This window comes from Paenibacillus sp. FSL P2-0121, from assembly GCF_037975345.1.
GTDB lineage: Bacteria > Bacillota > Bacilli > Paenibacillales > Paenibacillaceae > Paenibacillus_AQ > Paenibacillus_AQ odorifer.
On sequence record NZ_CP150245.1, the window covers coordinates 4,783,535 to 4,841,205 of the forward strand.

General features: G+C 44.4%; 55 protein-coding genes, 2 riboswitches and 1 other annotated feature (2 of these 58 running past the window's edge). Of the genes, 14 read left to right on the top strand and 41 right to left on the bottom strand.

What is annotated here, in order from left to right:
• The 11 genes from MKY54_RS21275 to MKY54_RS21325 all read right to left on the bottom strand — a co-directional run.
• On the bottom strand, positions 1–513 hold the 5' end (the start) of the coding sequence (locus MKY54_RS21275) for an NAD(P)H-dependent glycerol-3-phosphate dehydrogenase (protein WP_076127494.1). The gene continues 528 nt to the left of window position 1, outside the view; 513 of the gene's 1,041 nt are visible here — the first part of the coding sequence; its start codon is at positions 511–513; the stop codon falls past the left edge of the window.
• Positions 506–1,123, bottom strand: coding sequence for a glycerol-3-phosphate 1-O-acyltransferase PlsY (gene plsY / locus MKY54_RS21280; RefSeq protein ID WP_036676213.1), 618 nt, complete (start codon positions 1,121–1,123; stop codon positions 506–508). Before plsY ends, MKY54_RS21275 begins: the two co-directional genes overlap by 8 nt.
• Before the next feature lie 12 nt (positions 1,124–1,135).
• A complete protein-coding gene (der, locus tag MKY54_RS21285) occupies positions 1,136–2,461 on the bottom strand; it encodes a ribosome biogenesis GTPase Der (protein WP_036676212.1) in 1,326 nt (441 codons plus the stop codon).
• A gap of 176 nt (positions 2,462–2,637) precedes the next feature.
• A complete protein-coding gene (gene rpsA, locus MKY54_RS21290) occupies positions 2,638–3,960 on the bottom strand; it encodes a 30S ribosomal protein S1 (RefSeq protein ID WP_170914203.1) in 1,323 nt (440 codons plus the stop codon).
• A gap of 174 nt (positions 3,961–4,134) precedes the next feature.
• Positions 4,135–4,722: a lysophospholipid acyltransferase family protein gene (locus MKY54_RS21295; RefSeq protein WP_036676211.1), complete on the bottom strand. Its 588-nt coding sequence runs from the start codon at positions 4,720–4,722 to the stop codon at positions 4,135–4,137.
• Positions 4,719–5,429, bottom strand: a complete 711-nt coding sequence (gene cmk / locus MKY54_RS21300; RefSeq protein WP_254848699.1) for a (d)CMP kinase — start codon at positions 5,427–5,429, stop codon at positions 4,719–4,721. Before cmk ends, MKY54_RS21295 begins: the two co-directional genes overlap by 4 nt.
• 207 nt (positions 5,430–5,636) lie before the next feature.
• Complete coding sequence (locus tag MKY54_RS21305) at positions 5,637–6,290, bottom strand: flagellar brake domain-containing protein (RefSeq protein WP_036676209.1); 654 nt, start codon at positions 6,288–6,290, stop codon at positions 5,637–5,639.
• Positions 6,291–6,422: 132 nt separating this feature from the next.
• Entirely contained in the window at positions 6,423–7,781 is a 1,359-nt protein-coding gene (gene ypeB, locus MKY54_RS21310) for a germination protein YpeB (protein ID WP_076192213.1), read from the bottom strand.
• A 322-nt stretch (positions 7,782–8,103) separates the two neighbouring features.
• Positions 8,104–8,799, bottom strand: coding sequence for a glutamic-type intramembrane protease PrsW (gene prsW / locus MKY54_RS21315; protein WP_076134692.1), 696 nt, complete (start codon positions 8,797–8,799; stop codon positions 8,104–8,106).
• 152 nt (positions 8,800–8,951) lie between these two features.
• A complete protein-coding gene (locus MKY54_RS21320; protein ID WP_036676203.1) occupies positions 8,952–9,566 on the bottom strand; it encodes a genetic competence negative regulator in 615 nt (204 codons plus the stop codon).
• A 234-nt stretch (positions 9,567–9,800) separates the two neighbouring features.
• A complete protein-coding gene (locus tag MKY54_RS21325; RefSeq protein WP_076141316.1) occupies positions 9,801–10,172 on the bottom strand; it encodes a hypothetical protein in 372 nt (123 codons plus the stop codon).
• A 94-nt stretch (positions 10,173–10,266) separates the two neighbouring features.
• On the opposite strand from MKY54_RS21325, the gene MKY54_RS21330 reads away from it, so the two are divergent.
• Positions 10,267–11,163 (top strand): polysaccharide deacetylase family protein, encoded by an 897-nt coding sequence (locus MKY54_RS21330; RefSeq protein WP_076179718.1) that lies wholly within the window; start codon positions 10,267–10,269, stop codon positions 11,161–11,163.
• Between the two features lie 149 nt (positions 11,164–11,312).
• Here MKY54_RS21330 and MKY54_RS21335 read toward each other — a convergent pair whose 3' ends face one another.
• Genes MKY54_RS21335 through MKY54_RS21345 form a run of 3 tightly spaced genes read right to left on the bottom strand, consistent with a single transcriptional unit; the run spans position 11,313 to position 13,143 of the window.
• The gene (locus MKY54_RS21335) at positions 11,313–12,155 is read right to left on the bottom strand and encodes a metallophosphoesterase (RefSeq protein WP_339187841.1); all 843 of its coding nucleotides are present in this window, start codon (positions 12,153–12,155) and stop codon (positions 11,313–11,315) included.
• Positions 12,149–12,553, bottom strand: a complete 405-nt coding sequence (locus tag MKY54_RS21340; RefSeq protein WP_038572439.1) for a hypothetical protein — start codon at positions 12,551–12,553, stop codon at positions 12,149–12,151. Before MKY54_RS21340 ends, MKY54_RS21335 begins: the two co-directional genes overlap by 7 nt.
• Positions 12,550–13,143 carry a CPBP family intramembrane glutamic endopeptidase gene (locus MKY54_RS21345; protein WP_036676197.1) on the bottom strand — a complete coding sequence of 198 codons (594 nt, stop codon included), beginning with the start codon at positions 13,141–13,143 and terminating at the stop codon, positions 12,550–12,552. The genes MKY54_RS21340 and MKY54_RS21345 overlap by 4 nt, the downstream gene beginning before the upstream one ends.
• A gap of 115 nt (positions 13,144–13,258) precedes the next feature.
• Between MKY54_RS21345 and MKY54_RS21350 the strand changes: the two genes are divergently transcribed.
• Positions 13,259–14,164: a hypothetical protein gene (locus tag MKY54_RS21350; RefSeq protein WP_076127483.1), complete on the top strand. Its 906-nt coding sequence runs from the start codon at positions 13,259–13,261 to the stop codon at positions 14,162–14,164.
• A gap of 110 nt (positions 14,165–14,274) precedes the next feature.
• Positions 14,275–14,505: a binding site (T-box leader), on the top strand.
• 243 nt (positions 14,506–14,748) lie between these two features.
• Positions 14,749–16,341: a phosphoglycerate dehydrogenase gene (gene serA / locus MKY54_RS21355; RefSeq protein ID WP_036676193.1), complete on the top strand. Its 1,593-nt coding sequence runs from the start codon at positions 14,749–14,751 to the stop codon at positions 16,339–16,341.
• 374 nt (positions 16,342–16,715) lie between these two features.
• Here serA and MKY54_RS21360 read toward each other — a convergent pair whose 3' ends face one another.
• Positions 16,716–17,549, bottom strand: coding sequence for an SDR family NAD(P)-dependent oxidoreductase (locus MKY54_RS21360; protein WP_076184024.1), 834 nt, complete (start codon positions 17,547–17,549; stop codon positions 16,716–16,718).
• A 159-nt stretch (positions 17,550–17,708) separates the two neighbouring features.
• On the opposite strand from MKY54_RS21360, the gene MKY54_RS21365 reads away from it, so the two are divergent.
• The 6 genes from MKY54_RS21365 to MKY54_RS21390 all read left to right on the top strand — a co-directional run bounded on the left by MKY54_RS21365 (position 17,709) and on the right by MKY54_RS21390 (position 24,086).
• Positions 17,709–18,665, top strand: a complete 957-nt coding sequence (locus MKY54_RS21365; RefSeq protein ID WP_076184026.1) for a YafY family protein — start codon at positions 17,709–17,711, stop codon at positions 18,663–18,665.
• 121 nt (positions 18,666–18,786) lie between these two features.
• Positions 18,787–20,037 carry a HAMP domain-containing methyl-accepting chemotaxis protein gene (locus MKY54_RS21370; protein WP_036676188.1) on the top strand — a complete coding sequence of 417 codons (1,251 nt, stop codon included), beginning with the start codon at positions 18,787–18,789 and terminating at the stop codon, positions 20,035–20,037.
• Between the two features lie 174 nt (positions 20,038–20,211).
• Positions 20,212–20,308, top strand: a riboswitch (cyclic di-GMP riboswitch).
• Between the two features lie 155 nt (positions 20,309–20,463).
• Positions 20,464–22,104 carry a thiamine pyrophosphate-binding protein gene (locus MKY54_RS21375; RefSeq protein ID WP_139329858.1) on the top strand — a complete coding sequence of 547 codons (1,641 nt, stop codon included), beginning with the start codon at positions 20,464–20,466 and terminating at the stop codon, positions 22,102–22,104.
• Between the two features lie 10 nt (positions 22,105–22,114).
• A complete protein-coding gene (locus tag MKY54_RS21380) occupies positions 22,115–22,483 on the top strand; it encodes a carboxymuconolactone decarboxylase family protein (protein ID WP_036676184.1) in 369 nt (122 codons plus the stop codon).
• Between the two features lie 205 nt (positions 22,484–22,688).
• On the top strand, positions 22,689–23,039 hold the full coding sequence (locus MKY54_RS21385) for a hypothetical protein (protein ID WP_076127478.1): 351 nt from the start codon (positions 22,689–22,691) through the stop codon (positions 23,037–23,039).
• A 54-nt stretch (positions 23,040–23,093) separates the two neighbouring features.
• Positions 23,094–24,086 (top strand): ketoacyl-ACP synthase III, encoded by a 993-nt coding sequence (locus MKY54_RS21390; protein ID WP_076308400.1) that lies wholly within the window; start codon positions 23,094–23,096, stop codon positions 24,084–24,086.
• Positions 24,087–24,162: 76 nt separating this feature from the next.
• Here MKY54_RS21390 and MKY54_RS21395 read toward each other — a convergent pair whose 3' ends face one another.
• The 21 genes from MKY54_RS21395 to mscL all read right to left on the bottom strand — a co-directional run bounded on the left by MKY54_RS21395 (position 24,163) and on the right by mscL (position 43,280).
• The gene (locus MKY54_RS21395; protein ID WP_339187845.1) at positions 24,163–24,372 is read right to left on the bottom strand and encodes a DNA-binding protein; all 210 of its coding nucleotides are present in this window, start codon (positions 24,370–24,372) and stop codon (positions 24,163–24,165) included.
• A gap of 20 nt (positions 24,373–24,392) precedes the next feature.
• On the bottom strand, positions 24,393–25,886 hold the full coding sequence (glpK, locus tag MKY54_RS21400; RefSeq protein ID WP_339187846.1) for a glycerol kinase GlpK: 1,494 nt from the start codon (positions 25,884–25,886) through the stop codon (positions 24,393–24,395).
• 118 nt (positions 25,887–26,004) lie between these two features.
• Complete coding sequence (locus tag MKY54_RS21405) at positions 26,005–27,441, bottom strand: ATP-binding protein (protein WP_076127471.1); 1,437 nt, start codon at positions 27,439–27,441, stop codon at positions 26,005–26,007.
• Positions 27,442–28,158 carry a response regulator transcription factor gene (locus MKY54_RS21410; RefSeq protein ID WP_036676174.1) on the bottom strand — a complete coding sequence of 239 codons (717 nt, stop codon included), beginning with the start codon at positions 28,156–28,158 and terminating at the stop codon, positions 27,442–27,444.
• Positions 28,159–28,234: 76 nt separating this feature from the next.
• Entirely contained in the window at positions 28,235–29,497 is a 1,263-nt protein-coding gene (ccsA, locus tag MKY54_RS21415; RefSeq protein ID WP_076304028.1) for a cytochrome c biogenesis protein CcsA, read from the bottom strand.
• Positions 29,494–31,179, bottom strand: coding sequence for a cytochrome c biogenesis protein ResB (locus MKY54_RS21420; RefSeq protein ID WP_339187849.1), 1,686 nt, complete (start codon positions 31,177–31,179; stop codon positions 29,494–29,496). Before MKY54_RS21420 ends, ccsA begins: the two co-directional genes overlap by 4 nt.
• Positions 31,179–31,700: a redoxin domain-containing protein gene (locus tag MKY54_RS21425; RefSeq protein WP_038572444.1), complete on the bottom strand. Its 522-nt coding sequence runs from the start codon at positions 31,698–31,700 to the stop codon at positions 31,179–31,181. Before MKY54_RS21425 ends, MKY54_RS21420 begins: the two co-directional genes overlap by 1 nt.
• Before the next feature lie 120 nt (positions 31,701–31,820).
• The gene (locus MKY54_RS21430) at positions 31,821–32,579 is read right to left on the bottom strand and encodes a pseudouridine synthase (RefSeq protein ID WP_036676166.1); all 759 of its coding nucleotides are present in this window, start codon (positions 32,577–32,579) and stop codon (positions 31,821–31,823) included.
• Between the two features lie 20 nt (positions 32,580–32,599).
• Complete coding sequence (locus MKY54_RS21435; protein ID WP_076127466.1) at positions 32,600–32,944, bottom strand: N-acetylmuramoyl-L-alanine amidase; 345 nt, start codon at positions 32,942–32,944, stop codon at positions 32,600–32,602.
• 60 nt (positions 32,945–33,004) lie between these two features.
• Positions 33,005–33,538: a spore maturation protein gene (locus MKY54_RS21440; protein ID WP_036676158.1), complete on the bottom strand. Its 534-nt coding sequence runs from the start codon at positions 33,536–33,538 to the stop codon at positions 33,005–33,007.
• 7 nt (positions 33,539–33,545) lie between these two features.
• A complete protein-coding gene (locus MKY54_RS21445) occupies positions 33,546–34,211 on the bottom strand; it encodes a nucleoside recognition domain-containing protein (protein WP_076127464.1) in 666 nt (221 codons plus the stop codon).
• 36 nt (positions 34,212–34,247) lie between these two features.
• Positions 34,248–35,447, bottom strand: a complete 1,200-nt coding sequence (locus tag MKY54_RS21450) for a D-alanyl-D-alanine carboxypeptidase family protein (RefSeq protein WP_175618935.1) — start codon at positions 35,445–35,447, stop codon at positions 34,248–34,250.
• A gap of 247 nt (positions 35,448–35,694) precedes the next feature.
• Positions 35,695–36,183 (bottom strand): GerW family sporulation protein, encoded by a 489-nt coding sequence (ytfJ, locus tag MKY54_RS21455; RefSeq protein WP_076127461.1) that lies wholly within the window; start codon positions 36,181–36,183, stop codon positions 35,695–35,697.
• Between the two features lie 89 nt (positions 36,184–36,272).
• A complete protein-coding gene (locus MKY54_RS21460) occupies positions 36,273–36,980 on the bottom strand; it encodes a DUF2953 domain-containing protein (RefSeq protein WP_339187853.1) in 708 nt (235 codons plus the stop codon).
• A gap of 180 nt (positions 36,981–37,160) precedes the next feature.
• Positions 37,161–37,763, bottom strand: coding sequence for an SMC-Scp complex subunit ScpB (gene scpB, locus MKY54_RS21465; protein WP_036676149.1), 603 nt, complete (start codon positions 37,761–37,763; stop codon positions 37,161–37,163).
• Positions 37,732–38,523 (bottom strand): segregation/condensation protein A, encoded by a 792-nt coding sequence (locus tag MKY54_RS21470; RefSeq protein ID WP_036676147.1) that lies wholly within the window; start codon positions 38,521–38,523, stop codon positions 37,732–37,734. The genes scpB and MKY54_RS21470 overlap by 32 nt, the downstream gene beginning before the upstream one ends.
• Before the next feature lie 136 nt (positions 38,524–38,659).
• Positions 38,660–39,127 (bottom strand): 6,7-dimethyl-8-ribityllumazine synthase, encoded by a 468-nt coding sequence (ribE, locus tag MKY54_RS21475; RefSeq protein ID WP_036676377.1) that lies wholly within the window; start codon positions 39,125–39,127, stop codon positions 38,660–38,662.
• Between the two features lie 36 nt (positions 39,128–39,163).
• Positions 39,164–40,417 (bottom strand): bifunctional 3,4-dihydroxy-2-butanone-4-phosphate synthase/GTP cyclohydrolase II, encoded by a 1,254-nt coding sequence (locus tag MKY54_RS21480; RefSeq protein ID WP_076127453.1) that lies wholly within the window; start codon positions 40,415–40,417, stop codon positions 39,164–39,166.
• 62 nt (positions 40,418–40,479) lie between these two features.
• Positions 40,480–41,148 carry a riboflavin synthase gene (ribE, locus tag MKY54_RS21485; RefSeq protein ID WP_248548481.1) on the bottom strand — a complete coding sequence of 223 codons (669 nt, stop codon included), beginning with the start codon at positions 41,146–41,148 and terminating at the stop codon, positions 40,480–40,482.
• A 55-nt stretch (positions 41,149–41,203) separates the two neighbouring features.
• Positions 41,204–42,304, bottom strand: coding sequence for a bifunctional diaminohydroxyphosphoribosylaminopyrimidine deaminase/5-amino-6-(5-phosphoribosylamino)uracil reductase RibD (gene ribD / locus MKY54_RS21490; RefSeq protein ID WP_248548480.1), 1,101 nt, complete (start codon positions 42,302–42,304; stop codon positions 41,204–41,206).
• A gap of 218 nt (positions 42,305–42,522) precedes the next feature.
• A riboswitch (FMN riboswitch) is annotated at positions 42,523–42,696 on the bottom strand.
• Positions 42,697–42,884: 188 nt separating this feature from the next.
• A complete protein-coding gene (mscL, locus tag MKY54_RS21495; RefSeq protein WP_076127447.1) occupies positions 42,885–43,280 on the bottom strand; it encodes a large-conductance mechanosensitive channel protein MscL in 396 nt (131 codons plus the stop codon).
• A gap of 417 nt (positions 43,281–43,697) precedes the next feature.
• Here mscL and MKY54_RS21500 point away from each other — a divergent pair, with 417 nt between their 5' ends.
• From MKY54_RS21500 to MKY54_RS21515, 4 genes are all read left to right on the top strand, one after another.
• Positions 43,698–44,408: a response regulator transcription factor gene (locus MKY54_RS21500; protein WP_076302771.1), complete on the top strand. Its 711-nt coding sequence runs from the start codon at positions 43,698–43,700 to the stop codon at positions 44,406–44,408.
• A complete protein-coding gene (locus MKY54_RS21505) occupies positions 44,405–45,508 on the top strand; it encodes a HAMP domain-containing sensor histidine kinase (protein ID WP_076184051.1) in 1,104 nt (367 codons plus the stop codon). Before MKY54_RS21500 ends, MKY54_RS21505 begins: the two co-directional genes overlap by 4 nt.
• A 128-nt stretch (positions 45,509–45,636) precedes the next feature.
• Positions 45,637–47,016, top strand: coding sequence for an MBOAT family O-acyltransferase (locus tag MKY54_RS21510; RefSeq protein ID WP_076127439.1), 1,380 nt, complete (start codon positions 45,637–45,639; stop codon positions 47,014–47,016).
• Positions 47,017–47,036: 20 nt separating this feature from the next.
• A complete protein-coding gene (locus MKY54_RS21515; RefSeq protein WP_076127436.1) occupies positions 47,037–48,539 on the top strand; it encodes a stalk domain-containing protein in 1,503 nt (500 codons plus the stop codon).
• A gap of 86 nt (positions 48,540–48,625) precedes the next feature.
• Here MKY54_RS21515 and MKY54_RS21520 read toward each other — a convergent pair whose 3' ends face one another.
• Positions 48,626–52,102 carry a collagen binding domain-containing protein gene (locus tag MKY54_RS21520; RefSeq protein ID WP_339187856.1) on the bottom strand — a complete coding sequence of 1,159 codons (3,477 nt, stop codon included), beginning with the start codon at positions 52,100–52,102 and terminating at the stop codon, positions 48,626–48,628.
• A 243-nt stretch (positions 52,103–52,345) separates the two neighbouring features.
• Between MKY54_RS21520 and MKY54_RS21525 the strand changes: the two genes are divergently transcribed.
• Entirely contained in the window at positions 52,346–53,101 is a 756-nt protein-coding gene (locus MKY54_RS21525; protein ID WP_076127434.1) for a TIGR02206 family membrane protein, read from the top strand.
• 54 nt (positions 53,102–53,155) lie between these two features.
• Here MKY54_RS21525 and MKY54_RS21530 read toward each other — a convergent pair whose 3' ends face one another.
• The 4 genes from MKY54_RS21530 to MKY54_RS21545 form a co-directional block, all read right to left on the bottom strand.
• A complete protein-coding gene (locus MKY54_RS21530; protein ID WP_036676135.1) occupies positions 53,156–53,587 on the bottom strand; it encodes a peptidylprolyl isomerase in 432 nt (143 codons plus the stop codon).
• A gap of 145 nt (positions 53,588–53,732) precedes the next feature.
• Positions 53,733–55,067, bottom strand: a complete 1,335-nt coding sequence (gene lysA / locus MKY54_RS21535) for a diaminopimelate decarboxylase (protein ID WP_339187859.1) — start codon at positions 55,065–55,067, stop codon at positions 53,733–53,735.
• Between the two features lie 126 nt (positions 55,068–55,193).
• Positions 55,194–57,251: a spore germination protein gene (locus MKY54_RS21540; RefSeq protein ID WP_339187861.1), complete on the bottom strand. Its 2,058-nt coding sequence runs from the start codon at positions 57,249–57,251 to the stop codon at positions 55,194–55,196.
• Positions 57,252–57,266: 15 nt separating this feature from the next.
• Positions 57,267–57,671, bottom strand: partial view of a stage V sporulation protein AB gene (locus MKY54_RS21545; RefSeq protein WP_036676132.1) — the 3' portion only. 21 nt of this gene lie beyond the right edge of the window; only the last 405 of its 426 coding nucleotides appear in the window; its start codon lies beyond the right edge, outside the window; it ends in the stop codon at positions 57,267–57,269.

The following is a 57,671-nucleotide window of genomic DNA, read 5'->3' on the forward strand; positions in this document are numbered from 1 at the left end:
GTTGATGAACAATTCCTGCGCTTCGGCGCTACGTTTGTCATCAGGTGAAGCAACTACAACGGTTGTAGGACACCGGCGTACAACTTCCTCTGCATGACTTGGACCGGAGAGGACGACGATCTGCCCTTCGTCACAGCCTAGTTCCTCTGCAATTACGATGGACATCCGCTTATTGCTTTCCGACTCAAAGCCCTTCGTAGCATGAACACATAACATGTCATCCTTCCAGAATGGCTTCAGACTGCGAGCAACCTGCCGCATTCCTGAAGACGGAGCTACAATTACAACCGCCTTAGAACCGGACACTGCCGTTTCCATATCCGTAGTTGCAATAATGTTAGCTGGCAATGCGATGCCAGGCAGATACTTATTATTCGTATGAGAGCCATTGATCTCGGCAGCTTGATCAGAGTTGCGTGTCCACAGATAAACTTCCGAGTGGTTTGCAGCCAGCACACTAGCCAGCGCAGTTCCCCAGCTCCCCGCTACAAGTACGGTAACTTTATCAGACAACACGATTCCCTCCTTTAACTTTTGAGCCTATCTTGTTCTCACGGCCTTCTACGATCTTTACAATATTCGTCCGGTGCCGCCAGAAGGCGAAGACCGCAATAATAATACTGGTCCAGAGCACAGGTTGTGTAAATCCTGTCAACAATAAAGCCACTGGTGTCAGTGCTACAAAAATTAATGAGCCAAGGGACACGTAACGTGTGATAAAGATAGACAGGATGGCGATGATACCGGCGAGCAGCGCTGGCCATAAACAAAGCGTAGCCATAACACCGATCGTAGTAGCAATGCCTTTCCCCCCACGAAAACGAAAATAGAGCGGCCAATTATGTCCGATGATGGCAGCGATTCCGCAAAGAGCCGGAACCCAGGTTCCCCAACCGCCGACCCAGGTTCCTAACCATACAGCGGCCACCCCTTTCAGCACATCCAGCAACAGCACTAGTATTGCAGGACCTTTACCCAATACACGCAGTGTATTGGTAGCCCCCGCATTTCCGCTTCCGTATTGACGGATATCAATTCCCTTTAGCAACTTTGCAAGCAGTACACTAAAGCTGACAGAACCAAGCAAATAGCTTACAACGATAACCAGAAGTTCAAGCGCCACACTTCTTCTCCCCTAACCTTCGTTTTCGGATTTGCGCCGTGTAAAGAGACGGATTGGTGTTCCTTCGAAATTAAATGCTGCGCGAATTTTATTCTCCAGATAACGTTCATAGGAGAAATGCATCAGCGACGGATCATTCACGAACACCACAATCGTAGGCGGCTTAACCGCAACCTGCGTTACATAGTTAATACGCAAGCGACGGCCTTTGTCAGTTGGTGGAGGGTTAATCGCGATTGCATCAGATACAACGTCGTTCACCAAATGTGTAGTAATGCGCAGTGCGTGCTGTTGAGATACATGCTGTACAACAGGCAGCAGTTTTTGCAAACGCTGTTTGGTTAAAGCCGACAAAAAGACAACCGGTGCGTAACTCATAAACAAGAAATGGTCACGAATCTTCGTCTCGAAGTTCTGCATAGTCTTATCGTCTTTCACAATGGCATCCCATTTATTGACAACAAAAATAGATGCTTTACCAGCTTCATGTGCATAACCAGCAATATGCTTGTCCTGATCGATGATGCCCTCTTCGCCGTTAATTACAACGAGGACCACATCAGCCCGTTCAATCGCACGCATAGCTCGCATAACACTGTATTTTTCAATGTTCTCGTATACCTTGCCTTTTTTACGCATACCTGCCGTATCGATAAGCACATAACGTTGCCCATCACGTTCAAAAGGAGTATCGATAGCATCTCTTGTAGTCCCTGCAATATCGCTGACGATAACACGTTCTTCGCCCAAAATCGCGTTAACCAGAGAGGATTTACCTACATTCGGACGGCCAATCAAAGCTACACGAATGACATCCTCATCGTATTCATCATCTATTTTCTCAGGTAGGCGTTCAACTACAGCATCTAGCAAATCGCCGAGTCCGGTTCCGTGACTACCAGAAATTCCGATTGGATCGCCAAAACCAAGGCTATAGAACTCATAAATATCATCCGCACGCTTCATATTATCCACTTTGTTGATGGCAAGAACGACCGGTTTACCTGAACGGAACAGAATCTGAGCTACCTCTTCATCTGAATTCGTCACACCACTCTTCGCCTCACACATAAATACAATAACATCCGCTTCTTCAATCGCCAGCTCCGCTTGAACACGGATTGATTTCAGAATTGTATCTTCTCCATCAATTTCAATACCTCCGGTATCAATCACACTGAACGACTTACCGTTCCAATCTGAAATACCATAAATCCGGTCACGTGTAATCCCCGGCTTATCTTCTACAATGGCTAATCTATCGCCAATCAGCCGATTAAATATCGTCGATTTTCCGACGTTAGGCCTCCCAACAATTGCCACAACGGGTCTTGCCATATTCATTCCTCCTGTCATCCTTACGTTACTCATCATAGCAAAAAACATTTAAATTGGCTAACAATCATGTTAACTCTCAATAATCCGACCAGTTCCGAAAAAAAGACAATCGGCGAACCCCCGTATCGAGGGCTCGCCGATTACTTTACCCGTATATTCAAAAGCTCGTTTAGGGATTAGTTATTACCCTTAAATTTGTCCAGCTTGTCACCAAAACGTTCAGCAAGCGTAAAGCTAAGGCCTTCGTTGCTAAGGGAAACGTTAGGGTTGTTCAGAACTTCTTTAGGAGCTCTGTCTCTGCTATTGCTGCGTTCAGGTCTAGCAGATGGAGCTGGAGCTTCTTCAGTTTCTTTGATGCTCAGGCTAACACGTTTCTCGGATGGATTGAAGTCCAGAACTTTCACTTGAACTTCTTGTCCTTCTTTCAATACTTCGTGTGGAGTAGCGATGTGTTTGTGGGAGATTTGTGAGATATGCACAAGACCTTCCACACCCGGAAGCAATTCTACGAATGCTCCGAAGTTCACAAGACGTTTTACAACGCCTGTTACAACATCACCGATGTTGATTTCGCCAGCAGCAGAGTCCCAAGGACCTGGAGCAGCAGCTTTGATGCTCAGGCTGATTTTTCCTTTTTCAGGATCAACCTTCAATACTTTAACACGTACTTTATCACCTTCAGATACTACATCAGAAGGTTTCTCTACGTGACTCCAAGCGATTTCAGATACGTGTACAAGACCGTCAACTCCGCCCACATCAACAAATGCGCCGAATTGAGTCAGACGTTGTACTGTACCTTCGATGATTTGGCCTTCAGATAGTTCAGCCATAATTTTCAGCTTGTTAGCTTCGAATTCTTCTTCAAGAACTTCTTTAGCAGACAAGATTACTTTGCTGTTCTCACGGTCAAGTTCTTTCACTTTAACGCGCAAGGTACGGCCTTTGTAATCGCTGAAATCTTCAACGAAGTGACGCTCTACCATGGAAGCTGGGATAAATCCGCGAGCTCCAACATCAGCTACGAGGCCACCTTTAACAACGTCAGCCACAGTAACTTCGAAAGCTTCTTGGGAAGCGAAGTATTTCTCAAGATCTTCCCATGATTTTTCACTATCAACAGCACGTTTGGAAAGAACAAGGCTTTCCTTGTTGTCGTTGATGCTGACAACTTTACATTCTACTTCCTGTCCAACTTCTACTGCTGCAGCAGCGTTGTCCAGTTGTACTGCGGACAATTCGCGAATTGGAATCACACCGTCGTATTTATATCCAATGCTTACATAAGCTTGGTTATCTTCGATTTTGACGATTGTTCCTTTCACGGTATCGCCTTTTTTCAGAGAAATGATTTCCAAGTCAGCTTGGTTAGTCACTTCTTCTTCGTTAACGGCAGCAACTTCTTCTACAGCTCCGTTATTTTCTGTCACAGCGGAATCCACCGCTTCTACGGATTCATTCTTTTCCGCAGCTTCCTGATTTTTAATTTCTTCAGACATGTGATTAGCCTCCTCGATTCAAAACCCCATTTATTTAAACCTGCGTATAGCAGAGTTCAAAACAAGCAATGCATAATATTTCACTTACACTTGATGATAGTATGTTCCAAAAAATAGCGGCTATGCCGTTATTTAATCAAAACATTGAGCAAAATTTGTTGTTCTGCTCATCCCTTAACTAGCACTTGGTTTACCTGTCTCTTTCATCTCACGGATGCGATCCATAATGACATCGGTAACAGCCTCGAGAGATTCGCTCCCCGCACCGGCAAATTGACTAAGGTCTACAGGAGCACCGTAGACAACGACCATGCGTCGAAAGGGTTTATACTGGCCGATAATAGCCGCTGGAATAACTGCTGCGCCGCTTCGAAGTGCAAAGCTAGCAGCACCCTTCTTGGCCACTCCGGCATCAGAGTTACGCGTACCCTCCGGGAAGATACCCATGACATTACCATTACGAAGTGTGTTAAGGGCCGTTTTTATGGATTCTTTGCTTACGCCGCCACGTTTCACCGGAAAAGCACCCAATTTATTAATGAGCCAGCCAAGCACCGGAACCTCAAACAGTTCAGCCTTAGCCATATACTTTACCTGACGGTCCAGCTTAATTCCAATAGTCATTGGATCAAGCAGACTAATGTGGTTAGCGCAGAGCAGTACCCCGCCCTCCTTTGGCACATTTTCTTTCCCCACAATCTTAAGTGGGAAAAGGATTGCGTAAATCAAGCGAAGCAATCCAACACAAATTGCATAAATCATAAATGATTTCTCTCCCCGTCAACATGAGATCTACAGTGGGATACAATGGCCTCCACAACTTGATCGATATTCATTAAGGTCGTATCCAGAAGAATAGCATCTTCTGCACGGCGCAGCGGTGAAATCTCCCGTCCTTCATCCAGACGGTCCCGCTTTGCAATATCGTGTTCAAGCTGCTGAAGCGTCACCGATTCCGCGTCTCTCAGTTCCTTATAACGACGGAGAGCTCGTTCTTCCACACTTGCCGTCATAAAAATCTTTACCTCGGCATCCGGCAGCACGGTTGTACCGATATCGCGGCCATCCATTACCACGCCTTTGCGAAGCGCCATCTGACGCTGCAATTGACTCAGTCTGGATCTTACATCCTCGATCTTCGCATACTGCGACACAAGGCCGCTAACCTGAAGGCTCCGAATATGTGGGGTCACGTCTTCCCCATTAATCAGCACCTTCTGAATGTCTCGTTCCGGAATAAGTTCAATCACCATGTCGCGAACCTTCTCGTTCACTCGATGCTGATCTTCCGGTTCAATGCCTTCTTGGATCATATACCAGGTGATTGCCCGGTACATTGCACCAGTATCGACATAGATATAAGACAACTTCTGGGCTACCAATCGGGCTACAGTGCTCTTGCCTGCCCCGGCAGGTCCGTCGATGGCGACGTTTATTCTGTCATAAGTATGTGTACCCTGCCTATCCAACGGGGCATTCCTCCTCAAACACTCTTTCATAAAAAAAGCATCTAGCGTTACGAAAACTATTCCTGCAATATCAAGGAGCACACATAAATTGTTATGCTTGATGATATTATCAAGAAAAAAGCAGGCATTGCCTGCGACTTATAAAATTATACCACAGTTTATACTTCAGTGCAAAATCAGACAGCTTAATAGAGCTGTAAAAAATGCTTATCTGTTGCGGAAATCAAACTGACGTTCGAAGCAATAACGGATAATTTTCTGGCGTTCCAAATCTGAAATAGCGACAAATTTCAACATCGCTAAAAGCCGTCCATTCTCCAGCTTTTTAATGCGCACTACTTCACCTTCAAAATTGACATGCTCCGTGCTTCCGTTTCGATAAGGCACCAGTACCCAGCAGGACAATTTATTACCAACCTCCAGCTTAACCTGGTTATCCACCAAAAAGGAGATTCCTCCACCACCAATATCATCTGTACGAACCAGGAACCGTTTGCCAAGGCTATCCTTCACAGCAAGCTCTAGATCTGCATTCACTCGGAAAAAGCTTCTTCTCTGGATCTTAAAAATCGAATCTGTCTCCGGCTTTTGAATCCGGACCATACGAATTACATCTTCTTTAAAGCCCAGTACATAAGTATTAAAGTAATTTTTGATGCCACCCTCAGTTAAAAAATAAACCGAAAGCTCGTCCCCCATAAAGAGCCTTTTTAGACGACCATTGCTCTCCTGCATAGGAATTTCAATCAGGAATGCGTCTTCTTCCGTCTCTGCAATTCTTGATCTATATTCAACTTCTGCTTCAGCAGCGTCACTGGAAGCAACCTGTATGTATAGATATTCGTTAATTTTAGGATACAAAGATGTCACCGCCACATCAGTTTAGTAATTATCACTACCCCTGATTATAGCATGGGAATATCAGCCAGTCAGATATATTTTATAGATATTGCAAAAAAAGGGACGCACCCAACTGCTGGATGCGCCCTCCCTTTATTTTGCCTCAGACCCCGAAGAAGGTCTGATTTCTTCCACAGACTCTTCAATTCCATCCTCGGCGTTAATGTAAATACGATACTTTGAGCCATTAACCCCTCCACCGAACTCGTAAGTCAAGACCTCGACGGAATCATCATTTTTAATCCAGGACAAGCGATTGTATTGCTCCTTGAAATCAGAATTCAGAAATTTTCTCGCCTCTGCAAGGGTAAGCTTTGGTTTTGGAAGCTTCCGGTTGTCCTTGTGCTCATTGACGTATTCGCTGGCCTCAAAACCGATGGTATCACCTGTATCCAGCCCCATACGAATGGTCATCTTTTCAGGATAAATCAATACATCATTCTGTTTGGTTACAAAGGTCAAATTCCCGATATTATCGTAACGATCAGCGCTGACTGCAGTCATATGGGGATATCCTTTTTTCTCAAGAAACTGCTCTGCTTTGGTAACGGCTTCTTTAATAGAAACTTTGGCAGGGCCAACCTCACGGTTATCATAATAAGAGATCAGCAACCCGCCATTTTTGGTGAAATCCATACTAATGGCGTGCTTCTTATTCGAAGCGCTAACAGTTGCTGTATAGGATGGCCATTCGGTGTTCTTCCCATTTTCTTTAACATCCACTTTAGCATTGGAGCCCGCATCCGCGAACTTCAACGCCTTACGTTTGATGTCTTCGGCAGTCACGGGGGTACCTCCGAGCATTTTGACGGAACGTTTATCGTAGATGCTTGCTACTGATGGACCCCAGTCTAGCTCAGGATATGCCCCTACACGTTTATCCACCGTTTTGAAGCCGTCAATAATCGTGTTGTCCTCCGCTTTATTTTCTGTCGCCAACGCCGTTTCAACATCCATCCAGCGCAGCCGATTGCCAATGACTTTATTTTGTACCTCTTGCAAATCCTTAGAGATTTCTCCTGAGTTCTTGTACAATGCTTTTAGATTGCTCAGCTCTCCATCTGTCAGAGGTTTTTTAGTGAAGTCACGAATCCCGGCTTTATAAGAAAAGTTGGAGATTTTGGACAGAAACTCCTCTGTTTTGCTAAATGGCAGCAAGGTCAGCGGCAGCTGGTTAATCTCATTTTGGGCCTCACTAGTCATCCGCCACACATTCACAAGTCCTTTGCGGTGCATCCCATTAGAAGCAGAGTTAACCGCAAGCGTATTTCCAAGCTCACCATGAAGACGGTCCACATGATAGGACAAATCATGAAAGGCGCGTTGATATTGGTTCTCCGCCTTAATTAGTATTGAATTCTTCTCCTGATTCTCCTGATAACCCCACACAAGCGCACCAATCAGCAGCAGCGCGGTCAGCGGGAACATTACAGCACTTAATCTTTTGTACATAGGGCTACAAGACTCCTTTCGATAGCTTATTGGCGTTAGTTTGACAATAAACTAGGAGTCTTATGCACTGAAGTTGCTACACAATGTGACTATAACGTCCGCTCATGCTCTCTCTTCAATCTCAAAGCCACTGCTATTACTGCAAAGGCATTGTTTAAAGCCGGTTTGAATGACACCATGCTCTTTAATCCCTCTTAATATGTAGGTCTCACCGCACTGTTTGCAAACGATACGTACTTTTATACGCAAAAAAAGACACCTCTCTCCTCTCTGGAATTCCTTACTAGGAACTGCCCTTCGAATATAAGTGTGTCCATCTCGATTATAGGTTAACCTCTTCTTCACGTTTCAGAAAGCGGAAAGGAGAACGGCTGTTGGCCCTAGCAACCTTTCCCATACCTCCATACCATAGGATAGCCATCAGAGGCACAATAAACCATATCCAATAGTTGGCTGTCGTACTCAAAATAAAGTCATATATCCCATGCCACATCCATGGCAACAGGAGAGAAAACACCAGAATTCTGCGGGTATGAACTCCTTTTGAGAACTTCGCCCTTCCCATATGGTAGCCCATGATCACACCAAACATAGCGTGTCCAGAAACCGGAAGAAGTGCTCTTAGAAACATTGATCCGATTGAAGCGTTGCTATACCAAGCGTACATTACATTTTCTATTGTTGCGAAGCCGAGCGAAATCGCCACAGCGTATAGTATCCCATCATATGGCTCGTCAAATTCGGTATGATTGTAAATCATATGGTACAGCACAAACCACTTTAGACATTCTTCCACGCCAGCGGATATGAGAAACGACTCCACGTAGGGACCACCATTTAGTCCCAGCATCAGCCCTCTCTGAATGATCATTACTGGAAACACAATCAGAAGGCCGAGCAAGAATACTTTAATGACTACATGAAGCGGTTCTTGATCATACTTGTCTTTCAGATAAAAAAAGGTCAACAGAGCAAGTCCCGGCGCTACTGCCGACGTAATGACCGATAACACGAGCACCGAATAACCTCCCTACACCCCTAAACCCTATTACTGCCGTTACACAGCAAGGTAGATGATAACTTTGATACAAGAATGACCGACATATCACCAACAACAAGACTAGGGCTGATCGGCCTAAACAATGGTCATCAGCCCCTAGTCTTGCCTAATTACTCCTGACGCTTAAAATGAGTGCACAATAACTGGACCGCATTCTCCGGCATCACTGTTTTCCCGTATTCATCGAGAACAGCTTCTGTGACCGGTGAGGAATCTCCAAACTCAGCAAGTACGCCAACAAGACCTGACAACGCCGTTTCTTCAAATTCCTTTGGATCGAAATACAGATACCATTTATTGTTATAAGAATACAGTTTCCCCTGGGAAGTAATATTACCGATGAGCACATGAGCCGCTTCAACCAGAACCTCGAAATCGCGGAATGCATATACAATGGAGTCGCTTTGTTCAAGAGTAACTTCCATTTCATAAATCTCTTCTGGCAATTCTTCTTCCCCGGACGCACCGTACTGATGGTGATCATATTTTCCTCGGGTCACTATAACGACCATGCCTTGCGCGGGCAATGCGAAAACTTCTACGGCAAGCGGACCCGTGGCATCAAAACCTAGTTCACTATATGCTTGATCCATCATCTCCGTAAACAGGTCATGAACCTTAGGAACTTCCTGCCACATGTCTTCCTTCTGGATGCCCCGCTCGCTCAGGTCGTCAAAAGTGAGGAAAATCCGTATCTTATCTTGACTTAATCGCTCTATTCTCATGACAGGATCCTCCTTTTGCAAGCTCATTTATTATAATGTATGATGAGTCCCGAGTAATGAGCCAAAAATGGTTACTATGTAAGTATGTTATCATTTTGCCGAGATAAATGCACGTAAATAAATATATAAAATCCTCTCTATTGAATAAACCATTTTCAAGGCCCTGAATAATAAAAAAGAATCATTCTGCGGAATATTTCATCCCCAAAATGATTCTGATGGAGTCCTTTACGGTTACAATCCCGGTATGGTTGTATGCGTTTCTTTAAGAATCTGCTCTACTTCGCTCTTTACTTCAGGATTGCTGCGAATGAATTCCTTTAACAATTTAAGATTGGATTCCTTCGACTTCACTGGTGATTCAGTCTTATGCTCAGAGGTTGCGCTGCTTGAACCGTTACTTTGAGCATTACTGCTTGAAACAGCAGTGTTACCAAAACCAGTCGTGGCCATACCGATTATTTTTTCTTTTGCTTTATCTGCAGCCCCACTCATGGAACCACCCGATTGCCCTAGCGAAGACATTAAAGAATTCCGCTTTTTGGACATAATCATACTGGCTGCGGCGCCCATCAGCACCCCGCATAAAAATGACGAAGTATTCATATTTCCAGCCTCCTTGTATGGTAAAATCATGTTTAGTGTTCGCGGAAAGATTCCGGCTCATACAACCTAATAACAAGAAAGCGAGTTGAAAAAAGTGGGTAAAATGACATCAGTGCTCCTATTGGCTACCTTGCTGCTTACAGCCTGTGGCAACAGCGGTGCAAATGGAAATACAGCCAAGGAAACAAACACCACAAACAATCCGCCCACGGCGGCAGCTACACAAAGCGCAGAAACTACGGCGCCAGCACCTGAAGCAACAGCCAGTCCTACCCCTGAAGCAACAGCAGATGGAGGTACTACAGGAAATAGTACAGCCAGTAAGGGTGAAGCATCCGCTGAAATTCCACTGCTGTACCATATGAACAAAAATTACGACATCGTCCCTAATGAGGAAGCTACAAATAAAAAAGTGGTTCTGCTCACTTTTGACGACGGTCCTAAAGATGCTGCAATGATTAACCCTTTGATGGATATTCTGGACAAACATCAAGCTAAAGCCATCTTTTTCGTAAATGGTTATCGTGTTAAGGAGCATCCTGAGCTTCTGGAGTTAATACATAACCGCGGTGGAATTATCGGCAACCACAGCTGGGATCATATTGTATTGAAAGACAAGTCCTATACAGAGGTTAAAAAGCAAATCGAAGATGTTCAAAATATTGTCAAAGAAACATTGGGAGAAGCTCCTCACTTTTTCCGTCCGCCACATGGTGCCGGCGGGGATGTTGGCAAGAAGGTCGCGGCTGAGAATGGAATGTTATACATGACCTGGTCTGTAGGCTCACTTGACTGGGAAATGAAAGAAAAGGAAACGGGTAAGACAGAAAAATTGATCAGTAATGTTACCGATCAGCTGCATTCCGGCAGTAATATCCTGATGCATGAGCTACCATGGACCGTTGAGGGACTGGATACCTTGCTCACTACACTTGAGGGTAAAGGCTACAGCTTTGTTGATCCGCGCAGCATTGAGCTAAAAATGCGTTGATCTTCTCATCTTTACATGTCCGATAGTTGCTTCGTCAGCGCAATTGTTTTCGAATCAAACAAAAATAGAAGGGGGTTCCAAAAGCCATTTGCATGGCTTTGGAACCCCCTTTTTACGCTACCAGTTTTTCTTACTGGAAAGAGTAAGCACTATTGGGTTGATTTACGCAGTGTCAGCACATGCATTTCAGCAGGACTGCCCCAGCGAAGTGGCAGATGTGCTGTTCCAAACCCTCTGCTGATCAGCAGCAGGGCATTTTTTGCGGAACCGTCCCCTCTTGGCCAACTAAACTTTCCAGCGTCATATTTATGATAGAAATGCTCTACATGTCTTTGACCCACAAATGGAAGGATCACCTGCCCCCCATGCGTATGACCTGCGAGAATCAGGTCCGCTGGCACACTCTGGCGCTTGGATAACCAAAGCGGATCATGTACAAGAATAATACGACAGGTACCTTCAGCAGAAGTGTTTGTGGTTAATGGCGGAAAAGGACCGTATGGAGTTTTGCCCCCATTTTTCGGAAAATCAATTCCGGTTAACCAAAGTTTAGCTCCCTCACGTTCAAAAGCCACATTTTCATCCATTAACAGTTTTGCACCACTGTCCTGAATAATCTCATCTACCCTTGAAATATTAGCCCGGTAATCATGATTTCCATGCACTACATAGGTAGATGCAATAGAAGTAACTAGAGTCATATTATCGACAAGACGATTTAAAGGGCTATCTTTTTCCGTTAGATCTCCTCCCAGAAAGACAACATCTACCCCACCCTTTAATGGTGTCAGAAGCGCGGAAGGAAGGCGGCGGCGATGGATATCTGTTATAAACAAAATACGAAATCCATCGAACTCTTCAGGTAACGAATCTAGCATTATTTCCTCGGTAATAATTCTGTTTCTAAAAGCATTAATCACCATGATTATGACAACAGCCGCAGCTATCAATAGAATGACCAGAGCCATTCCCCATACCCATGTGCTCACCATAATGTACTCAGCGGAGGCGCTCCTTCAATTCCCCACCAAAGCAGCCCGATTAGCAAAATAACAAAGATAAAAATCAAAGAATTCACAAACATCTTGCTTAAACGAACTTTTTCTGAAGAATAAGTATCTGAACGAGAAGGAACAGATTCTTCGTCCTTCTCTTTACTTCCTGTGGAAGAGCGCTTTGCAGAACCTGCTGGGCGGCGAGCTTTTCTTGATAAAGTTGCCGTAGAAACCCGAGCGGTAGCATTTTTCTTTATAGGAGTAGACTTCTTTTCAGGAGTAGCCTTTTTTACAGCCTCCGAAGTCCGCTTCTCTTTTTTACTTTTGCCAGGATGTTTGCTTTCACTTTTATGTTGTTTTTGTCGAGACTTTACCCGGCTTAATTCCTCACTCATGATTCCCTCCTATAGCGGATCACCAGACCTGAGATCAGGTCGATGAAGAAGTGACATAGTATAGGGGCCCAGAGGCTGCCCGATTGAATGTAAATATATCCAAGACCATAACTGCTTAAGAATACCCAGCCGGTAGGTACAAAGTGACGTAAATAACGGACATGAATAAGAGCAAATACTATACTCGTCCAATAAGGGCCAATGGAATATTGGATGGCTCCGCGGAATAAGAGCTCCTCACATACCGATACAATTGCTGCTATGACGATAATATGCCACACAGGGCGATTTCGAAATAAAAGGTCGTTTATTCCACCATCATCCATGCTTTCCTCAGGGACAATATGTGTCAATAAATAGTCAACAATTAGCATTGCAGCAGCAAGACCGAGGCCCCATGCCACAAAATGTACTTTTTCTGGAATAATTAATAGCTGAAAAGGATTTCTTTTCTGAAATAATATCCATATCAAACCGATAATTAATGTGAGCCCCTGAGTGATATAGAGATTGAGCAGCAGAAGACGGTCTGTCAACTGGCCTGGTTCTACCTTTTTAACCTTAATCTCGCCAAATTTGAATTTTTTCATCGTGACCTGCCTGTTCTTTATTTTTTTCGGGCCGCTCCGAGAGAGAAACCGTCCATAGTGTTGCTATCAATACATAATACATAGGATAATCCCCCCAGAAAAAGGAGCATTTATTATGAGCAAACGTAAGTCCCGAAATCAAATGTTATACACGCTAGTTTTTTTGTTTTTCTTAGTTTGCGCCTTCGCCGCATTTTTTACTGGCGTCAAGGTTGGCGCAGACAAAACTGAAGCCAAATATGACAATCAATCAAGCATGAATGGATTAGTAGAATTCACGGGCTCGTATCAACAGCAGGATCTTGTTACTTTCTATCATAACGTATTTTTGCCCTATCGGGAATTCAAGCGGAATTGGAACATTCAAGTAGATAAGTTAGCGCGCAGCACAGATGCTCGTATGAATGCGGCAGTAATGAAGAATCTAAGTATTCTAGCAGATCAGCAATATGAAAGAGTTAATCAAGATTCAATTTTTACTAACTCTCCTCTATTACATCAGTCACAGGTCAATGTACTCAAAAGCTTAACTTTATTTTCTAAAGCCTCCGGCAAAGTCTCTACTAGTGCCTCTGGTGCAGAGACAGCCAAGTTATTGAAAAATGATGAATTTACAACCGGCGCCGTGAAGTACGGTCTGTTAGCACAAAAGAACTTCTATGATTCTATGCTAAAATGGGGCTCTAAGACAAACCAGAAAATACCTTCTGCACCTGGCGAACTAAAAACGATGTCTTTCATCCAGTGGAAAAAAATGCCGCTTCTTTTGAAGAATGCTTCTATCGCTGACATGATGCTGAATCGCGGAATTTTTGCAGGTTATGATCCTCAGGACATCACTGCTAAAATAGACGATATGATTTACTCAGGCACTGCAAGCTCATTAAATCTTTCGGATATCCAGTCCTCAGTAACCTTGTTGATTTCTACAGGTGCTGTGCAGGAACAGGATTTTGTAAAATGGCGGGAACAGTATTATAACAGGGAGACACTTCCACAGCTTCCGTTCTTTTTTGAATAGAACCAGTTATTGAATCATAACGAAAAATGAAGTTCACTTCAAGAAACGCTGCTTGCAAAGCCTATTGACACAACTTGCATACCGTGTTACATTATGAAAAAATTAATCATTCAAAACCGATGATGGAACAAAGATCCTGGAAGTCTTCAGAGAGCCGGTGGTTGGTGCAAACCGGTGACGAACAGCTATCTTTAGCGCTCCTGAGATATTGTATCGAACCTTAAAGTAGGTACAATCGGATCAACTCCGTTAACAGTGTGGCCTATGCAGGCCAATGAGGCTGCTTCTTCCAAGTTGCAGTGAATTAGGGTGGTACCACGAAGATAACTCTCGTCCCTTACTACGGCAGTAGTATGGGGTTGGGAGTTTTTTTAATTCCCTAATCCCCCATAAATACTACCTTATGCCCAAAGTTACCGATTTCGCGGTACTCTTGCACGCTATTTCTTTTGTGCGACACCGCGTTGATCTACTATTATTACATGTTTTTCTCTACTAGTTCGTGAACCTTCTGGTATTGTGGACTGCCCATCAGGGCGTCCTCGACATATAAAGCTTTTCAACTTTAAGGGGGATAAGAAACCATGTTTAAAGTATTAGTATCGGATCCAATCAGTGATTTGGGCATTCAGCAATTGATGGACGCAACAGATGTAGTTGTAGACAAAAAAACAGGTCTCAGTGAAGATGAGCTCGTTGCAATCATCGGTGAATATGATGGTCTACTCGTCCGCAGTCAAACTACAGTAACTGAAAAAATTATCGAAGCTGGAAAAAACTTAAAGGTCATTGGTCGTGCAGGTGTGGGTGTAGATAATATCAAGCTGGAAGCTGCTACTCAACGTGGGGTTGTTGTTATCAACGCTCCTGATGGAAATACCATTACAACTTGTGAGCATGCTTTTGCAATGATGATGGCTTTGGCCCGTCACATTCCACAAGCTTATGCAAAAACAATTGGTGGAACCTGGGATAGAAAAACCTTCGTGGGTGTAGAACTTCGCGGCAAAACTTTAGGTGTACTGGGAATGGGCAGAATCGGTAGCGAAGTGGCAAAACGTGCCAAAGCTTTCGGCATGGAAATCCTTGCTTTTGATCCTTTCTTAACTGCTGAGCGTGCTGAGAAACTGGAAGTAAAATTAGCTTCCGTTGACGATGTAGTCCGCGGAGCAGACTTCATTACTGTGCACACTCCACTTACTCCGGAAACACGCCATATGATTTCCCGCCCGCAATTTGAAGTGATGAAAAAGGGAATGCGCATCATCAACTGTGCCCGTGGTGGTGTAATTGATGAAATGGCGTTAGTAGAAGCTATTGATAGCGGTATTGTTGCTGGCGCTGCATTTGACGTATTCGAAAAAGAACCGCCACAAGCAGATCACCCATTCTTGTCGCATCCAAAAATTATCGTGACTCCTCACTTGGGCGCTTCTACAATTGAAGCTCAGGAGAATGTAGCGATCGATGTATCGGAACAAGTACTGCATATTCTGCGTAATGAACCGTTCATCAATGCTGTAAATATTCCTCCAGTTGCTCCAAGCGTAATGAACAAACTCCAGCCTTACTTCACACTTGGTGAGAAGCTGGGCAGCTTTGTTACCCAAATTACAGATAGTGCTATTCGTGAAATCCATGTTGAGTATGCGGGTGATCTGTCAGATGTCGATACCCAACCACTTACCCGCTATATTGTGAAAGGCGTGCTCTCCCGTCACTTCGCTGAGGATGTTAACATCGTTAACTCCATGCATTTGGCAAAAACACGCGACGTTAATGTAGTAATAACTAAAGCTTCCAAAACTAAAGGCTTCACTAATCTGATTACCGTGACCCTTAAAACAGATCACGACCAAGAGCGTCTCGTAGCCGGAACATTGCTGCAAGGTTATGGAGAAAGAATTGTTCAAGTGAACAAGTTCCCGGTTGATATCGCTCCTGAAGGACATCAAATTGTAGTATCCCATAACGACAAACCAGGGATTATCGGACTTGTGGGCACATTGCTGGGCGAAAATGATGTCAATATCGCCTCCATGCAAGTGGGACGTAAAATCGTTGGTGGCGAAGCAATCATGCTGCTGACCGTTGATAAAGCTGTACCTACTCATGTGCTTGTGAAGCTTGCTGGCCTGCCAGAAATCAACACTGCCGAAGAAATCATTCTTCTGTAAGCAATACGATAGAAATCAAACAACAGAGCAGCGATCCTCCCTTTATAGGAGTTTCGCTGCTTTTGTTGTTGATCGTCGACCCATTTCGGCTTCATTTACAACACCGAATCGAGTTCCCTCGTGGAGGCTTACGGACACCCTTGAGGTTACGGACCCAGATGACCCTATATGCAATAATTCCGCCTTTGAAGCAGGGTTTCGGACTCCAGTGCCACTATTCCTCAAAAAGAGAGCTAAATCAGGTGTTTTGCCTATCAATAGCGTCTATGGGGACCGATAGCGTTCTTAATATACGAAAATGCTGCATTTAAGATCAGCTGTGTCCTATACTGCTTCGTACGCACAAATGGGATCAAACAGATCAAGTTTGCTGTTTAGACTAAGAATGCGGGAACAGTCCGACCATCGATGTCTGTAAATCCATACTTTTCAGCCAGCGTAGCAACCTGCTGCGGTTGTCCGGTCATAGACATGACCTTAGGATCGGCTGCTAGAGCAGCGGCTGCTCTACCGATATAGGTTGTGGATTCAGTCATCTGCAATTCTTCAACCTCATGCCAATGCTCCTCATCCGTGTTCATGCTCTCCAACACCGCCTCTGTCCTCATCCAGCCCGGAGTAAGCGGAATAACAGCAATGTTGTCCTCTTTAAGCTCATTCGATAACCCGTAGGCCATGCGGACTAGGGAGTTTTTAGAAAGATCATAATAGAAGTTTCCAAGATATTTGTAATGATCCCAAAAGGTTGTGTGGATGATTAGACCGCCAGCTTTTGCCTCACGCATTAATGGTATTGCATAATAATTTGTTATCAACTGTGCCCTCACACCCGCATTAAACATATTATCCCAATGCGCTGTAGGAAGCTCCCAGAAAGACTTCTGCTCAATAGGTAAATCGTTGCCGCCCCATACATTGTTGACTAAAATATCAAGCCGCCCATGCTCTGAAGCAATCTGGCGAATGACCGCCTCTGTCTCCTGATCTTTTGTATGATCACATCGTATGGCGCTGCCGGACCCTCCCTCCGCTTTTATTTCCCTAAGTACGTTATCAATGCTCCGCTTGCTATGCTCTATGCCAGAAGCCTCTGTCGTTCTGCCCGTAATATAAACGAATGCACCTTTCCTTGCCAGCTCCAATGCAATTCCTCTACCAGCACCTCTGCTGCCTCCGGTGACCAATGCTACTTTTCCTTTTAAAGTCATGTTCTCAATCCTTTCTACACTTGTTTTTCTCTAAATGTTCTGTATTTAATCCTTACCTTATATAAGTATAATTCTTTAATATGACATCAACTGACATATATAATATAATAATTAATTAAGAACTAACTAACATTTATTAGGAGGAGGAATGTTCCCTTAATGAGAGCCGATCGTTTGTTATCCATCTTACTTTTGCTGCAAAATCGTGGAAAGATGACGTCCCGTGAGCTAGCCCAGACCTTAGAAGTGTCTGAACGAACTGTGTTTAGAGATATGGAAGCCTTATGTACAGCGGGAATACCGATTCTTGCCGAACGGGGACGCGAAGGGGGTTGGATGCTCACAGAAGGATACCGGACCTCCTTAACGGGTATGAAGCCCTCAGAAATTGCTACTCTGCTGCTGTCCGCAGACTCCTCAATCTTAAAAGATCTGGGTATACAAAACGACTTCTCTTCTGCCGTGCTTAAGCTGGAGGCTGCTTCCCCATCCAGGCCGAATAATCCAGCCAGTTACCTGAGCCAGCGCATTCATATAGATGGTGCCAGCTGGCACCCTTCCGACGAGACATATCCGTTCCTATCTGTCCTGCAGGAAGCTGTTTGGGAAGACCGTAAAGTAAAGATCACTTACCCACGGAATGACGAGATGAAGGAGCGTTTCATTGAACCTCTCGGGTTAGTCGCAAAACGTGGAGTTTGGTATGTAGTGGCACGAACCGAGGGTGAAATGCGGACTTTTCGCGTGTCGAGATTAATACAAGCTGACGCAACTTATGAATCATTTGTCAGACCTGAGGCTTTTGATTTAAAAAGCTACTGGGAACAATCGACTTTAGCTTTTAAAGCAGCACTGCCAAAATATGTAGTGAACTTAAAGGTGAATGAGTCTATTCTTAAAGAATTACAACGTGAAAGATATGTAACTATAACTTTAGTAGAACCCTCTGCTAATACTGGGTGGATGAACGTGGAGGCCGAGTTTAATGCTATAGAATCTGCCTGTCGTATCGTACTCTCTTTCTCTCCTTCAGTTATTGTTTTAGCTCCTATCGAACTAGTAAGGATGGTAAAGTCTGCTATTAAAACAATTTCCACAATATATGAGGAATTTTGACATGAATTCTAAATATCTACTACTTAAAGAAGATTTATGACACTTCTCTATAGACCAATGACCTATAAATCCCCTATAATAACACCATTACATAAAATTTAATAAGGGGGACATTTTACCAATGAGCTGGATGCACAAACTTCCGTTAAAACAAAGAATTGTTGCCGGATGTTACCTCGTTGCCGCACTGTTTGCTATTCCTGTCTTAGTTACGTTAATGATTCTAGGTCAATTTCTCGTAGGAATTATACTAGTAGTTGTTCTTGCAGGTCTGACTTTACCTGTTGCTCGCTTCGTGGAGAGAACGCTTACATCATCTTTTGATGATATTGCTAATGTATCTCACAGTATTTCGAAGGGTGATTTCACTAGCAGAGCGGACGAAAATGGTTCAATGGGTGACGTAAGCCGCTCCTTTAACACAATGATTGATAAGCTCAAGAAGATTTTGACCGATGCATCGCAGATCACCCGTCAAGTTATGGATGCAAGCCGCGGAATCGAAGATAAGAACCAGAACCTGAAAATTGTCATGGCACAAGTAGCCTCTTCTTCTACTGAGCTCGCTCTTGGTGCAAATGAAATATCTACGGATATCGCTGATATGACAGAATCCATTAAAGACATTGAAACTAAAGTATCCAATTATACGAACTCCACCAAAGAAATGAACAGACGTTCAATACATACCTTAGAACTTGTCGAGCAAGGGCGCCAATCCGTAGATACACAGGCTGAAGGCATGCGTAAAAACATAGAGGCTACACAAAAAGTGGCTGATACTATTGAAGCTCTCTCACAAAATGCCCGCGGGATTACGATGATCACCAAGACCATCACAGAGATCGCTGAGCAGACCAACCTGCTGTCACTGAATGCCTCCATCGAAGCTGCTCGTGCCGGAGAGCATGGTCGGGGTTTTGCCGTTGTAGCTCAAGAGGTCCGCAAGCTTGCTGAGGAATCTACGGCATCCACAAAAGAAGTATTCGGCTTGGTCCGCAGCATTGAGTCAGATATTAAACAAGCCATCGATAATATCGCCATCAATGAAGAGGTTGTGCAGGTTCAGAATGAAATGATCACTCAATCTGCCCATATTTTCGCACAAATTGTACAAAGCGTGCAGTACATTACCGAGCAAATCTCTTCATTCTCTGCGGAGAGCGATCTTATGCTAGAAAGTGCCTTGAAAATTTCCAGTGCAATTGAGAATATCTCAGCAATCACCGAAGAAACTGCTGCTGGCACGGAAGAGGTATCGGCGGCTATGAATGAACAGATTAATGCCCTGCAGTCTGTTGCAGAAGAAACGGAAAAAATGACCCAGGCCGTATTTAATCTGCAAAAAACCATTCATATCTTTAAATTCTAGTTCAAAACTATCAACTGCCACCTAAGCTGAGTCTTAGGTGGCAGTTTTTTTCGCGAGGCAAAACTTCATCTCTTGGACAAGACTTTCGTCAAATTTCGAGTTTTTTTAGCGGATTATGTTGACAAAAATTAATGAGGAATATATTGTAAAGGAAAATTATTCTTATCAACTATAAATTAATATTGGCAAAATCCTCGAAAGAGGATGACGCAAAACCATGGATCTACAGCCTCATTTTTTCGTTTGAGGCCATGATTGCCAGGTTGCAGAGGAACCAGGACGGCTGAACTATTGTTCAGTCTTAGCGGTGCCTTATGCCACCAACCTGTGCTTACTATAGAGCACAGGTTTTTACTTTTTGAGTATATTGATCTGTCGTATCTATTCGGTAGATTAATAACTAATATATATCAAAAAACTTGTGAGGTGTTTCTTTTGAAGACAGTCGCAGATTACATGGCGGAAGCACTACGTAACCTTGGAGTCACCCATTCTTTTGGGATCATTGGCAAATCCATTTGTCCAATTGTTCTAAAGATGGTGGATTACGGTATTGAATTTATTCCCGGCAGACATGAAGCAAGCTCCGGATTCGAAGCAGCAGGGTATGCGCTGAAAACGGGTAACCTAGGCGTAGCATTTGGTACTTCGGGTCCTGGGGGAACTAACCTGCTTACAGCAGCAGCACATGCGAAAGCTAACAACCTACCTGTCCTATTTATTACCGGCCACCAATCCATTACAGAGCTTGGAATTCCTCAATGTCAGGACTCCACCTCTTTTCTGGCTGATTTAGCTGATATGTTCAGACCTGCCACCTTGTTCAGTAAATTGGTTGAACGTGGGGATCACTTTGGTACTATTTTTAATCATGCGATTTCTGTGGCCCTGACCAAACGGGGTCCTGTTCATCTTTGTATTCCTTTTGATGTACAAACTGAAGTATTGGAAGAATGCAATATAGTAATCCCAGAAAGAGAATCTCTAATTAGTCAAGCTAATATCGATAGAGTCATCGATGCTATTCAAGCTGCTAAGAATCCTTTGATTATTGCGGGTAAAGGAATTAACCGCTCCGGAGCACATAAAGAGCTTGTTCAACTCGCAGAAACTTTTAATATTCCTGTAGTAACATCTCCTGGTGGAAAAGGGGCTATAGTCTGGGATCACCCACTCTATCATGGTCCTATTGGCGTTGGCGGTTCGACCCACGGGGACGATTTATTGAATAAAAGCGATTTATTTATAGTGCTTGGATCACGTTTAAGTGATATGACCATCTGTAATCTTAAACGGGAGAATCATCCAGCAACTTTAATTCAATTTGATATTGATCCAACCTTTGTCGGAAAAATACTATTGTCCAAAACGATACCGGTCACTGGGGACCTGCGCGATAATTTGGTGCACTGCCTAAATCATATTGACCCAAGCACAATCACCAAACGTGAGGCTTTGGCCGATGCGGATTATTCAGAAGAGCTTCCAACCCTCAAGAATCTTTCCCTTGCTTCCGTAATGAGCACTTTAAGTGATTTGATCCCTTATAATAATTCAATTTTCGTTGATGATGGAAGTCATGGATTCCACGCTGCAAAATGGTACAAGGTTAAGAAACCGGGCAGCTTTGTTTTTGATGCGTATTTTGCTTGCATGGGTAATTCGATCGGCATGGCTATTGGTGCAAAAGTTGCAGCTCCTGAAGAAACTGTCCTCTGCATTACAGGTGATGGTTGTTTCATGATGCTCGGCGCTGAGATTAACACCGCTGTCTGCAAAGATATCCCTGTCATCTTTATCGTGGTCAATAATAAGCAACTAGATATGGCTCTTAAGGGTATGGAGAAAACCACAGGTCGTATCGATGGAACTCTATATGAAGTACCAATGGACGCCGTGAAATTCGCTGAATCTCTAGGTGCTAAAGGCTACAAATGTGAGACTGCGGATGAATTCACAGCTGCAATTAAAGATGCGGTAGCTCTAAACCATGTTGCCGTTATTGAACTACTAACAGACCGTGATGAAGTCCCTCCGACTGCACACCGTACTTTGAACCTAAACTAGGAGGCTAACCATGAAGGAAAATATCAACAGTGGTCTCAACCACTTCACGAATCTATCAGGAGACTATGGCGCAAAAGCACTAGCTCCAATTAAAGACCACTTCCCTGACTTGGCTGAATTTATTATGGGGAATGCCTATGGCGATATTTTTCAACGTAATACTATAGCCCCTGACTGGAAGGAAATCGCAGTCATTTCATCTTTAATTTCAATGGGTCAATTCGAACAGTTGGGCGTTCATTATGTCATGGCCCTTCGTGTTGGAGTTACCGTAGAACAGCTTAAAGGTATTCTATTACACTTAGTACCCGTTATAGGGGCACCTAGAATCATCACAGCTTTTAATATCCTGCTTGCAACCATAGAAGAAATCCAATAACCCAACAGTTCGACAACAATATACAAAATTCGACTTTATTATTGCATACACTTGAAAAATATGCCTATAATAGAGTCGGAATATCCCATTACTTGCTGTATAGTGTCGAATTTTGACTTTTATAAAACAGCTAAATGGATATACATGGCTGGATATTGCAGTCGAACTGTTTTGGACAAATTCAATCTATGGGAGAGATTTAGGCATGGGAAGTTTCGTTTTGAAGACAGACACTACAAACAAGGTTATTAACATTGAGTTGGATGGAACATTTTCTGAAGAAGATGGTCTAAAATCTATTCAAGCTTATCAACAAACTATCAATCCAATTACTCCAGCTGACTATGAACTAAAAATCGACTGCAGAAAGCTAAATGTAACTGCACCAGATGTTGTACCTCTTTTAGAAAGCTGCTTTGTAATGTTTAAGAATGATGGATTTGTAAAAGTAAATCTAACGCTTGAAAATAACCCGATCCTCAAAATGCAGCTTTCCCGTCTTGGCCGTAAAGCTGGACTCGATAACATCGAGATCATTTCTGCGGTTACAGTCTAGATCTTTGAATCTTAATATGTAGGCCACATTTTACTGCTTTCCTGGAGGCGTATTATGACCGGAATTCGTATTAAAGGCATTGATATCTATCATCCCAGCAATATAGTTGGTAACGACTTTTTCATTAAGCATTTTGACGAAAAAGGCATTGATATTCGAGGTCTATTATCCGCATTAGGTCGTATTACACGGTATAGTATTAAGGATGCGGATGAGAATTCCCTTACGATGGCTTTTGAGGCTGCCAGGAATGTTCTGGAGAAAAGTAGTCTCACAGGTGCCGATATCGACCTTATTGCCTATGCAAGTCAAACTCCTGAGTATATCTTTCCTACCAACTCATTAATGATTCACCGTTTGATCAAAGGCGCATCCCATACAATCTGCATTGACAGCAATGCTAATTGTGCGGGTATGACGGCTTCTGTGGAACAGGTTAGCCGTCAAATGCAAGCGAATCCTAGGATTAAACGAGCGTTGGTCATCGGCTCCGATTATGTAACCCCTCATGCCGATAAGAATGATCCAGTCTACTACGCTAACTTCGGTGATGCAGCGGCGGCAGTCATTCTTGAACAAGCTGAGGATGTGGTCGGTTTCATTGACTCTATCTACCAAACGGATCCTTGTGTTTGCGATAATTCCAAATTCCCGTGCGCAGGCCTGGCTAAACTGGGTAAACAAGGTGTAGCGGCTGGAGAGTTTAATGTGAAGTTTATTCCTTTTGATGATTCCATTTGCATAGATGCTGCTTCTGAGTCTATTCGTACTCTACTGTCTAACAACAATATCGCGCCTGAAGCCATTAAAGCAGCCTGCTTCTCACAGTTTTCATTGCCTAATATCTTAGAGATGTGTAAGAAAGTCGGCATTGATCGCAATGTAGCGGTATACATAGGGGATGAATTCGGATATACCTCTACCAGCAGCCCATTTATTGCTCTACATAAAGCTGTAACTACTGGAAAGATCGAACGTGGTGATAAAGTCCTGTTCTGGACAGTGGGCGCCGGTTGGCAAAATGTAGCATTTGTTATTGAATATTAGGAGCTGTATAACAAAAAGCGGCAAGCTAGGGATTCACCTAAGCTTGCCGCTTTTTAATATAAATATTAACGCAACATCAGGACTTACTTGCAAAGGTGAGCCCCTTTTCCGCGAGAGCACTCCGTAATAGGACGATCGCCTTTGGCCCCAATCCATGTAGCTGCAGAAGCTCTCCTTCAGTAAGCTTGCTGAATTGTTGAAGCTGAACATATCCAGCCCCATGCAGGGCTCGAAGCGCCGGCTTAGATAGTCCGCCCGGCAGATCAGATTCGGTTCCGTTAACCATAGATATATACAGCTCCTTTATCACTGATATCCTTCATGCTTCTCCCAACCCATGGTACGCGCTACAGCGTCCTTCCAGGCGTTGTAACGACCTTCCCGCTCAGTTATACCCATCTCAGGCGAGAAGACCCTCTCAGCCTTGTTGAAGCTCTCTAGCTGGGCACGTGTCCAGACTCCGGACGTTAACCCGGCCAGAAGCGCCGCACCCAAAGCTGTTGTCTCCGCATAGGTTGTTCTAGTAACCTCACTGCCCAGGATATCAGACTGGAATTGCATCAGCAAATCGTTACGCACAGCTCCGCCATCCACACGAAGGCCGGTCAATGGCATGCCTGCGTCTTTTTCCATAGCTCCTATTACATCTCTAGATTGAAAGGCTAAGGACTCCAATGTAGCTCGTACCAGATGTCCTGAGGTAGTGCCTCTAGTAAGGCCAAATATGGCTCCACGGGCATACATATCCCAATAGGGTGCCCCCAGTCCGGTAAACGCAGGCACAACGATAACCCCTTCACTGTCCTCTACTTCCCGTGCTTTATCTTCTGAGCCTGCTGGCTCCTCTATAAGACCAAGCCCCTCCTGCAGCCACTGAACGGCCGCTCCGGCCACGAACACACTGCCCTCTAGGGCATAATAGAGTTCATCTCCCATACCCCAAGCTACAGTGGTCAACAAGCCATGGCTGGAGGCTACAGCTTCTGTGCCTGTGTTCATTAGAATAAAGCAGCCTGTACCATAGGTGTTTTTGGCACTGCCGGGTTCTAGACAAGTATGTCCAAACAATGCGGCCTGTTGATCTCCAAGTACAGAGCGAATTGGAATGTCCGCCCCGAACCACTGTTTGTCTGCTACTCCAAATTCGCCACCAGACATTCTTACTTCTGGCAGAATGGCACGCGGAATACGAAGCTCTTCCATTAGCTCTTCATCCCAGCACCGTTCATGAAGATTAAACAGCATCGTACGTGAGGCATTGGTAACATCAGTGACATGTACGGCTCCGCAAGTAAGTCTCCAAATTAACCAGCTGTCGATCGTCCCTGCTAGAAGTTCCCCACGATTCGCCCGTTCTCGGGCGCCATCCACATGATCCAGTATCCAGGAGATTTTGGTAGCTGAGAAATAAGCATCTACAACAAGGCCCGTCTTGCTCGCTATAACTTGCTCCAGCCCTTTACTTTTAAGTTCTTCACATTGCTCTGCAGTACGCCTGTCCTGCCACACAATCGCAGGGTATATCGGTTTGCCCGTTATTTTATCCCAGATTAAAGCTGTTTCTCTCTGATTGGTTATTCCGATGGCAGAGATCTCCTCAACTGCTGTGCCACCCCGCGCAATCGCATCTCTTGCCGCTGCGAGCTGTGACGCCCAGATTTGCTCAGGGTCATGCTCTACCCAGCCTGGATGGGGGAAGGATTGTTTAACTTCATATTGACCTTGTGAGACCCATTTAGCCTCCGTATCGAACAATATGGCTCGTGAGCTGGTAGTACCTTGGTCTAAAGATAAAATCATTCTATGCCCTCCCAAGCAAAACCTACAAGATATGTTCCACGATGAACAAGATTAATGTGTTTGTTTCAACAAAAAGCACCTCTGCTGTCAGAGGCGCTATCACACATTGTGTTTGGAATTACTGTTTTTCGACAGGAAGTCTTAGCGTAAAGGTTGTACTTTCGCCTAGTTTGCTTGAAGCTGAGATGGTCCCGTGATGCGACTCTACAATATTTTTAACAATCGCAAGCCCAAGTCCCGTTCCACCTGATTCTCCCCGTACACGCGCCTTATCAGCTTTGTAGAAGCGGTCAAATATATACGGCAGATCCTCTGGTGGAATTCCAACCCCTTCATCCTGAATTTTAATCTCAAGATAACGACGGCCTTCTAATACACAAGTTCCTGTATGAACCGTGATTTTTTTGCCACCCTGTGTGTGGCGAAAAGCATTATCAAGTAAATTGGTTAAGACTTGTTCCAGCTTATCCTCATCCGCTGCCTTCAGAACAGCAATATCACTCTCTTGCTGTAAGTGAAGATGGATATCGCGCTCTTTCGCACGTACAGAAAATTTACGGTAGACTCGTTCCAGCAGTTCATTCATGTCCACCTGAGCTTTCATCATATCCGTATGTCCGGCTTCCATTCGGGCAAGATCAAGCAAATCCTTAACCAGACGCCCCATACGCAGTGATTCGTCATGAATGACCTGGATCAGCTCACTGCTTTCTTCGGGGGATGAAGCCATCCCGTCCAATAAAGCCTCACTGTACCCTTGCATCATCGACAATGGAGTACGGATTTCATGGGAGACATTAGCTACGAAGTCTCTGCGCATCTTTTCCAGACGCACCTCTTCCGTCACATCCCGCAGTACAGCAACTACTCCCCGAATGCTGCCTTCAGAATATAACGGTGCCATATGAACAGACCAGACGCCCTGCCGTACATGTACATTGGAGCGGTCATCGCCACCTTGCTTCAAGGTGCTTAAAAATAAAGGACGCAGGGGAGGTGGAACACTACTCTCAGCCGTTTCGGGATGAAGCTCAGCATCACTCGCATGTTCCCACTGCAAATCGCTCCAGCTCTCTAGCAGAGCTTGGCCGTGCGGATTGGTCAAAATAATCTGCCCTTCAATGTCAAAGGTGATCACAGCATCGCTCATACTGCGCAGTACGCTAGACAGATGCCCCTTCTCATGATGCAGACTGCGGATATTCTCTTCAAGCTCCTCAGCCATATGGTTAAAGGAAGTCGCCAACTGGCCAATTTCATCACTTGTGACAAGCGTAAGCCTTGTTCCGTATTCACCCCGTCGAATGTTATTCGCAGCTTCAATGACACGCTGCATCGGCTGAGTGATTTTGGTAAACAAAAACAACGCAAAAAATGTCGTCAAAGAAAATCCGATCATACAAGTATACATAAATAAACGTTTGATATCTCCGGAATTGGCAAAGTTACTGTCTATGTAGGGAAGCAAAAATAACCCCAAGGTAATAAGCACGACAGCGACCAGGCAGATGATCGTAACCCACAGTTTGCCGACAAGACTTCTCCAGAAGTTCACTTATTTAGGTACCTCTAGTTTGTAACCTACGCCCCATACGGTCGTAATCATCGCTGCAGATTCCGGTGATACTTTATTCAGTTTTTCACGAAGACGTTTTACGTGAGTATCTACAGTACGCAAATCTCCGAAAAATTCATAATTCCAGACATCCTTAAGCAGTTCTTCACGAGAAAATACTTTATCAGGCGAAATAGCCAAATAATGCAGAAGTTCATATTCTTTAGGTGTCAAACTTACTTCTTCACCACCAGCAGTCACACGGTGAGCATCATGTTCAATAATAAGATGAGTAAATACAATGTTATTGCTGGAATTGCTCTCCTTGGACAAGAAAGCAGTCGCCGAAGAACGGCGCATAATAGCCTTCACCCGGTAAATGACTTCACGTGGACTGAAGGGCTTCACAACGTAATCGTCTGCGCCCATCTCAAAGCCTTGAACACGGTTGATCTCTTCCCCTTTAGCTGTAAGCATTAAGACCGGTGTTGACTTCACTCCTCTGAGTCTTGTCAGCACTTCCATCCCATCGATGCCAGGCAGCATAACATCCAGCAAAATCAGACCGTAGTCATTTGCTGTTGCTTTACGAAGAGCGATTTCTCCGTCTTCCGCTTCATCGATTTCATAACCTTCTTTTTCAAGATACATCTTTAGCAGGCGGCGAATGCGTTCCTCATCATCCACTACCAGAATTCTGTTTAAATGATCTGCCATTTCACTACAACCCCTTCATCAATACAGTAGAACGTAACCTTTAAACCATTGTGCAACGTTAACAGGTAAACTATGCTCAGTCCGTCCCCGCGTAAGAATGAAGTCCGGCGATGACTAAATTAACGCCAACCAGAGTAAACATTACGACCAGGAAGCCAAGCACAGCCAGCCAGGCAGATTTTCTTCCTTGCCATCCACGAGCCAAACGTAAATGAAGATAAGCGCTATAGAAGAGCCAAGTGACAAGCGCCCATACTTCCTTAGGATCCCATCCCCAGAATCTTCCCCAAGCGATTTGCGCCCATATCATTGCAAAGATCAAAGCGCCTAATGTGAAAATAGGAAAGCCAATGGCTATCGCCCTATACGTAATCTCATCTAGATCGCCCTCATCAATTCCGTCCATCACTGGGTGTAAAGCAGTGCCCAGCGGTTTACGTACGATCAAGCGAAGAACTCCGTAGAGGATTAATCCGGAAAGGAGTGACCAAATTACAGTATTAAACTTCCGTCCAGCATTTACACCATTCATCCAAGATGGTGCCTCAAAGAGTGGTTCTTTTATGCCAAGAAACGACTGGAAGCTCTCAATTTCGCTATTGTGAGGTGCCACAATCGGCGGCATTCGATAACTCACTTTCTCTATTGTACTATTTTCCTGCCCGGGGCTGTCAATCGTAACGTTCGGACGGACAAAAACAGTTTCATAGCCTGCTCCGCGGAATGCAAAAACAGAACCCAGAAACCCAATTATAACAATGATTGAAAAGAGAGTAAATTCGACCAGCCTCTGTTGCTTGCGATCCGCCTTCTCTTTACTGGAAAAATTGACTGTTCGCAGCAGATACATCAGTCCCGCCGCAAACCCTACTGCGAAGAAGGATTCACCTAGTGCAGCCAGTGTTACGTGGATCTTTAAGTAGTTCGATTGAAGAGATGGAATCAGCGGCTGTACTTCCTGTGGAAATACTGCGGCATAAGCCATCACAATAATACTGATTGGAACTGCAAAAAGACCCAAGATTACCTTACGATAAATAGCGTACATCACAGTAAAGGCAACCATCACCATCATCGATAAAAAAGTCATGAACTCATACATGTTGCTGACCGGAATATGCCCTGAGCCCGCCCAGCGTGTAAAGAAATAAATAAGATGAAAGATAAGACCCATTGAAGAGAAAATAAAAGCAATTTTGCCCCAACGTGCGGTATGTTCCTCCGGCTTGCGGCCTGACCACTTGCGACCCATGATGGCGATAGTGAATAACATAAACGAACCGCTGTATAATAAAAATGCGGCAATAAAGACAGCGCTGCTGATGTCGAGCAAGCTCATGAAAGGCCTCCTCCATTATCTATTGATTTTTCATCGACTACCAGATCTACTTTTTCTAAAATAGAAACGATCTCACGGCGGAACCCGAACCAGTTCTTGTTCGTATGTCCTCCGAGGATAAGCTCCCCGTTAGCAACGGTAAGCCAGATACGTCTATGCTGCCAGTAGAAGCCAAGCACTAAACCCAGCATCACGATTGCTGCACCTAGCCATACAAACGGCATTGCACGATCAATACGTATATTCAAGTAAGTAGTCGATTCCGAAAAATCAACGTCGCTCATGTTGTCCACTTCAAGCTCAAGAAATCTATTGCTCCCGCCAAGCTTATCGTTAATGGCAGCCTGTTGAAACTGCGCCTTATCCACCTGTTTAGGAAAATAGAAATACTGCTGCCCTTCCGCCGGGAGATCCGGACCTTGTATCAGGAACAAAAAAGCAGGTGCATTCGGATAAGGTGATTTGGAAATCGGCTGACCCTCCTCATTTAGACCAAAATCCATATACTTTTCTTTCAAAGTTAAAGTATAAGGACCCGCCTGAATTGCCCGCTGAGGGTTCTTCATGTCCAGCTTAAATTTGCCGTACGCCTCGCCAGTGGTGGAATTCTTAAGCTCAGGCTGTACCGAACGCAGCACAGGGGTCAGATCATAATCAAACTGATACGCTTTCAATCCTTTATAATCCAAAGGTGAATTTACTTGGATATCATGTTTCGTCACCTCGGATAGCTGCGGTTCCTTCGAAGGGTCTCCACAATCCGCGGTGCATTCATAAAGCACAGCTTGGGTCTGGAATAGCTTTGGAAGTATTTTTTTGCCGCGAAATTCCTCAGGCATCTCTTCCTCCGTATAAAACTCCACGGTAAATTTCTCATTTTTCAAATAATAGGTGGTGTCCGGAATCTGTGTGATCTCCCCTTGCGGGAAAGCAAGATGCTGATCCATGTTCAGTCCCGGCAATCCTCTTGCTAATACAGCAAGTAAAAAAATAATTAAGCCAATATGTATTACATAAGGTCCCCAGCGGCTGAAGCGATGTTTCTCTGCCAGCAGAGCCCCTCCATCCGTCTTCACGCGATAGCCCTTTTTACGCATAGGCTGAATTACCCGGGCTACCCAAGCTTCTGGTTCCTCTTGTACTTCAGTCACTAACACAGCTTTTTGCCGAGTTAAGAACTGACGATGTTTCCGAATCTTTTGTCTGGTTAAGGCCTTATAGAGCGGAAGTACTCGATCCAAGCTACAGATCACAAGTGAAGCGCCGATCATTACGAGTAGAGTTACAAACCACCAGGATTCGTATGTATGTGAAAGTCCAAGTTTGTGATAAATATATCCGGCTGTTCCGTACTCTTGCTTGTAATAAACTGAGGCATCAATATTAAGAAAAGTACTCTCCTGCGGGAAAATCGTCCCCAGCATAGAGCCTACAAGTGTCAACACGATCAGGTAGATCGCTATTTTGACGGAAGAGAAAAAGTTCCACACCCGATCAATAATCCCCGGGTTAACGCGCTGAGATCGGCGAGCTACGCCATCGTAACGCATTTCCAAATTCTCGCCCCAGTCTGATTCCTTCCCCAACGGCTTCCCGCATGCTTCGCATAAAACAGTACCTACAGGGTTCTGGTGACCACATTCACATTTGGTATTGGTTATAAATGCCTCGCGTTCACTCATCAATCCACCAGCTTCCCAATTTGATCATCAAGTGAATTCAAATCAAGCTGGCCGATATGAATGTTGTCAATTTTACCCTTGGAATTAATGAATAAGGTAGTTGGCAGCGGAGAAATACCATAACTTCGTACAGCATCACGTCCAGTGTCCATCAAAATCGGAAAATCGATGTTTACCTGCTTCACAAAATTCTCGACAGTCATCCGGTCTTCGCCCACATTAATGCCTAAGACCACTACGTCTTTGTCCTTCCATTTCTCCCATTGCGCTTGTAGAGCCGGCATTTCTTTGACACAAGGTGCACACCAAGAGCCCCAGAAATTAAGCACAATAGTCTTGCCCTTATATTCGTCTAGGGTATGAGCCAGACCGTCAAGCCCAAGCAAATCAAAGGAAGGTGCTTTGCTCCCTTCCTCTGGTTTGCCGCTTCCCCCAAATACAGAGGAACCGATGGCATAACCGCCCACTATAACAATTAGAAACAGAATCACGATTTGAATTGGTTTTCTTGCTTTACCCACACGTAAAGCCCCCTTCTGTGACGCAACTCATACTTATGTTGTAAGGTGTGAACATCCTATGAACATTATAGCGAATTTCGTCACAGCTTTAGGGGGTTTAATTGTGAATATTCTGTGTCTTTATGACTCTTTACGTGGAGTTCTTTCTTTAAGCAATCCTGCTTTGGCAATTTGCTGCAGATGGTTAATTTCATCCTTGGTCAAATGACGGTAAGAGCCACGTTTGAGATTTTGCAGCATAATATCCCCGAATGAAATCCGTTTCAGACGGAGTACGGGGTGTGAAATCGCATCAAACATGCGTCGTACCTGACGGTTACGTCCCTCGTGAATCGTGATGCTGATAACCGCTTCCTTATTTGCCTCATCAATATCCTTGTACTCTACTTCCGCAGGCGCTGTCATGCCATCTTCCAGCTTGATGCCAGCTTTCAGCTTGTCCAATGCAGTGCCATGCGGTATACCCTTGACCGTAGCATGATACGTCTTAGGTACATGATGCTTCGGATGAGTCAGCAAGTTAGCAAAGTCCCCATCATTCGTCAGCAGCAGCAAACCTTCCGTATCGTAATCGAGCCGGCCTACAGGGTAAACCCGTTCAGTAATTCCTTTTAGGTAGTCAGTTACAACCTTACGACCCTTTGGATCGGAAGCGCTTGTGATTACTCCCTTAGGTTTGTTGAACATAATATAGATTTTGTTCTCGCCCCGGATCAGTCTACCGGAAACTTTAATAATATCTGTTGCGGGGTCCACCTTCGTGCCAAGCGTAGTTACGAGTTCCCCGTTGACTTCCACTTTACCGGCCAAAATCATTTCTTCACACTTGCGTCTGGACGCCACACCGGCCTGCGCCAAAATTTTCTGTAATCTTTCCATATTCGACTAGTCACCTCAGATCAATGATAACCATCAGAGGGATAAATCACAAGTTCATTCCAAGGAAAAAATGCTCCTGGGCAGGAATTATTGTGGGGTTCGATGATTAAAGGGGAGATTTGGTAGCGTTCTACTAATTCTAAAACAAGTTTAGCCGTTGCAAAAAGCTGCTCCTGCCTTCCGGATATTGGAGGATCGCCCACTTTCTTACCAAAATCACCTTCCAAACAAATATGAATATACTCCGGATCTGTCAGTAGCGGTGCTGCATAAATTGCGCCATCCACTCCTACCCAGAAGTCAAAACCTTTACCGTTAATGGATGTGCAGCTAGAATGATGCAGAATAAAACCTTTATAGTTCATTGCGGAATGCCCCCCTCCACATTGCTGCAATAGCATATGTTCAGGGGGGCAATGGGGTGACTATCCAAATAATAGCAAACACACAGCGATCGCGGCGACAAAGCCGACAACATCGGAGAACAGGCCAACCTTAAGCGCATAACGGCCATTCCGTACGCCTACAGCTCCAAAGTAAACGGTCAAAACATAAAGCGTAGTATCTGTGCTCCCCTGTATGGTGGAAGCAATCATACCAATTAAAGAATCCGGGCCATGCACACGGATTAGATCCGTAGTGTAAGCAAGCGACCCAGTCCCCGTAAGCGGCCGCAGAAGACCAAGCGGCAATACTTCTGCCGGAACACCAAGCCCCCGCAGGGCTGGGGATATGAAGCCCATAAAAAAATCCAGCGCACCGGAAGCGCGAAAAACGCTGATCGCAACCAGCATCCCCACAAGATGGGGAATAATCGCAATGGCCGTGCCAAACCCATCTTTCGCACCTTCAACAAAGGATTCGTAGACTGGCACTTTGCGCGTAAAAGCATAGAGCGGGATGAACGTGATCATGACCGGAATCGCCCATGCCGATATGAGACTGATAAACTGGTACAAATCACGTTCACCCTTTCAATGAGGAATTAGGGAGTGTTGTCTTCGCCAAAGGAGGAACCCCGGACTTTGCTGAAGGGGGCTTCGGCGGTTTGCGCAATAAAGTCAACCTTCGGAAAAACCGGTCTGCCGCAATCGCTGCAAGTGTAGCCACGGCCGTTGCTGCAAGTGTTGTACCTACTATGCCTGCGGGATCGGCTGAACCATAGTTTAACCGGATGGCAATCAGTGTGGCCGGGATAAGCGTAATGCTTGCTGTGTTAAGCGCTAGAAGAGTACACATGGCTGGTGTCGCGGTCTCTTTATCAGGGTTGAGCTTTTGCAGCTCCTGCATCGCCTTGATGCCCATTGGCGTTGCGGCATTGCCTAGTCCGAGCAGATTAGCACTCATATTGGAGAGAATATATCCTATGGCAGGATGCCCTTTCGGCACATCAGGGAATAAAAAAGCTACGACAGGGCCAAGCACCTTGGCAATCTTTTTAAGCAAACCTGCATCTTCTGCTATCTTCATAATCCCAAGCCAGAACACAAGCACACTGATTAAGCCAAAACTTACCGTTACCCCACTCTTGGCTCCGTCGAATACGGCGGCTGTAAACTCATCCATTCTGCCGTTAACGGCGGCGAACAGAAAACCGATGATGATCATTCCTAGCCAAATCCCGTTAATCATGGATACGCCTCCTTCTTCATTCATCAGCCCATTTTCTTATTTCGAACTCGCTCCCATTTCAAATAGAGCCTTCAGTGCACTGCCCAGCGCCTGGAACCAATTATTTGCCGGGTAAGCCTGTGCTAGTGTTGGACTGTACTTTTTCATATAAGCAGATTGCTCAGGAGGCAGGTTCTCAGGAGTATACACCGGCACGCGACCTATTTCTTTTCCGCCCAGCTCCAGCACAAGCGCTCCTTGCAGTCCAAAATTCGCTCGTGTAGCTTCGGCTGAAGCACTTTCCTTCTGATTTAAAACAAGTTTCGTGATCACTCTATTTTGTTCACCTTGTCCAAGTGGATAAGCAAAGGTTTTGGAGGTTACAAAGTTATAGCCCGTCACGGCATCACCACGTTCGATCAGTGTTTTGAGCGGATAGTGATTAAACCCGAAGTTTAGCAGGGAAGCATGATCATTCCAGTCATCGCCGTCATTTATAGTAACTGCGACAAGCTGCTGGCCGTTTCTGGTGGCAGAGCTGACAAGGCAGCGCAGTGCTTTTTTGGTATAACCTGTCTTTACACCGTCCGCTCCCTCGTATAAATACAGCATCTTATTTTTGTTTCTCCATTTGTAATCCCATTTCTCATTTGGATTGTCTGCAGTTTTCTCCTGCGTCTTCACAATTTCTTTAAATACAGGATTATGAAGAGCATAAGCGGTCAGAACAGCCAAGTCGTTAGCACTAGAATAATGCCCTTCAGCGTCAAGACCATGGGGATTAGCAAAATGAGTATGGGTTAGCCCTAGCTCCTCAGCCTTAGCGTTCATAAGGTATACAAAACCTTCCTCAGAACCACCGATATGCTCAGCGATCGCCGTTGCTGCATCATTCCCTGAGCGCAGCATCAGGCCATACAGCATATTTTCCAGCGTCATCTCTTCTCCCTGCTGCAAGTAAATAGAAGAGCCTTCTTTCGCATAGGCATTTTTTCCTACTTTGACTTTAGAGGCTAAATCACCATTCTCAATGGCGACGAGGGCGGTCATAATTTTGGTCAAGCTGGCAATAAGCATAGGCTCATCCCCACGGCTGCTGTACAAAATACGCCCAGATTCCACATCAATCAGTGCCGCTGCTCTTGCATGTGTAGAGATAGAGCTGTTCTCGGCCTGAATTGAAGATAGCGGCGCCAGAAGCAGCAGCGAAAGGCACAATATTAAGGCGAATGGCCATTTACGGGTTATTGTCTTCATGTTCATCCTCCGGCTTCTTATCGGATCTTAAGTAAAAGTGTTTATGTTGTACAAGTGTATGCGGACCAGCCTTAGGGTATGTCCACTCCTTGGGATGTTCCACACAAAATATCCCCACAACGTGAGGCTTTGCTTCGATACATTCTCAGGTAATTTGGGGATCAAAATATACTTTCTGACACGTCAAAAAAGGGACACCGCCTGTGTATGGCGATATCCCCGAGGCTATTTGTAGAATTATGTGTACCTAATGAGTTGAAGATTGAGATGTACTTGGATCGGTTTTAACAGGTGCTGCTGCCGGTGTGGCAGGTGTTGGCGGCGTTTGAGCTGCAGCATTACCGGTTTGGAACATCGTTTGAATTTTGTCGATGAGCCCTGGTGTTGCATCGATGATTTTTTCGAATAGGTGAGTTTGATTGTCCAGAGGGACAATATTCACTCCATCCTTACCTACCACTAAAAAAGCGATCGGTCGAATGGAGACGCCTCCCCCGCTACCTCCACCAAATGGAAGCATTTTGACTCCACCTTGGGAGCTTGAACCACTTATAGAATCTTCTACTCGATAATCACTACCACCAGCAGCAAATCCAAAGGCAACTTTACTGATAGGCAGGATAATGCTGCCGTCAGGGGTTTGTACTGGATCACCGACAATGGTATTCACATCTACCATACCCTTGATATTTTCCATCGCTGTTTGCATTAGGCCTTGAATAGGATGGTCGCTCATATTGTTTCCTCCTTTAATTGAGTACGATTTCTCTTTCTTCTACAGCGTATATCATCCCCACATCCGCCCATTTGTATGTAACTTTCATTTTAAACTTTCCCGTGTGGCTCCTGACGAATCTGTTTCAGCAGATTTCTCCAATGGCCGATCCCGCCTTTTTCACGCAAGACACGCCGAGATAGTCGCATTAAGGCATACAAAGTATAGCCGACTGACATTTTCCCCTTACAGACAAACTCCATTGCAAAACAAAGCTCATCTTCAAAAACAGGCTTAACAAAAATTCGAGGATGCTGCTGCAATTTTACCCACTGCGAAATAAAACCAACAATACTCCACTTCAGGCCCCAAACCGCTCCCGATGCGGTCGCAGTGTCTGCTGCATCACCAAGAGAGAAATCGGTGGACCAATCGAGCTTTGATATTTTGACATGAGCTACAGTCTCTTTTAACCATTCCTTCAAGCCGCGTGTAGATTTCACAGCTTGGTTAACATTGGCGCGCCAGTGCATTACTCTTTCTTTATCAAATATCTCTTCTTTTACGGTATCTACACCTGTCGTCGCAGTCCCTGTCTCTTTAAACTTTCCCCACACACCCTGCTCCAATCCCTTAAAGACCAATTGGGGAAGTTCATAGTGAAGCTTTATCAAACCAAAAAGAGAGGTAACATCTAATTCGAGCAGGTCATTTTTTCCATGTTTATAACACCGTATGCGGAAATCGATAGATGAAGACAGGACCAGGATCAGTGCCAGTACAAGCAAAACAAGGGGAATTGCAAGCCATAACGTCACGTATTTACCTCCAAGAAACCTTAATAATGGGAACCTTTGGTTTAGTATGGCAATTTAAGCTGGAAAAAATTCGGGGTTTGCATAAAAAATATGAGCTTAAATAAAATAGGGACTGTCCCAAACCACATAAATGGTTTAAAGGCAGTCCCTTCAATACAATTATTAGCGTTCTCGTACGAACTAAGGCAGCTCGACATCCTCAAAAGTCATTTGAGTATCCAGCTTATTGAACAATAGCTGTGTCTCTTCTTCCAAATTATCCGTGGACTCAAAATTTGTCGGTTCCGGCAGATCCTTTAGACTGGCAAGACCAAAGCTCTCCAAGAAGGATTTAGTCGTCCCGTACAAAATTGGCCGGCCTACCGCTTCCGCACGACCAACCTCATGAATCAAATCCTTGTTATTCAGCGTATGAATTGCGCGTTCCGACTTCACACCCCGGATCTCTTCAATCTCCACCCGCGTAATCGGTTGGCGATAAGCCACGATTGCGAGAGTCTCTAAGGCAGCCTGAGACAAGGTTGATCTGGATGGTGAATAGGCCAGACGCTCAAAATAGTGGGCATGATCAGGCAATGTAGCCAGCCGATAATTCCCGGCAATTTGCACTACCTGTAAGCCCCGCTCCTGTGCTACATAATCTTCTTTTAGTTCCTCTAATGCTCCAGCCGCAAGCTCTGGGCGCTGTTCCGTAATTTCAGCCACTTGGCGTACGGAGATTCCTTCATCCCCTGATAGAAACAGCAGGCCTTCAATAATCGATTTCAGCGTTTTGTAATCCATTGAAGTGTTCTCCTCCTCTCCACTCCATTACGATGTCATCAAACAATTTCTCTTGGTAGCAAAAAATCGCCTTCATTTTCATCAGTTCCAGAATCGCAAGAAAAGTAACTACGATTTCGTGCCGTGCCATTTCATCGTGAAGCAGTGCCGAGAAATGCAGCTTACCGCCTGTTCCTCTGCGCTGCAGCGCATCTGATACATCACGTATACGATCTTTTACCGATATTTCATCCCGGGTGATCCGCTGGTAAGAAGACCTTCTGGCAGCCTTACTTAGCGCTTTACGAAAAGCGGCTATTAAATCTGAGGTATGTAGTCCTTTTAGCGTTTGATCAATCTCTTCTGGCACGAATGGACCCAAATCCTCAGGCTCCTTCGTAAAAATCAAGCTCCGCTCGCTCTCCATATCCATTAAATGTACAGCAATACTCTTGAACTTACGATACTCAATCAGTCGCTGAACAAGTTCAGCTCGTGGATCAAATTCATCCTCTTCGTAATATTCAAAATCATCGATCTCAATGACCGGTGGTTTGGGCAGCAATAGCTTGCTCTTTATAGATAAAAGGGTAGCGGCCATCACGAGAAATTCACTCGTAATATCCAATTCAAGCTCCTGCATGCTACGCAGGTATTCCATATACTGTTCGGTGATCTCGGCGACCGGAATGTCCTGGATGTCGATTTCCGCCTTATCAATTAAATGCAAGAGCAGATCCAGCGGACCTTCAAACGTCTCCAGCTTGTACAATACAGTCACGAAGCATCCTCCCGCCAAAAAAAGTAAAGTGCAGCGCCCGTCTGGACGCTACACAAGTAGAAAGGGCTCTTATAATCCATGCTTTCTTCTTATACTATAAATAAGCACGAATTCGACTGATTCGTCAATAGCTGACTTACTTAAACAGTTTGTTAAGATTCGCCATTTCAATCGCAGCAGTCGCAGCATCCCAGCCTTTATTGCCTGCTTTGGTTCCTGAACGCTCGATGGCCTGTTCAATATTTTCAGTAGTGACTACGCCAAAAATGGTCGGCACGCCGGTCTTAAGATTGATAGCGGCTACTCCTTTGGCAACTTCATTACATACATAATCATAGTGTGTAGTGGAACCACGGATAACCGTTCCTAAGGTGATTACAGCGTCGTATTTGCCGCTTTCAGCCATTTTTTGCGCGATCAACGGAATTTCAAATACCCCTGGAACCCAAGCAACATCCACTTCATCATCACCAACACCATGGCGTTTAAAGGCATCAAGTGCACCTGACAAAAGCTTGCTGGTAATAAATTCATTAAAACGTCCTACAACAACTCCGTATTTTAACCCCTCAGAAACTAAGTGACCTTCTAAATATTTCGGCATATCCATCATCTACCCTTCGTTTTTTATAATGTATGGTTAAGCTTTCGAATCCTCATTTTGTTCAATATCGTCAAAAGACAGCATATGTCCAAGCTTCGCTTGCTTCGTGTGGAGATAATTGGTGTTGTCCTTGTTCTCCGGCATTTGTATCGGCACGCGCTCAACGACTTCCAACCCATAACCCTCCAGCCCTTTGATCTTACGCGGGTTGTTCGTGAGCAGACGGATTTGGCGCACACCCAGATCCTTCAGAATCTGTGCTCCAATTCCATAGTCACGCAGATCTGCTGGAAAACCAAGCTTTAGATTCGCATCTACAGTGTCAAGACCTTCCTCTTGCAGCTTGTAAGCCCGAAGCTTATTGATAAGGCCAATGCCTCTGCCTTCTTGGCGCATATAGAGTAACACGCCCCTACCGGCAGTTTCGATCTGCCGCAGTGCAGCTTCAAATTGCGGGCCGCAATCACAGCGATGGGAGTGGAATACATCACCAGTCAGGCATTCGGAATGTACACGTACAAGCACTGGCTCATCGCCGGAAATATCGCCTTTTACCAAAGCTACATGCTCTTTATCATCCACTTCATTTGTATAAGCAATGGTCTGGAAATCTCCAAAATCGGTAGGAAGTCGTACAGACACTTCGCGTGTGACGAGTTGTTCTTTTTCGTTGCGATAATGAATAAGATCCTTGATACTGATCAGCTTAAGATCATGCTTGCGGGCAATTTCGATTAGATCAGGTAAGCGGGCCATTGAGCCATCTTCCTTGATAATCTCGCAAATGACACTGGCTGGATAAGCGCCACACATCCGCGCTAGATCAACAGCAGCCTCCGTATGTCCGGAGCGGCGCAGAACGCCACCTTTTTTCGCAATCAGCGGGAACATATGCCCCGGTCTGCGGAAATCAGCAGGTTTCGCTTTTGGATCGATCATGGCTTTAACGGTCAAAGATCTTTCCCCCGCAGAGATCCCAGTGGTTGTATCTTTATGGTCAACAGATACGGTAAAAGCCGTACCGTGATTATCGGTATTGTGGGTTACCATGGCTTGCAGTTCAAGTTCTGCCGCACGCTCCTGGGTAATAGGCATACAAACCAATCCACGTCCCTCAGTAATCATAAAATTGATGACCTCTGGTGTCGCACGTTCAGCAAGGGCTATAAAATCCCCTTCATTCTCACGATCTTCATCATCCACTACAATGATGACTTTACCGCGCATTAAGTCATATATTGCTTCTTCAATCGGATCCAAGACACTTTCCTTTTTCGATTGCTCGCTCATGATCCTATCCTCCTAAAAGCTTTACGAAAGATTATTTCCTTCTTCGTAAGCAAACTCTTTATTTAAACAAACCCGTTCGCCGCCAAAAAATCATGACTAATCCCGGAGCGGCTCTCGCTTTCTTCATCTTGGGCGGCTGAGCCATAATGCAATAAATGATCTACATATTTGCCAAGTACATCACACTCGATATTTACACTATCCCCGGCCCGTTTGTGCGTCAGAACTGTTTCCCCTAACGTATGCGGAATAATGGACACTGCAAGCGATGTGGCTGTAGTCTTCACTACAGTTAAACTAATGCCGTCGATCGTGATCGATCCCTTGGGGATAATATATTTAAATAGTGATTTACGATCCGGTGCAATCTCGAATACAACAGCATTCTGATCACGTTTTACACTCTTAATAATGGCAGTGCCATCAACATGTCCTTGGACAATATGCCCTCCAAAACGCCCGCCGGCTGCCATCGCTCGTTCCAGATTCATCCGGCTGCCGGGCTTCAGTTCCTTCAGGTTGCTATTCCGGTAGGTCTGCGGCATTACATCCACTGTAAAGGAATGATCGCCCAAAGTTGTCGCCGTGAGGCAAACCCCATTGACGGACACACTGTCACCGATTTTTAGATCATCCATGATGACCGAAGCGGCAATATTCAGCACCATCATTTCCCCACCGGCGGAGACACTGCGCAAAACACCAACCTCTTCAATTAATCCGGTGAACATGATATCCCTCCTAAAAAGCATTACTTCCTCAAATTCACTTCTTGCATAGCTTTTGTTAGCGTACCGGAGTGCCGCTGATACATACATTATCTCCTAGCACTTTTACTTCCAATCCTTCAAGTGAGATCGCATCCTTCATCAGCTCTACACCCGGAAATACGAAAGTCCCTTTCGCTTCTGCACCACCGCCGACAATTTTTGGAGCGAAGAAAAGAATCACACGATCCACTAGCCCGCTCTCCAGCATCGCACCATTCAGCGTCCCCCCGCCTTCCAGTAAAATAGAGCCAATTTCCATTTCGCCAAGGGATATCATGGCCGCCTTCAGATCCACTCTTGGACCTGCTCCGCACACAACGATTTGAACGCCTGCTTCCAGCAGTGCAGCCTTCTTAGCAGGATCTGCAGCATCGGTTGTTACAATAAGTGTAGGCGCTAGACCATCACATACAACTGCCGAATCCAGAGGAATACGTAGCCCGGAATCAATGATGATCCGCGTCGGGTTAATGCCAGGCACTTCTGTTCTTGTTGTCAGAGAGGGATTATCAGCAATCACTGTATTCACACCGACCATGATGCCCTGATGCCGATGCCGCAGCGTATGTACGATCTCCCGCGCTTCCCCATTCGAAATCCATTTACTGTCACCAGATTTGGTAGCTAGATTGCCATCAAGTGTACTTGCACTCTTCAGCGTAACAAAAGGTTGTTTTGTCAAAATATATTTGATAAAACGCTCATTCAATCGAAGCGCGCGATCACGCAACAAACCTACTTCGACCTCAATCCCTTGGTCACGCAGCATTTGGATTCCTCTTCCTGCCACCTGGGGGTTGGGGTCTTCACAAGCAACTACAACCCTAGCTACCCCTTCATCGATCAGCCTTTGGCTGCAAGGTGGAGTTTTTCCATAATGGCTGCACGGTTCTAGTGTGACATATGCCGTACTACCCTGTGCCTGCCCAGCTGCCATATTCAAGGCGTGCACCTCGGCATGCCCCGTACCTCGCTGTAAATGAGTTCCGAGTCCAATCATTGCTCCATTCTTCACCACAACGCAGCCAACAACAGGGTTAATTCCCGTCTGTCCTTGGGCACGTTCGGCCATGTCCAGTGCTAGCGACATATAAAACTCATCATTCATGTTGTCCATCTCTTCCTCCTATCCACTGCTGTCAATTCTTAAGCTAAAAAAACAGAAAAACCCATCTCATTCTCCAGGAGGAGTTCAAGATGGGTTATGCGAGAGTTCATCGGCAGTCCAAATAAAAGTGTGCTTAAATAGCCGTCAATCGACGGGTATTGTGAAATATCGCACATGATTATATGAAAACACTGCGATCCGCCAGTCCATTGCAGACAAGCAGTCAACCTCTCCTTCTTCCATCCAGACTATACTGTCGGTCCCGGAATTTCACCAGGTCCACCGTTCGCGTCAACAACGCGAGCCGGGTAGCGGACTGAGCACTGTAGATGAACTGAATAAGTTACTTCTACAACAGCATCACCGCCGGTAGGGAATTACACCCTGCCCTGAAGGATTGATCCTTTATTTAATTGAGATTCAAGTTTTCCTTACTAACAAAATTATCACTTACACCAGCGAAATGCAAGTGCGTTTATTATATTTACTTAAAATTTGTAACTAGATTATAGATTGTACTGAGTTTATAAAAGGAAACCAAGAAGCGCCAGGACAAGGACTCCTGGCGCTTCTTGGTTATATTTCAGGATTACAAACCACGTTCTTGTTGTTTCAAAAGATCACGAATTTCCGTAAGCAGCACGATATCCTCTGCAGGTGCTGGAGTCTCTACCACTTCAACTTTAACGGCTTCTTTGCGCTGAAATTTATTGGCGAGCTTAATCACCAGAAAGATAGAGAAGGAAATAATAAAGAAATCAACAACCGATTGTAAAAATAGTCCGTAAGGTATTTTCAGGTCCGTAGTGACTTCAAGCACCCGGTCCTTTAAATCTATACCACCCGTAAGCAAACCTGCAATTGGCATAATAATGTCATTTACTAATGAAGTTACAATCTTTCCGAATGCAGCTCCAATAATGACCGCAACCGCTAAATCAAGAACATTTCCTTTTAAGGCAAAAGCTTTAAATTCTTTCCACATATACCAAATAACCCCCACATATATAATTTGAAATTATTATAGCATAGTAGCTTCCTATTTCTTAAGACTTGTTAAGAAACTATTAAGTTTCCCTTTACTTTTATCTGCCACCGCTGTTAAGAAGTTTCCTGTTAAATAAAGTTTAAGAATTATTTCTTACATGATAGAGCCATGGCTGAGAATGTATTATCTACAGATCAACACATGGATTGAGGTACAGCGATCAGAGCAAACTAAAAGGAAAAACCAAACTGGCATAATGCTGTGGGGGATTTGGTCTTTTATTCCACTAATTTATTAGCTGCTATACAGTACCTTTGCCTTCACTGGTCTTCAAATGAGGCTTCCAAACAAGAAAATGTTGTATACTTCTTATAGCAAGAATTGCGCTTTACAAGCAAGAAAGGACGCTGAGAAATGCACAACGCAACGCTGCTATTGGTGGACGACGAAGCCGAGATTATTAAACTAATGCAGATCTATCTGGAGAACGAGGGTTACCGGCTGTTAACTGCCAGAGACGGGCTGGAAGCACTCGAAATTATCAATAGAGAGACTATAGACCTCATGGTTCTTGATATCATGATGCCTAATATGGACGGCATTGAGGCTTGTATTAAAATTCGTGAAACGCAAAAATTTCCGATCATCATGTTATCTGCTAAAGGGCAGGAACTTGATAAAATCACCGGACTAAGCGTAGGTGCAGATGATTATGTTACGAAACCTTTTAGTCCGCTGGAGTTAGTTGCCCGTGTTAAATCCCAGCTGCGCAGAACTCGAAATTACATGGCAGATCTAAACGCCAAACAGGATGAAATCATCATTGATGGCCTGGTTATTAATTCGGTTACGCATGAAGTAAGTGTGGATGATCACCCAGTTAAGCTTACCCCGCGAGAATTTGCGATTCTAGAGCTGCTCGCCCGTAATAAGGGACAAGTCCTAAGCATGGAGCAGATCTACGCCAAAGTATGGAAAGAACAATTCCTGGAAAGCAACAATACACTTATGGTGCATATTCGTAAAATCAGAGAAAAAATAGAAGAAAATCCGCGTAAACCACAATACTTAAAAACGGTATGGGGCGTTGGCTACAAACTGGAAAAAGGAGGTCCTTCTAGTTGAACTTTAAACGATTCGATACCCTATCCTGGAAAATAGTTGGCTTCAGCTTAACGAGCCTAGCACTCACCGCTTTAATCTTAATGGGCGGCTATTATGGCACTTCACTATTGCTGTGGTTAAATCCTTCACGCTCCTTTTGGGGAGTCAGACTCATTCTCTGGGTGATCAATACCATTGGATCAACGCCAGTTGTGATTCTTATAGGGATTCCTTTATTTATTTTTTTCATCCTAAAACTGTCCAGAAATACAACTAAGAATCTTCATAACATTACTAGCGGAGTTCAGGCCATTGCGGATGGCAATTTGTCTTTCAAGGTGCCGGTAACAGGTACGGATGAACTCGGAAAGCTCGCTGAAAATATGAACACTATGGCTGGCAAGCTAAAATCTGCTATAGAGGAAGAACGAGCCGCTGCAAAAGCCAAAAACGACCTAATCACAGGTGTGTCCCATGACCTCCGAACCCCACTAACCTCTGTTCTCGGATTCCTTGAATATGTGGAGAAGGATCGTTATAAAAACGAGGTTGAGCTGCGTTATTATGTGAATATTGCCTATGAGAAATCTCTGACTCTTAAAAAGCTAATCGACGATTTATTTGAATACACTCGCGTCAGCAGCAGCGGATTACCGCTAAATATTGAGCCTGTAGATCTCGGCAAGCTGCTCGAACAGCTGATTGAAGAATTTGCACCCGTACTGGAACAAGCAGATATGACCTACCGCATTCATACGGATACAGCTCCTCTGATTATCAACGGAGATGCGGACGAGCTGGTGCGATTGTATGAGAACCTATTTACCAATGCCGTAAGATACGGAAAGGAAGGAAAAATTCTAGACATTTCTGTTGTTAGAAAAGACGATAGAATAGTTGCTCTATGTACGAATTACGGTACTCCTATCCCTGCATCCGACCTCCCCCACTTATTTAAACGCTTTTATCGTGTCGATAAATCCCGCTCCCGAGAGACAGGCGGAAGTGGCTTAGGGCTGGCCATAGCCAAGAGTATTGCAGAGCTTCACGGCGGAACCATTACAGCCAAAAGCACACGCAAACAAACTGAATTTGAAACCTCTTTCCCTGTGAGCGAATGATGCTTGCAGGGATTTTTTTGTACAATCTCATCCATTAAGAAAATGATAAGATTTCATAACATAAAGCCTTAAGATCTCTGGCTTATAGTGATTTCATACCAAATCTGCTATAAGTGAGGATTGTTGTTATGCTATTTAATTCGTATCCCTTTATGTTTGGTTTTCTGCCTATCGTGCTGGCCGGATATTTTATTCTGAATCGTCTTCGTCTCACACTCTGTGCTAAGGTATGGCTTACCCTCGCCTCTTTAGTTTTTTACGGGTATTGGAACATAAAATATGTCCCTCTAATCTTGTTATCCATCTTATTTAACTATGTTATGGGCCATTTCATTCATTCCACAACAGCTAAGCTTCGCCGGCCGCTGCTAATCTTTAGCTTAAGCACAAATATTCTATTACTCAGCTATTACAAATACACGGATTTTTTTATAGAAAATTGGAATGAGGTAACCGCAAGCAACCTTTCTCTGCACCATCTTATATTGCCTTTAGGCATAAGTTTCTTTACCTTTACACAAATCGCCTACCTCGTTGATGTTTACCGGAACCAAGCGCGTGAGTACAATCTTTTGAATTACACGCTATTTGTGACTTTTTTCCCGCATCTGATCTCCGGTCCCATCCTTCATCACAAGGATATGATGCCCCAATTCGATAAACTGCGAAATAAGGTTTGGAATTGGAACAACATACGGAAGGGGACCCTCTTCTTCAGCATCGGATTAGGAAAAAAAGTCATCCTAGCGGATACCCTAGCTGGTTATGCTGATAACGGTTTTGCAGCTGCAACATATTTTGTAGATTCATGGGTGGCTATCCTTTCCTATACCTTACAAATCTACTATGATTTCAGCGGCTATACCGATATGGCGATTGGAATAGCACTGCTGTTCAACATCCATCTGCCGCAAAATTTCAATGAACCCTACCGAGCCGTAAGCATCCGCGATTTCTGGAGACGCTGGCATATTACGCTCAGCCATTTTCTTAGAGATTATATCTACATTCCACTTGGCGGCAACCGGAAAAGCTTCTGGATTTCGATCCGAAATGTCATTATTACTTTTCTGCTCGGTGGTTTCTGGCACGGTGCGGGTTGGCTGTTCATCCTGTGGGGGCTCTTGCATGGAGTAGGACAAGCTGTAGAGAAATGTTGGGGACGCTGGGGCTTCTCCCTTCCCAAATGGTTATCATGGTTGCTGACTTTCATATTTGTGAACATCACATGGGTATTTTTCCGTGCAGAACATATATCGCAGGCATTTCGTTTGTTGAAAGGGATGAGTGGACTTAACGGGGTATCTATGCAATCTATTGGATCGCTTAAATGGGCAATCATCCTGATTCTCATCTTAATGACGATCATTCTCTGGAATCCCCTTCATCTGTTGAACAAACGTAATTTTCAGTATAGCTGGAAAACAGCATTTGTGATGGCATTTATCATTTTGTTCTCGCTGTTATTCTTCAACCGAATTACAACCTTTTTATACTTTAACTTCTAGAACTGTAAGGAGGAATGATGATGCTTGCATCACGGCTTCAGAATAATAACAACCCACGTAAATCCCCCGGGATTCATACTAAATCGAAACGTTTCATAGGTTATTTCCTGCTTTGTTTTAGCTTGTTAGCGCTTCTAACGGCGCTGATTACTGCTTTTATCGACCCATTACAATTCTATCACCGTCCATCGTGGTATACCCCACTCTTGTCAGAAGAAGAACGTTATCAGAATCCGGGTTTAGCTAAAAATTACGACTACGACAATATTATCATCGGCACGTCTATGACAGAGAACTTTCTTCCCTCTCAAGTAGATGCCAGCTTAGGTGGGACAACCTTAAAGTTATCTATGGAAGGATCCACAGTCGATGAGCATTATAAAATTGCCAAACTTGCCTTGGAGACAGGCAAAGTAAAACAAGTGCTCTGGGGTTTGGATTATTTCTCTTTGAAACTCGCCACAGCCGAAGATGAGGAAGATTTCCCTGACTATCTATATGACGGCAAACTATGGACCGACTACAAATACTGGTTCAATTCATCTGTATATAAACAATTTATAAGCAGCATCAAAAACAACCTGAGTGGTGAAGCTAAACAGAATTTGGAATATTTATACAACTGGGATAACAAAGTAGTGTTTGGCAAGCAATACGTTGCAGAATCTTACCTAATGGCTTGTGACAAGGAGCTGGATTACGGTACTAACGAGGAAAGCATTGAGCAAGTAAAGGGCTATTTTAATACGTATATCCGTCCTCTGCTGGAGGAATATCCCGATGTCCAGTTTTATTTCTACTACCCACCCTACAGCGTTATGCGTCAGGTCGCTTGGTCTGCCAGCAATCCCGTTCGCTTTAACAATCAGCTTTTCATGCGGCAATGGATATTCGAGCAATTTGAACAGTTTCCAAATGTGAAGCTATACGATTTCCAAGCCGAAGCGGATTGGACATTCAATCTAGACCTCTATAAGGATTTAAGCCATCATAATGGTGAGGTTAACACGTGGATAGCAGAAGCTATCGGACAGGACAATTCCAAATATCGGGTAACTTCCAGCAACATAAAGGCGCTTAATAGCTCGCTGGAATCACAGGCGGAAAGCGCCGTTATGGATAATAACGGAAAAGTTTATCGCAGCAGTGTACAAGTAAATGGATTACCACTAGCACTTAACATCCGTTTAGTGCAAGGAAATAAAGAATTATGGCTGCCCGCCAAAGATATCGGGACAGCCCTGGGTGCATCCATAACGTGGGATGCGGCCACTAAAACTGTATCGCTTACTTCCGCCGAGAACACCGTTACTATGACAGTGGGCAGTGTCAAAGCACTCGTGAACGGGAAAGCTCTCACCATTGATGCTGCGCCGCTACTGGCAGGAGGAAAAGTTTTGGTCCCGCTAGCCTTTGTTGCGGAACAGCTCGGCTGGAATGTCTCAAGTGAAAAGGAAGGCGAATGGCTGCGGTATAACCTAAGCACCTCAGATAACGCCGGTACACTTAAGAATCAGCCATAAAATTTTCAAAAAAAAGCATAAAAGCACCCGGCATTTATCATGCTGGGTGCTTTTGCATAAAAATCTTAAATCACACTAATCTCCGATCACTCTGTCTTACCTCTACGTCTAAATACTCGGTTCATAACAAATCCTATGGTTATCAACCCTATTCCCGACAGATACAGAGGCAAAGGACTGTTCTCACCTGTCTTCGGCAGCTGAGGAGCACCCGAAGTGCTATTGTTCACCGTACCTTTTGGTACTTCTTCATCGTCGATATCAACTTCTCCTAATGGAATTTCTTCTTCGGTAATCTCTTGCTCAGGAGTTCCCTCATCGGTTGATGTCGCGGATCCTAGATCGGCCGCATTTCCAGGACCAGCAGGAACAGCTGGATCATTAATAATTACTTCGGATACGGGCGAGCTTGTAGACGTGGGTACCACCGAACCTCCAGATGTGCTGCTTGTAGGGATTGGTGTAGGTGCAGCAGTCGCTTCTGGTGATGGAGAAACCGTCGGTGCTGGCGTTGTTGACGGTGCAGGTGTTACGGTTGGTTCTGGTGTTGTTGTTGGAGCACCGGTTGGTTCTGGCGTTACCGTAGGCGTGGGCTCCACTGCTTTTTGATTCGTAATCACCAGTTGAATCGCTAACGAGGAACGAATCTCCACTGGATGCTCGGATGTATCGAGCACGTAACCATTTGGAGCTGCTGTCTCCACCAATACATAGCTACCCAGCCATATTTTATTAAATGTAGCTGTACCCTCTGCATCTGTAGTTAGACTGTTAATCAGTACACGTTCCGTGCCATTTAGTCGATACAATGCAAAAGTCGCATCACCAAGCGCCTTTAAATTATCTTCAGCATCTAGCTTCTTAATATTGAGAGTGCCTCTTCCCCCGCTGCCTGTGCCAGAACCGCTGGAGACCCCGACAATAATTTCTCTAGAGGTTTCTTTACTTATTTCGCTGCCGTTAAAACCACTGAAATGTACAGTATTTATTACTTTGTCTCCAGTGTTAGCCACAATCAGGGATTGATATTCGAGAATGTAAGCCCTGCTGATTTCATAGGCAAAGCTTAACTCAAAAGATTGTTTTCCATCGGTATCCGTTGTGATAACAACGCTATAATCAATACCCTGAATCAGTTCAGGACCGCTTTTCGTGATATCTCCGTTCACAGCTACAGCCGTAGGATACAGATGGAATGAATTCTGCAGCAAAATTTGATTAGCACTAGGAGTATCTTTGATTAATGCATCCTTTATTGTGGACTGCCCCCGGTTAATTTGCAGGCTCCAGTCAATTTTATCCCCGTTTTGTGTACCGTCCTTCAGCACATAATCCTCTCCAAAAGGAATTTTTACGGAGGCGGTCAAATCTTTGGAAACCACTTTTGCTCCATCATAGAGATTAGCTTTATTATCAACAGTAGTGCCTATTATTTGCCCTTCAAGACTTGTATTAAATTCAATGTAGAAAGCGGAGTTAATCTTATCTGTAAAAATAACCTTTAATTCATTATCGCTATTTACGCTATTTACGCTATAGGTATATTTATTAGGATTCACTTCTGTACCCTTGGTAGGGTCACCATTCTTTGCAATATTCATAGTGTAAACTTTTAGTGAACCAGGAACCAAGGTCTGGCCTGATTTTAAAATATCAACAAACGCCGGAGCTTCGAGGGTTTTGCCATTATAATTGGCGCCTATCGACCAAGTAATTTTTTTAGTTGAAGCATCGTAGGCTCCCCCTTTAAATCCATTGCTTTTCGCCTCAGGTCTAGGAATGAATAACCCTTCTGCTTCTATCGTGCGTAAGGCTTCAGTAGTGTCCATCCAGTCTAACCGAACTTTGTTATTGAAATTTTCAGTTTTAGCCCAAATCCAATCCTTGTTAAATTCTGTAGTATAGCTAATCGTATAAAGACCAGATATCGGTGAATTAAACACTACCTTAAAGCCTTTATTAGGCTCGACAGGTGAGTTGTACACTAGATCATAGTTATTTGGATTTAAAACATTCCCATTCAGATTTCTAATCACCAGTGATTCTGGAATAAACTTTAGGCCGCCAAATGGGAAGGATTCGGTAACTGTAACATGGCTCATCGGGTAATTATCACTATTCAATGTGACCTTCCAGCCTAATGTTTTATTCTGATAATCTACGGTTGATAAAGTCTTATAAAGAATGGAAGACCGGATTAATCGGGTAGCCTGATCACTATACGTACTATCAGATACTGTATTAGTTATGGTAGCATCCTCAAACACGCGTTTTATCGCTTTTGTCTTATATTCGATTCGATATGGTGAAGTAACATCGTGTGCAAATTGCAATACAAACCCAGACTTATGAACGTCTGACGTGGAAACAACCGTGTAGTCAACATCCTTTGTCAAAACCTTGCCTAACGTTGCACCACCGGAAGAATCCAGCTGCACAGCATATACTTTTAGCGAATCGGCTACCAGCTCTTGAGAATCATCGAACAAATCTGTTAACACAGCGTTTCCTTGCGGGATGTTCTTTTCATTGTAGTTATATTCAATTGCCCAGGAAATGATCTGCTTGCCCCCATCATAGCTTGTAGAATACTTTTTCAAGCTTCCTCCACGTTCTACATTCACTGTGGCAGTCGAGCTGGCAGGCTCTTGCCCATTTCCTGAAAAAGTTGCAGTATTGGTGAAGCTTAGCTGATGGTCATTAGTAATCCCTGTGGAATATACAATACGGTAAGCCTCTTTAATCACAGGCTCCGTAAAACGGACAATCAATGACCCTCCGGAGAGCTCTGCAGAGTATTTGCTTGTGTCGAGCAATGCTCCTTCCGTTACTGAACCATCCAATTGAATGCTCAGTTGATACACGCTCACTGTGACTGGAGTATTTAATGATAAGCCTGAAGGGATGGGGTCACTCACAATGGCATTCCCCACGGCTTCCAAAGACTTATTGACATCAACAGTCCAAAATATTTGGTTCGCATTGAAGCCTTCGGGAATACCTCTCTTCTCTATAATCGATCCAACACTTGGTTTAAAATTAACTGTCACTGTCTGAATACCGCCGCTCACGGGAAATAAAATATTCTGAATAGTACTGCCCGAGATTTTCTGTTTATCGAATTTAGTATTTAACCGCAGCGTTCCCTGCACGTCATCATGTGTTTCTATGTAGTCATTAAAAGTCATTATCACTTCATGTGAAATTTGCCTCACTTCAAAGCTCCCTACATCTCCATCTTCAGAGACCAAGGGTCCGTTAAAATCATTAAATAGCTGGAACTGTTCTGGAAGCTGAAAAGTAAAAGTGTCACCTTGCTTGTAATTATGATTTTTAGGAAGAGACCAATTATAATCCAAGGTAACATTAGCATCTCGTTCGTATACGCTGTTCGTGACCGTGATTCCATCTGGCCCGTAAACAGCCATTGAAACACTGGTGATGATATTTCTTTCGTCATCAATCGCAGCCGCTTTTACTTGCGGAGCAAATCCGATGCCATAGGCATATTGGGCCACAAGCATCAAAATAATGACCATTACACTTATTTTTTTCTTAAACATGTTCCTGTTGCCTCCATTTTCTTGTTCTAATTGTTTTCCACCCCTGCATGTTCAAAAGCTTCATATGTAATTCCGCGCCCTACGCCCCATCTTATGTTAATATAATGAAAAGTCTTCCTTATGTGGTGGAGTTGACAGAACATATACATATATACCCATTTTATGGATATCTAGAATCAAGATTATTAAAATTCTCAAACTTTATTTTTGATGGATGTTTTCACGTTCAAAGGAGGTTCGTCTATGCAGCTTTCATCTTTTTTTGATCGCCAGCACGCGGAGGATTTCATCATGTTCTCATCTTCGCATTGGGTTGCGCTGTCTATCATTACGTTAAGTTGTCTACTGCTCTATGGCTTACGGTTTGAAATTCGTACAGATTCAAGACTTCGGCAAAGCGTGCGTTTGCTGCTAATCATACTACTTGTAGTCTCAGAAGCCGGGCTGCAAATGTGGTACATCTCTCAGAACATCTGGCGCTCCAGCTCCTCATTACCGTTCGAGCTCTGTGGAATCACTCTACTGCTGTCTATTATCATGTTAATTTCACGCAGTCGAACCCTTTATTCCTTTCTCTACTTTGCCGGGATCGGCGGAGCATTTATTGCGTTGCTCACCCCTAACCTAGTTTATCCGTTCCCTCATTTCCGCTTTCTCCTGTTTTTTATAGCTCATGGTTCTATTATTCTCGCGTCTCTTTACATGACCTGGATTGAGGGCTACAAGCCGACTTGGAGATCTTTACTCATCACCATGCTCGGCCTCAATATTGTGGCTGCCTGCATCTGGACTGCTAATTACTTCCTAGGCTCAAACTACATGTTCCTATCCCAGAAACCTAGTACCTATTCCGTATTGGATTATTTTGGACCTTATCCTTATTACCTGCTTGTTGAAGAGCTGTTTGCCTTCACTGTGTTTCTAGCTATGTATTTGATATTCTTCTGGCTGCCAGAGCGGCGCAATTCACGGCGTAGACAGGTTAGGCGGATTCTTTAACAACACAAAAAAGCCAGCCCCGATATTCGGAGACTGGCTTTTAACTATTAAATCTTAAGCTTCGATGATTTCTACCGAAGTCATTTTGTCGCGTCCTTTGAAAGCATCAACAAGATCCATACCTTCTACTACTTTACCAAACACAGTGTGTACTCCATCCAAGTGTGGTTGTGGAGCGTAGCAGATGTAGAACTGACTTCCGCCTGTGTTCTTACCTGCATGTGCCATAGCAAGTGTTCCGCGTTCATGTTTGTTTGGGTTAATTTCGCAGTTGATTGTGTAACCTGGGCCGCCAGAGCCAGTTCCGTTAGGACATCCGCCTTGAGCAACGAAACCAGGGATAACACGGTGGAATGTCAATCCGTTGTAGAAACCTTCTTTTGCCAGCTTTTCAAAGTTTGCTACAGTGTTAGGTGCATCTTGATCGAACAAGTCCAGCAGCACTACGCCGCCATTTTCTAGAGTGATTTTCGCTTGCTTTGCCATATGTAAATGACCCCTTTCAAAATTAACAAATTTAGAATACCTCAATTATATTACTATGAAACCACGCACAAAGCAAAGCAAGCAGGAGACTTTCCTGCTTGCTCTATATGCTGCTCAACTTTACCCACCTTACAGCAGCAGGCTATTACTTAGCAACAACTGTCTGTTTGGCGATACGCTCTGGTACAATATCGTTGGCAATAAGATCCGTATAGCTTTCACGACGCACTACAAGATCGCTTTGTCCGTTCTGTACGAATACTAAAGCCGGACGGCGAAGACGGTTATAGTTGCTGGCCATGGAGTAATTATACGCACCTGTGCAGGCTACAGCCAACAAATCGCCGCTTTCAGCCTTCGGCAGCTCTACATCCCAGATCAACATATCTCCGCTCTCGCAACATTTACCAGCGATGGAAACAGTCTCAGTTGCGTCTTCGTTAGCACGGTTAGCAAGCAATGCCTCGTATTTAGACTGATACAAAGCAGGGCGTGGATTGTCGGTCATTCCACCATCAACAGCAACGTACTTACGCACGCCAGGAATGTCCTTGTTGGATCCTACAGTGTACAATGTAGTACCTGCATCTCCAACAATACTACGGCCCGGCTCCACCCAAATTTCCGGCAAAGCACTATAAATTCCAACAAAATGAGTCTTCACTGCATCCGTAATCGCTGCAACATATTCAGAAACATGTAATGGGGTATCTCCCTCGACATAACGAATGCCGAAACCTCCACCAAGATTGACTACACGGAAGTCCACTTCCAAGCCTTCTTTAACACTGCGGGCAAAAGTTGCCACACGCTCAACAGCTAGCTGGAAACCATCGGTTTCAAAGATCTGCGAACCAATATGGGAATGCACACCAAGCAGCGTGATATTCTTTTTGCTGACTGCTGCTTTCACTGCTTCATAGGCCGATCCATTGCCGATATCAAAGCCGAATTTGGAATCTGTCTGGCCCGTTGCGGTATATTCATGAGTATGCGCTTCTACACCTGGTGTCACCCGCAATAAGATGTTTACACTAACTTCTTTGCGTGCAGCAATGGACTGCAAAAGGTTAAGCTCTACCAAATTATCGACTACAAAGCAGCCGATTTTGGCATCAATCGCCATTTCGATCTCTTCAGATGTCTTATTGTTGCCATGAAAATGAATACGTTCTGCCGGGAAGCCAGCTTGCAAAGCTGTATATAGTTCGCCGTCGGATACAACATCCAGTGACAAACCTTCTTCATCAGCCAAACGAACCATTGCCATTACTGAAAATGCCTTGCTTGCGTAAGCTACTTGGAAACCAAGGCCGGAGGCTTTAAAAGCATCCATATATTCCCGGCAACGTTGTCTAACCAATTGCTCGTCCAATATATATAGCGGGGTTCCATATTCCGCTTTCAATTCAGTTACATCACATCCGCCGATCTCCAAATGCCCAGCATCGTTAATGCGGCTAGTACCGTGTAGAAACATTCTTTAGTCCTCCAATTTCTGTGGAATATCAAGGTTCCACCCTGTCTTAGTGTATTCAGTATAACAGACAGTGGGAACTCCATTGAATGGACTAATTTGCAGTAGTTTTGTATTTTCCTACGATTGTTACTCATTCTCTTGAGATGGCGGCATTCTGGTATTGTCTCTAGTTTTGTTAAAAGACGGTCTTTCCTTCGAACTTAAAACCGGTTTTCGCAATAGAATTTCACTCATTGCCTTTGCATTAAAAGGTATAAACGGCCACATATATGAGGAGTTATAGGACCGATGAGTCGTTAAGAAGATAGTCAGTAACGTCGTGCCAATCATAAAGCCTGGTACCTGGAACGCCGCTACAGCAATTAATAACACAAGCCTGACTATACGATTCGCCAGACCCAGCTCATAACTCGGAGTCGCAAACATACCGATTGAGGCTACCGCCATATACAGTACTACTTCGTTTACAAACAGACCGCTCTGCACCGCTATATCACCAATCAATATGGCTGCAATCAGACCCATCGCTGAGCCTAAAGGTGTTGGGGTATGCACGGCGGCCATCCGCAGTAAATCAACCCCAAGCTCTACAATCAGAAACTGAGCGAGAATAGGAATTCTCGCTGTCTTTTGCGGCCCGATAAAATCCAGCATAGCAGGCTTTAACTCAGGATGGATAACAAGCAGCATCCATAATGGGAGCAGGAACATGGAAGCGAAGATGCCGATGAAACGGACCCACCGCAGATATGTCCCCATAAAAGGAGTCTGGCGATTCTCCTCCGCATGCTGGCAAAGATCAAAAAAGGTAGTCGGAAGAACAATTACAATGGGCGAGGTATCCACGAATAATATGACCCGTCCCTCTAATAAATTGGAGGCTACAACGTCAGGGCGTTCAGAATAACGCACCATAGGATAAGGGTTCCACCCTCCGCCGATAATCGCTTCCTCCAATTGCTTATCCGCCAGTGGAATACCATCGATATCGATGCTGTTGATTTTATCGATGACTGACGTTACTTGCGTTTTGTCAACGATATCATCGATGTAAGCCACGCAGACATCTGTCCGTGTCCGCCGTCCCACTTGAAACATTTCAAGCTTCAGCCCCGGATCACGTATCCGTCTTCTTACAAGTGAAATATTACTAAGCAGGGTTTCTGTAAAACCATCGCGCGCACCACGCACCACCCGATCAATCGAGGGTTCATCAGGACTTCGCATGGGGTAAGATCGAGTATCCATTAGGATAACTTTGTTCTCACCCTCAATAAATAGTGCGCTCATTCCTTTTAATACTTTATCGAAACATTCACTTAATACACTACCCTCTTCAACTTGAATATGAGGGATGTATTCGTTCATAAAGCTACCTAATACACCTGCGGACAAATTTTCTGAAGAAAGATAGGTTAGTCGTTTCAGAATTTCATCCGTCACATCTTCGTTGGTGAATCCGCTTAAGCAGAGTAAAGCTGTCTTATGTCCCCCAAAGGACATTTCTCTAAACGTCACATCAAAACTTGTTCCCAGCCCCATCACTTCGGTCAGCGTGTTTTTTGTTTCTTGTAGAGAACCTGGGATATGATCATTGCCTTGCCAATAAATAACGGATTCCTTTAATGAGTTAGAATGCTCACTATCGCGTTTGTTTTGTAGCTTATCTTTACTTTTGTTCTGAGACTGCTGCTGCGCCTGCTTCTTTGAAGGCTTCGGTTGAGCTTGAGACTCCTCCCCAGTACCAGCATCGTTAGCTGTTCCGCCTGCTGCCTGAGCATTCTGATCCTGTGCCTCATCATCTGATTCTGAATCCTCTGAATCCATACCAAATAACCTGGCAAAAAAACCTTTACTCGGCTCATTTGGCTCCTGATTGCCGAGCTCATCCGATGCTTCTGCATCCTGCTGCTCTGTTCCCTGCTTCGCAGTCACTTCTGCATCCTGCTGCTCAGTGCCTAATTCGGCTGATGCCTCTGCATCCTGCTGGTCCTGGCTAGTTTCAGATGTTGTAGAATTTTCCGCTGAATCTTCACTTTCACCGATAGCTGAAGCGCCCTCAGGTTCTGTGTGATCTGCAACTAGATCCGCTGCAGTTGTCTTCATTGCTGCAGCAGCTGCAGCATTATCTTCCAGATGGTCATCTTCCGGTGCAGAATCACCGCTGTGAATAAACTTGCTCATTTCCTAACCCCCTGTTTACTGTCGGTATACAAACCAGTCGAACAAAGAACCCGCGACCTTCCCACTCACCATCGCCATTAACAGACCGAATAGATAATGTGTCATATTTAAGCGTTTAGCGAGTATCGGCAGCACATTTAATACCTCGGTCAATGCTGCAGCGAGCATCCCGACAAAAATTCCATCAAACAGTCCTACACCAAGTTCAACTAGAGGACCTGAGGTAATTTTCCAATTCCAAAAATCACTAACAGTACCTACTAAAGATCCACCTACCATCGCGCCTTCATACCAATGAACTTTATCGTAAGAAGAGGTTAATTGCGCCAGACGCGGCACCATATCCAGCACAACAAATAGAGCGATCACTCCACCGCCTACAGCAATACCACCCGCAATGCCCAGCAGCAAATTTAGTCC

What these genes read in the sequence shown, in the direction of transcription:
- der (WP_036676212.1), bottom strand. Translation starts at nt 2,461, where the DNA reads ATGGCAAGACCCGTTGTGGCAATTGTTGGGAGGCCTAACGTCGGAAAA.
- rpsA (WP_170914203.1), bottom strand. Translation starts at nt 3,960, where the DNA reads ATGTCTGAAGAAATTAAAAATCAGGAAGCTGCGGAAAAGAATGAATCC.
- MKY54_RS21295 (WP_036676211.1), bottom strand. Translation starts at nt 4,722, where the DNA reads ATGATTTATGCAATTTGTGTTGGATTGCTTCGCTTGATTTACGCAATC.
- ypeB (WP_076192213.1), bottom strand. Translation starts at nt 7,781, where the DNA reads ATGTACAAAAGATTAAGTGCTGTAATGTTCCCGCTGACCGCGCTGCTG.
- MKY54_RS21320 (WP_036676203.1), bottom strand. Translation starts at nt 9,566, where the DNA reads ATGAGAATAGAGCGATTAAGTCAAGATAAGATACGGATTTTCCTCACT.
- MKY54_RS21325 (WP_076141316.1), bottom strand. Translation starts at nt 10,172, where the DNA reads ATGAATACTTCGTCATTTTTATGCGGGGTGCTGATGGGCGCCGCAGCC.
- MKY54_RS21335 (WP_339187841.1), bottom strand. Translation starts at nt 12,155, where the DNA reads ATGGTGAGCACATGGGTATGGGGAATGGCTCTGGTCATTCTATTGATA.
- MKY54_RS21340 (WP_038572439.1), bottom strand. Translation starts at nt 12,553, where the DNA reads ATGAGTGAGGAATTAAGCCGGGTAAAGTCTCGACAAAAACAACATAAA.
- MKY54_RS21345 (WP_036676197.1), bottom strand. Translation starts at nt 13,143, where the DNA reads ATGAAAAAATTCAAATTTGGCGAGATTAAGGTTAAAAAGGTAGAACCA.
- MKY54_RS21350 (WP_076127483.1), top strand. Translation starts at nt 13,259, where the DNA reads ATGAGCAAACGTAAGTCCCGAAATCAAATGTTATACACGCTAGTTTTT.
- serA (WP_036676193.1), top strand. Translation starts at nt 14,749, where the DNA reads ATGTTTAAAGTATTAGTATCGGATCCAATCAGTGATTTGGGCATTCAG.
- MKY54_RS21360 (WP_076184024.1), bottom strand. Translation starts at nt 17,549, where the DNA reads ATGACTTTAAAAGGAAAAGTAGCATTGGTCACCGGAGGCAGCAGAGGT.
- MKY54_RS21365 (WP_076184026.1), top strand. Translation starts at nt 17,709, where the DNA reads ATGAGAGCCGATCGTTTGTTATCCATCTTACTTTTGCTGCAAAATCGT.
- MKY54_RS21370 (WP_036676188.1), top strand. Translation starts at nt 18,787, where the DNA reads ATGAGCTGGATGCACAAACTTCCGTTAAAACAAAGAATTGTTGCCGGA.
- MKY54_RS21380 (WP_036676184.1), top strand. Translation starts at nt 22,115, where the DNA reads ATGAAGGAAAATATCAACAGTGGTCTCAACCACTTCACGAATCTATCA.
- MKY54_RS21385 (WP_076127478.1), top strand. Translation starts at nt 22,689, where the DNA reads ATGGGAAGTTTCGTTTTGAAGACAGACACTACAAACAAGGTTATTAAC.
- MKY54_RS21390 (WP_076308400.1), top strand. Translation starts at nt 23,094, where the DNA reads ATGACCGGAATTCGTATTAAAGGCATTGATATCTATCATCCCAGCAAT.
- MKY54_RS21395 (WP_339187845.1), bottom strand. Translation starts at nt 24,372, where the DNA reads ATGGTTAACGGAACCGAATCTGATCTGCCGGGCGGACTATCTAAGCCG.
- glpK (WP_339187846.1), bottom strand. Translation starts at nt 25,886, where the DNA reads ATGATTTTATCTTTAGACCAAGGTACTACCAGCTCACGAGCCATATTG.
- MKY54_RS21410 (WP_036676174.1), bottom strand. Translation starts at nt 28,158, where the DNA reads ATGGCAGATCATTTAAACAGAATTCTGGTAGTGGATGATGAGGAACGC.
- ccsA (WP_076304028.1), bottom strand. Translation starts at nt 29,497, where the DNA reads ATGAGCTTGCTCGACATCAGCAGCGCTGTCTTTATTGCCGCATTTTTA.
- MKY54_RS21420 (WP_339187849.1), bottom strand. Translation starts at nt 31,179, where the DNA reads ATGAGTGAACGCGAGGCATTTATAACCAATACCAAATGTGAATGTGGT.
- MKY54_RS21430 (WP_036676166.1), bottom strand. Translation starts at nt 32,579, where the DNA reads ATGGAAAGATTACAGAAAATTTTGGCGCAGGCCGGTGTGGCGTCCAGA.
- MKY54_RS21435 (WP_076127466.1), bottom strand. Translation starts at nt 32,944, where the DNA reads ATGAACTATAAAGGTTTTATTCTGCATCATTCTAGCTGCACATCCATT.
- MKY54_RS21445 (WP_076127464.1), bottom strand. Translation starts at nt 34,211, where the DNA reads ATGATTAACGGGATTTGGCTAGGAATGATCATCATCGGTTTTCTGTTC.
- MKY54_RS21450 (WP_175618935.1), bottom strand. Translation starts at nt 35,447, where the DNA reads ATGAAGACAATAACCCGTAAATGGCCATTCGCCTTAATATTGTGCCTT.
- ytfJ (WP_076127461.1), bottom strand. Translation starts at nt 36,183, where the DNA reads ATGAGCGACCATCCTATTCAAGGCCTAATGCAAACAGCGATGGAAAAT.
- scpB (WP_036676149.1), bottom strand. Translation starts at nt 37,763, where the DNA reads ATGGATTACAAAACGCTGAAATCGATTATTGAAGGCCTGCTGTTTCTA.
- ribE (WP_036676377.1), bottom strand. Translation starts at nt 39,127, where the DNA reads ATGCCGAAATATTTAGAAGGTCACTTAGTTTCTGAGGGGTTAAAATAC.
- MKY54_RS21480 (WP_076127453.1), bottom strand. Translation starts at nt 40,417, where the DNA reads ATGAGCGAGCAATCGAAAAAGGAAAGTGTCTTGGATCCGATTGAAGAA.
- ribE (WP_248548481.1), bottom strand. Translation starts at nt 41,148, where the DNA reads ATGTTCACCGGATTAATTGAAGAGGTTGGTGTTTTGCGCAGTGTCTCC.
- ribD (WP_248548480.1), bottom strand. Translation starts at nt 42,304, where the DNA reads ATGGACAACATGAATGATGAGTTTTATATGTCGCTAGCACTGGACATG.
- mscL (WP_076127447.1), bottom strand. Translation starts at nt 43,280, where the DNA reads ATGTGGAAAGAATTTAAAGCTTTTGCCTTAAAAGGAAATGTTCTTGAT.
- MKY54_RS21500 (WP_076302771.1), top strand. Translation starts at nt 43,698, where the DNA reads ATGCACAACGCAACGCTGCTATTGGTGGACGACGAAGCCGAGATTATT.
- MKY54_RS21510 (WP_076127439.1), top strand. Translation starts at nt 45,637, where the DNA reads ATGCTATTTAATTCGTATCCCTTTATGTTTGGTTTTCTGCCTATCGTG.
- MKY54_RS21515 (WP_076127436.1), top strand. Translation starts at nt 47,037, where the DNA reads ATGCTTGCATCACGGCTTCAGAATAATAACAACCCACGTAAATCCCCC.
- MKY54_RS21520 (WP_339187856.1), bottom strand. Translation starts at nt 52,102, where the DNA reads ATGTTTAAGAAAAAAATAAGTGTAATGGTCATTATTTTGATGCTTGTG.
- MKY54_RS21525 (WP_076127434.1), top strand. Translation starts at nt 52,346, where the DNA reads ATGCAGCTTTCATCTTTTTTTGATCGCCAGCACGCGGAGGATTTCATC.
- MKY54_RS21530 (WP_036676135.1), bottom strand. Translation starts at nt 53,587, where the DNA reads ATGGCAAAGCAAGCGAAAATCACTCTAGAAAATGGCGGCGTAGTGCTG.
- lysA (WP_339187859.1), bottom strand. Translation starts at nt 55,067, where the DNA reads ATGTTTCTACACGGTACTAGCCGCATTAACGATGCTGGGCATTTGGAG.
- MKY54_RS21540 (WP_339187861.1), bottom strand. Translation starts at nt 57,251, where the DNA reads ATGAGCAAGTTTATTCACAGCGGTGATTCTGCACCGGAAGATGACCAT.